Source organism: Mitsuaria sp. TWR114 (assembly GCF_007997345.1).
Genome location: NZ_VOSR01000005.1, coordinates 1 through 56,556, shown reverse-complemented (window position 1 = coordinate 56,556; position 56,556 = coordinate 1). Strand labels below are relative to the sequence as shown.

Below are 56,556 nucleotides of genomic sequence, written 5' to 3'. Positions count from 1 at the left end.
AGGACCCCGCCGACTTCGAAGCGTTGGTCCATGCCTTGCAGCACCCTCACCTGGTCTTCGGCGACGCGGCTGATCCCGATCTCGTCGCGAGGTGCGAACTGGCCGATTGGGAAGGATCCGCCGCTGCGTTGAAGCGCGTGCTCCAGCGAAGCGGACTGACAGCGGCGAACGCCCTGCAGCTGCTGCGCCTGGCCGGCGATTTCACCCGCCTCCACCACATCCGCCTTGACGGCGCGCCGTGGTTCTGCACCTTCGAAATGGACGACGACTGCTGGGTGCGGTACGACGTCCACACCTGCCTGGACTATGACCACGCCTCGATCTGGGACAGCCGGTATGACGACCTCCTGACGAAACACAACCTGGATCGCGAGCGCTTCTATCTGCGCTTCCTCGACAGCGGCCCGCGCTGAAACGCCAGAGGCTCAGGAGGACTCATGTTCCACAAGGCTCATGACTGGCTGCGCCTGGCGCGCGAACTGGCGCGCCATACCGATGAAGCAGCCCAACGATCGGCAATCAGCCGCGCCTACTACGCGGCCTATCACCGTTGTCTCGCTTGGGAGAAGCAGCTCCCCTCGCTGGGACAAGACGCTGGCTTGCATGGTGTACATGCGCGTCTCATCTCGCGGCTGCATCACCCCCACGGGGCCTGCAGTCGCCACCAGGCAAAGCGATCAAGGAACCTCGCCCGCCTGTTGCGGGAGCAACGGCAACGGAGGACGACGGCCGACTATGAATGGGACGATCCCATATCGCCAACAGCAGTGGACAAGCAATTGAGGGCGGCAGCTCGCGTGCTGAGCGACTGCGACAGGTCGGCCGCCGACCGCTCGCAACTGCAGGCACCTACTGCCGGCCCTCGGCGAAGCGCTGATACCAAGCCACCGCATCGGCATTCGCCATCGCATCGCGCTTCATGACCTGTTCGGCCGCGGCGCCGAGCAGCAGCTTCTTGATCGGCAGCTCCATCTTCTTGCCCGACAGCGTCCGCGGAATCGCGGTCACCTGGTGGATCTCGTCCGGCACATGCCGCGCCGACAGCGCCTTCTTGATCGACGCCCGCAGCCGCTGCTCCAGGTCCGCCTCCAGCGCCACCCCGTCCCGCAACTGCACGAACAGCAGCAGGCAGCTCGGCCGTCCGAGGTACTCCAGGTCCACCACTAGGCTGTCCAGCACCTCCGGGTGCGCCTCCACGGCGCGATACAGCTCGGCCGTTCCCATGCGGATGCCATGCCGGTTGATCGTCGCGTCCGAGCGCCCGTAGATGATCCCGCCGCCCGACGGCGTGATCCGCAGCCAGTCGCCATGCCGCCAGATCCCCTCGCCATTCGGGCCGCGGTACATGTCGAAGTAGCTCGACAGGTAGCGCTCGTTGTCTTGGTCGCCCCAGAAGTACAAGGGCATCGACGGCATCGGCCGCGTGCAGACCAGCTCGCCGACCTCGTCGACCAGCGCGCGGCCCTGGCCCTGCGCGTCGGCCTCCGAGAACGCATGCACCGCTGCGCCCAGGCTCCGCACCTGCATCTGGCCGCGCACCAGCGGCTCGGTGATCAGGCCGGTCAGAAAGGCGCCGGCGAAGTCGGTACCGCCGCTGATGATGCAGATCCAGATGGGCTGCCCGTCCGGCTTGGGGCAGTGCGCCCAGATCCAGTCGTAGCTTTCGTCCGCCAGCGGACTGCCGGTGCTGCCGACCGCGCGCAGGCGGCTCAGGTCGCCATGGCGCAGGGGCTCGACGCCCGCCTTCAGGCAGCTCGCGTAGAACGCCGCCCCCGCACCGAAGAAGGTCGCGCCCGACAAGGCCACGAAGCGCCACAGCGTGCTCCAGTCCGGCGCGTCCTTCGGGCCGGCGGGACTGCCGTCGAACAGGCAGATCGTCGTGCCGCCCATCAGCGCGCCGACCTGGCAGTTCCACATGATCCAGCCCGTCGAGCTGTACCAGTGGAAGCGGTCGCCGGTGTCCACCGTCGCGCCGACGTTGTTGTGGATGGACCCCTTGAGCATCTCCAGCAGCACGCCGCCGTGCCCGTGCACGATGGGCTTGGGCAGGCCGGTCGTGCCGCTGGAGTAGACGATCCACAGCGGATGGTCGAAGGGCACCGGCTCCGGCGCGCGCGACACCGGATGGGCGACCAGGTCGTCCCAGCGATGCGCACGCCGCGCCGGCCGCCCGAGCCGGCGTCCCGTGCCAGCGACGCGGGATCCGCCCGCGGGTCGAGGTTGGCCAGCAGCACGACATCGCCCACCGTGGGCAGCTCGTCGAGCAGCTGCGCCAGCATGCCCATGCGGTCGATCTCCTGGCCGGCGTAGCGCACGCCGTCGGCGGCGATCAGCACGCGGGGCTCGATCTGACGGAAACGGTCCAGCACCGCCACCGGTCCCATGTCCGGCGAGCACACCGACCAGACCGCGCCGAGGCTGGCCACCGCGAGGAAGGCCACCGCCGTCGCCGGCACGTTGGGCAGGTAGGCGACGACTCGATCGCCGCGGCGCACGCCGAGCTCGTGCAGCGCGGCCGCCAGCGCGCCGACCTGGCGCTGGAGCGCCGGCCAGCTCAGTTCGCCGAGTTCGCCCCGGGCCAGCATCGCCTCGTCGGCATGCACGATGGCCGGGTGGCCGGCTGCGTCGGCCGCGTCGACGTGGCGCAGCGCCTGCGCCGCGACATTCAGCGTGGCGCCGCGGAACCACACCGCGCCCGGCATGCGCTCCTCGCAGAGCGCCGCTTCGAACGGCGTGGATGAGCGCAGGTCGAAGTGGTCCCAGATGCTGCGCCAGAACGCGTCCAGCTCCGTCACCGACCAGGCCCACAGCGAGGCGTAGTCATCGAAGACCAGGCCGCGCTGCTCGCGCAGGAAGCGGCGGTAGTGGTCGATCTGCGGCGTCGGGACCATGCGACTCTCCTTGTCGAGGTCGGGAAGGTAGCGCAGATCCGGCAGGGGGCGCGTCACGCGTGCGACCGGGAGTGAGAGTCAGCGCGGGGGCCGCTTCGTCGTGTCGATGTCGACGTAGGGCCAGAAGATCTGGTTGAAGTACGGCCGGCGGAAGCCGATCAGCCAGGGCTGGGCCAGGTCGTTGACGATCCGGTGCACGCGGAACTTCTGCGGCATGTAGGCGGTCAGCAGCTTCTGCGCATCGCGCAGCAGCGCGGCGCGCTCCGGGCCATCGGGCAGCACCATCATGCGGCGATAGATCTCGTCGTAGCGCTCCAGCTTGAAGCGGCCCAGGTTCTGCCCGCCCGAGGCCGGCCCGTACATCAGCTCCAGCCCGAGCTGCGCATCCGGCGTCGAGCTGTTGAAGCCCAGCTGCCAGATCATGAGTTGCCCGGCGCGCGCCGACTTCAGGTTTTCCGGCCACTGCGCGGTCCGGATGCGGATCTGCACGCCCAGCTTGTCCATGTCGCGCTTCCACAGCTCGTCGTAGGGCTTGGAGCGCGAGTCCGGCGAGGACGCGATCTCCAGCACCAGCGGGCGGCCGTCGGGCTGATCGCGCCAGCCGTCGCCGTCCTTGTCGACATAACCATAGGTGTCGAGCAGCGCCTTGGCGCGCGCCAGGTCGAAGTCGCCGTTCTCGCTCTTGTAGTCGGGGTCGTAACCCCAGGTCATCGGCGCCACGACCGACTGCGCCGGCACCGCCTGGTGGCGGCGCGTGCGTGTGATCTCGGTGGCGATGTCCGTCGCCAGGCCGATCGCGCGCCGCAGCGCGACCTTGTCCGGCGTGTAGCCGCCGACCGTCGGATCTTCCATGTTGAAGTAGTACATCGTGCGGTCGCTGGCCAGCACGCTGTAGAGCTGGATGCCATGCTTCTGCAGGTTGGGCGCGATCCTGCCGTGCGGCGCCGCCACCTCCGCGTACTCCTCGGGCAGCAGGTAGAGCAGGTCGAACTCGCGGTTCAGGAAGGACAGCCAGCGCGGCTGGCCCTCCTCGATGATGCTGATCTCGACCGCGTCGATCATCGGCAGCTTGCGGCCCTTGAAGCGCGCCAGCAGCGCCTGGCCCTCGGCATCGCCGGGATTGGGCTGGGCGTCGTAGAACACGTCGCGGTAGCCGGGGTTGCGCACCAGGCGGATCAGCGAACTGCGCCGCCAGCGGTCCAGCATGAAGGGCCCGGTGCCCACCGGGTGCTCCATCGTCTTGCCGGCATAGGCCTCGATGACCTCGCGCGCGACCGCGCCGTAGGTGTCGCCGCCGGCCAGGTTGTAGAGGAAGCGCGGACGCGGCTCGGCGAGCCGGAACTGCAGCGTGTAGCGGTCCAGCGCGCGCACGCCCTCGACCGGCCGGTCGTAGTCGAACGGGCGCTTGCTCTTCAGCGCCTCCACCCGCAACTCCTCCAGCCCGAGGATCCCTTCCTGCTTGAAGGTCGAGTACAGCGGCGCCTTGGTCGCGGGGTCGTAGAAGCGCTTGAGGCTGTAGACGTAGTCCTCGGCGGTCAGCTCGCGGCGCCGGCCCTTGAAGGCCGGGTCGTCGGCGAAGTAGATGCCGGGCCGCAGCCGGATCGTCCAGGTGCGGAAATCGTCGGACACCTCCGGCATCGCCGCGGCCGTGTTGGGCTTGAGCTTGAACGGCCGCGCCAGGTAGTCGTAGTTGTAGAGCGATTCGAAGATGTGGGCGGTGACGATGCGCGAATACAGGTCGCTCAGCTGCGCCGGATCGAAGCCGGTCTCGGCCACCAGGAAGGCGTAGCGCAGCACTTTCTCCGGCTGTGCCGCGGGCGTCTGGACCGAGGGCGAGCCGCCCGCCGGCGGCGGGGACGCCGCGGCGCCGGCGCTCGTCGCGACGGCCAGCGAGGCCGCCATCAGCCCCAGCGTCCAGGCTCCGCGGCGCATCGCGCCGGTGATCCGATCAAGGAAGACGCCGTGCGGGACGGCATTCGGAGCGGGGCGGCGTGCGCGCATGGACGTCGGGACCTCGGAGGCTAGTGCTTGAACTTCGCGGCGGCGTCGGGATCGCTGTCCACGTACTCCCACCAGTTCTGCCAGAACTGCGGCCGGCGGTAGCCGATGAGCTGTGGCTGGGCGATGTCGGTGATGAAGCGGTGGCCGCGGTACTTGTAAGGCATGTAGGCGGTGGCGTAGCGCTTGGTCTCGTCGAAGATCTTGAGCCGCTCCGGCCCGTCGGGCAGGTGCGAGGCCTCGTCGTAGAGCTTGTCGACGGCCGGCAGCCGGAAGCGCGCGTAGTTCTGAGCGCCGATCTGGCCGCTGTACATGCGCGCCAGCGAGTCCTGTCCATCGGGCTTGGCCGCCGAAGTCGCCAGCGACCAGATCTGGTAGCGACCGGCCCGCAGCGCCTTGAGGTTCTCGGGCCACTTGGCCGGCTTGAACGCGATGCGCAGCCCCACCGCGTTGAGGTTCTTCTGGACGATCTCGTCGATCTGGCGCTGGAACTGCTCGGGCGTCGTCAGGCTCTCCAGCACCAGCGGCGAGCCGTCGGGCCGGTCGCGCCAGCCGTCGCCGTCCTTGTCGACATAGCCGTACAGGTCCAGCAGCGCCTTGGCGCGCGCCGGGTCGAAGCTGCTCATGTCGCTCTTGAACGCCGGGTCGTAGCCGGTCGTGCCCGGCATGTAGAGCGACTGGGCCGGGATCGCCTGGCCGCGGCGCACCAGCCGCAATTCGCGCTCGACATCGATGGCCAGCGCGATCGCCCGGCGCAGCGCGATCTTGTCCGGCGTGTAGCCGCCCACCAACGGGTCCTCCAGGTTGAACACGGTGAACAGCACGTCCGAGGCCACGGTCCGGTAGGCATGCTTGCCCTGCTTGGCGAGGTTGGGCGCCAGCTTGCCGTTGGGCATCGCCTGGTTGATGAAATCTTCCGGCGTGCGCTCGATGAAGTCGTATTCGCCATTGAGGAAGGACAGCCAGCGCGGCTGGTTCTCCTCGATGACGCCGATCTCGACGCGATCGATCATCGGCAGGCGGCGGCCCTTGAAGCGCGCCTTGAGCGCCTGGCCCTCGGCATCGTCCGGCGCGGGATCGACCTCCTGGTCGTAGAAGCGCTCGCGGTAATGCGGGTTGCGCTCCAGCACCATCAGCGAGCTGCGCCGCCACTGCTTGAGCACGAAGGGCCCCGTGCCCACCGGATGCGCCATCGAGTCGCCCGGATAAGCCTCGATCACCTCGCGCGCGACGGCGCCATACAGGTCGCCCTGCGCGAAGACCTCCATCAGGCGCGGCCGCGTCTCCTTGGTCCGGAACTGCAGCGTGTAGCGGTCCAGCGCACGCAGGCCCTCGATGGGCTTGTCGTAGTCGAAGGGCTTGCCGGACTTGCGGACCTGCGCGTGGTATTCGTTGAGCCCGAGCAGCTCGAGCTCCTCCACCTCGCTCCACGACGGCGAGGCCACGGCCGGATCGGCGAAGCGCTTGAAGGTGTAGACGTAGTCCTCGGCCGTCAGCTCCCGGCGCCTGCCCTTGAAGGCGGGATCGTCCGAGAAATAGATGCCCGGCCGCAGCTTGACCGTCCACAGCTTGTAGTCGTCGGCGCTCTCCGGCAGCGCGCCGCGGTCAGCGGTTTCATCTTCGCGGGACGCGCCAGCTGGTCGTAGGTGTAGAGCCCCTCGAACATGTGGGGCGTGACCATGCGCGAATAGAGGTCGCTGACCTTGGCCGGATCGAAGCCGGTCTCGGCGACGCGGAAGGCGTAGCGCAGCACCTTCGGCGCCGAGGCCGCGGAGGCCGGGGAAGGTGCGGGCGCGCTCGCGCCGTCCGCCGCCTGCGCGGGGCTCAGGCCGGCCAGCGCCAGCAGGGACGCGAGGACGGCCCCGCGCAGGTTCGAGGACAGGCGTCGGGCGCGGATCGTCGTCATGGCGGGGCGGTCGTCGAAGCGCTCAGGGCTTCTTGTTCACATGGGCCTTGGCCAGCGCGTCGGTGTCGATGTCGACGAAGGTGTAGAAGTCGCGCTGGTAGAGGTTCTTGTCGTAGCCCAGCACCCACGGCTGGGTGATGTCGGTGTAGATGCGGTGCACCTCGACCTTGTAGGGCATGTAGGCCGTCAGCAGCCGCTGCGCGTCCTGCATCACCGCGACGCGCTCGGGACCATCGGCCATCGAATGCTGCTTGCGGTACAGCGCGTTGAACTCGGGCAGGTCGAAGCGGGCCTTGTTCGACTGCCCCTTGCTGCCGCCGTAGGCCAGGCCCAGGAAGTTCTCGCCGTCGGGGATGTCGGCGCTCCAGCCCATGCCCCACATCTGCAGCTTGCCGGCGTTGGCGGCCTTCAGGTTCTCGGGCCACTTGGCGATCTTGAACTTGATGCGCACCTTCAGCGCATCCATGTCCTTCTGCCACAGCTCGACGAGCTGGCGGTTGCGGCCGTCGGGCTGGGTCGCGTACTCGAGCACCAGCGGGCTGCCGTCGGGCAGGTCGCGCCAGCCGTCGCCGTCCTTGTCGACATAGCCATACAGGTCCAGCAGCGCCTTGGCGCGGGCCGGGTCGTACTGGCTCATCTCGGTTTTGAAGGCCTTGTCGTAGCCGGTCACGCCCGGCGAGATGATGCCCTGCGCCGGGATCGCCTGGCCCTTGCGAGGCAGCCGCACCTGGCGCTCGACGTCCACGCCCAGCGCGATCGCGCGGCGCAGCGCGATCTTCTCCGGCGTGTAGCCGCCGACGACCGGGTCCTCCATGTTGAAGTAGGACGCCGAGATGTCCGCGCGTTCGTAGCGGATTGCCCGCATGCCATCCTTGGCGAGGTTGGGCGCGAGCTTGTTCTGCGGGATCGCCACCGGCGCGAAGTCCTCCGGCAGCTCGTCCATGAAGTCGAATTCCTTGCGCAGGAAGGCGAGCCAGCGCGGCTGGGATTCCTCGATCACCGAGATCTCGACCCGGTCCACCATCGGCAGCTTGCGGCCCTGCAGCTTCTTGACCGCCTCGACCAGCGCGGCCGGGCGGTCCGGGCCGACCTCCTCGTGATAGCGCACGTCGCGGAAGTTGGGGTTCTTCTCCAGCACCATGCGCGAGGAGCGGCGCCACTCGGCCAGGCGCCAGGCGCCGGTGCCCACGGGGTGTTCCATGATGCGGTCGCCGTAGGCCTCGACGACCTCGCGCGCGACGATGCCCACCATCGGATCGGCGAAGTGGTACAGGAAGCGCGGATCGCTGTTGGCGACGCGGATCTCGACCGTGTAGCGGTCCAGCGCGCGCACGCCGTCGACGGGGCGCGCGTAGTCGAACGGCGTCTTGTTCTTCAGCGCCTCGGCGCGCACCTCGGACAGGCCCAGGATCTTCGCGCCCTCCAGGCGGTAGAGGTGGCCGCTCTTGTTGCGCGGGTCGTAGTGGCGCTTGACGGTGTAGACCAGGTCCTCGGCCACCAGTTCGCGCTTGTGGCCCTTGAACGCCGGATCGTCGGCGAAGTAGATGCCGGGCTTGATCTTGAAGACGAAGCGCTTGTGGTCGTCGAAGACCTCGGGCAGCCCGTCGGTGATGTTGGGCTCGAGCCGGTAGGGCCGCCCCAGGAAGCTGTAGCGCAGCGGCGCGTCGAAGATCGCCGAGGTCACGTTGCGCGAGTACAGGTCGGTGACCTGCACCGGATCGAAACCGGTCTCCGCCACGCGGATCGCGTAGCGCAGCACCTTGGGCGCGGGGGTGGCGGCCTCGTCGGCGGCGCGGGCGGTCGACGGGATCACCGTGAACATCGCCAAGGCCGCGAGGGATGCCGAAAGTAAGAGCGCCTGGGATTGTGTCCCGGCCATGCCGCGTCGCATCTGGAAGCCGTCCTTGAATTCGAAAGCGCGCCAGTCTAGTGGGCGATGTCCGCGCCCGCCATGCCAACAACCCCGAGAGCGGGACCTGCCCCGTCGCCAGGGCGCACTGCGGATGGATGCGCCTGCTTCCACGAGCGTGCTTCATCAGTTTTCTTCGATGGATTCAGGGCAAATGCCGGTGCGGCGGCGAGAGGCGCTCACGTAGACTCGCGCGTGATTTTTCGACCCGCAGGCCCCGGCCGTCACAAGCGTCCGGGGTTTGTCTTTATCGGTCGCCGGACGCTCGCGCGATCCCGGCGGCGCTTGCTTGGAGTCCCGCGGTCATGGCGGCATATCTCATCAGGCGCCTGTGGCAAATGATCCCCACGCTGTTGGGCGTCGTGCTGCTGGTGTTCTTCCTCTTCAAATGGTTTGGCGGCGATCCCGCCGAAGTGCTGGGCGGCCTGAACGCCAGCCAGGACCAGATCGAAGCCATCCGCGAGCAGCTCGGCCTGAACAAGCCGGTGTGGGAACAGCTGCTGATCTTCCTGCAGCAGATCGTGACCTTCGACTGGGGCAAGAGCTGGGCGACCAACGAGTCGGTGGCCAACCTCTTCGCCACACGCATGCCGGCCACGCTGACGGTGATGCTGCCCATCCTGGTGCTGGAGGTGATCCTGGCGATCCCCTTCGCGCTGGCCGTGGCCTACATGCGGGGCAGCCTGACCGACCGCGCGGTGATGATCCTGACGACGGTGGCGGTGTCGATCTCGCTGCTGGTCTACGTGATCGTGGCGCAGTACGTCTTCGCCTTCCGGCTGGGCTGGTTCCCGGTGCAGGGCTGGAGCGACTCGCTGTGGACCAACCTGACGACCTACGCGCCGCTGCCGGTGCTGGTCGCGGTGGCGGTGGCGCTGTCGCCGTACACGCGGCTGTACCGCACCTTCTTCCTCGACGAGATCGGCCACGAGTACGTCCGCACCGCGCGCGCCAAGGGCCTGACCGAGAAGACCATCCTGCTCAAGCATGTGCTGCGCAACGCGATGATCCCGATCATGACCAACATCTCGGTGGCGCTGCCCGGCGTGTTCGTCGGCTCCTTCCTGCTGGAGGTCTTCTTCTCGATCCCGGGCCTGGGCCGCGAGATCCTGCTGGCGGTCAACCGCAACGACTATCCGGTGATCCAGGCCTTCGCGATCTACATCGCGGCGCTGACGATGGTGGTGAACCTCGTCACCGACCTCCTCTACAAGCTGGTTGACCCCCGGGTGGTCCTCAAATGAGCGCAGTGCTGTCCAACCAGGCCGCGGTCGCGGCGCCGAAGCGCTCGCAGGGCGTGTGGGCCGCTTCGTGGCGGCGCCTGAAGTCCGACAAGGTCGGCGTGTTCTCGATGGTGGTGGTGGCGCTGTCGCTGCTGCTGGTGCTGGCCGCCGGCCTGGGCCTGGTGGCCCGCGACTGGCAGAAGGAGACCGGCGTGCCCAACGCGCCGCCGACCTTCATGGGCCCCGCGCCCGCCGAGGCGGCCGGCGCGATCGCCCAGCCCAAGGGGCCGAACGTCGACCTCAGCGACATCGACCCGCTCGCGCCCAAGTACGCCGAGTGGACCGAACGGGCCAAGCAGTACAAGACCGACGAGGCGCCGCCCGCGCAGACGCTGGCCTTCGGCGCGGACCGGCTGGGCCGCGACGTGCTGGCCAAGGCGATCAAGGGCGCCGAGATCTCCATCATGGTGGGCGTGCTGGCGGCGCTGGTGGCCACCCTCATCGGCACGGTGCTCGGCGCGCTGTCGGGCTTCTACGGCGGCAAGGTCGGCGACTTCCTGGAGTGGGTCTACAACGTCTTCACGGCGATGCCCAACATCCTGCTGATCTTCGCGTTCGCCGTCGTCTTCGGCCGCGGCGTGCTGCCGGTGGTGATGATCCTGGGCCTGGCGGGCTGGACCGGCATCTACCGCCTGGTGCGCGCCGAGTTCATGAAGCACTCGGTGCGCGAGTACGTGCGCAGCGCCGAGGCCATCGGCGCGAGCAAGGCCTCGCGCATGTTCAAGCACATCCTGCCCAACGTGTCGCACGTGGCGCTGGTGCAGCTGTCGCTGCACGTCGTGGGCTTCATCAAGAGCGAGGTCATCCTGTCCTACCTGGGCCTGGGCGTGAGCGTGGACCAGGTGTCCTGGGGCACGATGCTGGCGGAAGCCCAGAGCGAGCTGATCCTGGGCTACTGGTGGCAGCTGGCCGCGGTGACCGGTTTCATGGCGGTGTTCGTCACCGCGTTCGCCCTCTTCACGGATGCGCTGCGCGACGCGCTCGATCCCAAACTGCGCGGTCTGGAGTAACGCCATGCTGTTGAGCATTCAAGACCTGAAGGTCGCCTTCCGCATGGGCAGGACCGGCGGCGTGATGCAGCGCCAGCTGGCCGTCAAGGGCGTGAGCTTCGACATCCCCGAGAACCGCACCGTCGCGCTGGTGGGCGAGTCCGGCTCCGGCAAGAGCGTGACGGCAATGTCCATCCTCAACCTGCTGCCCGACAACGCCGAGCGCAGCGGCGCGATCCTGTTCCAGGGGCGCGACCTGCTCAAGACCTCGCTGCGGGAGCTGCAGTCGGTGCGCGGGCGCGAGATCGCCTGCGTGTTCCAGGACCCGATGAGCTCGCTGAACCCGGTGTTCCCGGTCGCGGACCAGATCATGGAGCCGCTGATCAAGCACCTGGGCATGAGCCGGCGCCAGGCGCTGGTGCGCGCCGAGGAGCTGCTCAACGAGGTCGGCATCCCCGACCCGAAGCGGCGGCTCAAGAGCTACCCGCACGAGATGTCCGGCGGCCAGCAGCAGCGCGTGATGATCGCCGTGGCGCTGGCCTGCAATCCCAAGCTGCTGATCGCCGACGAGCCCACCACCGCGCTGGACGTGACCATCCAGCGCCAGGTGATGGAGCTGATGGCCAGGCTCAAGGACACGCACAAGATGAGCATGCTGTTCATCTCGCACGACCTGGGCGTGGTGGGCGAGATCGCCGACCAGGTCGTGGTCATGCGCCATGGCGAGGTCCGCGAGCAGGCACCGGTGGCCGACATCTTCCACAACCCCCAGGACGCCTACACGAAGGCGCTGCTGGCCTGCCGGCCTTCGCTGACGGAGAACCCGGCGCGGCTGATGGTCATCGACGACCACATCGCCGGGCGTTCGGCGCAGGGCGCGGGCAAGGCCAAGGATCCGGCGGCGCCGGTGATCCTGGAGGTCAAGGGGCTGCGCAAGAGCTTCTTCTTCAAGTCGGGCCTGTTCGGCAAGACCGAGTTCAAGGCCGTCAAGGGCGTGGACTTCCAGCTGCGCAAGGGCCACACGCTGGGCGTGGTGGGCGAGTCGGGCTCCGGCAAGACCACGATGGGCCTGACCCTGCTGCGCCTGCACGAACCCACCGGCGGCGAGGTGCTCTTCGAGGGCCGGGACCTGCTGAAGATGACGGGCCCGGACTGGCAGAAGATGCGCCGCCGGATCCAGGTGGTGTTCCAGAACCCGTATGCGTCGCTGAACCCGCGCTTCACCATCTCGCAGACGCTGCTGGAGCCGATGGAGATCCACGGCATCGGCGCCAGCCACGAGGAGCGCTTGGCCACCGCCAGCGCGCTGCTGCGCAAGGTCGGCCTGGACGAGAGCGCGCTGCACAAGTACCCGCACGAGTTCTCCGGCGGCCAGCGCCAGCGCATCGCGATCGCGCGCTGCCTGACGCTCAAGCCGGAGGTGCTGGTGCTGGACGAGGCGGTGTCGGCGCTGGACGTGTCGGTCCAGGCCCAGGTGCTGAACCTGCTCAAGGACCTGCAGGACGAGTTCGGCCTGAGCTACATCTTCATCAGCCACGACCTGGCGGTGGTGAAGTTCATCTCCGACGAGGTGCTGGTGATGCAGCACGGCGACGTGGTCGAGCAGAACGACGCCCGCGCGCTGCTCCTGGCGCCGAAGCAGGAGTACACGAAGCGCCTGCTGGGCGCCGTGCCGCGCGGCTATCAGGGCGCGGAGCCCGCCGCCAGCGTGGCCTGAGCCCACCCGGCGCCGACCGGACGGGGAACGCCGCCCCGCCCCCTGCACCATTCCTGCACCAAAAGGGAACTTTGCACAATCGCGAAGTCCAGGTCCCTCGCTCGCGCGGGGGACCTCCTGCTCCCCCACGAAGCGGTGGCTAGAATGGCCAGCAAGTTTTGTGCCGTCAGGATCCCCCCATGTCGCTTCGTCGCCCCTTGCTGTTGTCGAGCGCGCTCGCGCTGGCCCTCGCCGCGCCTTGGGCGCAGGCCTCCAAGGACGACCGCACGAAGCCGCTGAACCTGGTTTTCGACCGCGAAGGCGCGATCGACAAGGTGCGCCAGCGGTCCGAGTTCAACGGCAACGTGATCATGACCAAGGGCTCCATGGAGCTGCGCGCCGAGCGCATGGACGTCCAGGAGACCAGCGACGGCTACTACCAGGCCTACGCCAACGGCACCTCCGCCAAGCAGGTCCACTTCCGCCAGGACCGTGACACCCCGGGCGAGCGCATCGAGGGCCGCGCCGACCAGATCGAATACGACACCCGCACCGAGACCATCCGCCTGGTCGGCAACGCCGAGGCGCGGGTGATGCAGGGCGACCAGCTCAAGCAGGCGCTGTCCGGCGCCACGCTGAACTACGACAACCGCACCGAGCGCCTGGTCGTCGAGACCGGCGCCGCCTCGCCGCATCCCAGCGGCCGCGGTCGCGTCGTGCTGATGCCGCGCAATGCCGCGAGCGAACCGCCGCCCGCCAGCAGCGCCCCGCTGCCGCTGCGTCCCAGCATCAACCTGACGCCCCGCCAGTCGCCCCAGCAATGACCCAAGCCCGCACGAACACCTCCCGGAGCCGCCTGCAGGCCTGGGGGCTGCAGAAGTCTTACGGCGTCAGGAAGGTGGTCAAGGACGTCCACCTCGACCTGCACAGCGGCGAGGTCATCGGCCTGCTGGGCCCCAACGGCGCCGGCAAGACGACCAGCTTCTACATGATCGTCGGCCTGGTCCGCGCCGATGCCGGCGAGATCCAGATCGACGGCCGCCCGGTGCAGACCCTGCCCATCCACCAGCGCTCGCGCATGGGGCTGAGCTACCTGCCGCAGGAAGCGTCGATCTTCCGCAAGCTCAATGTCGAGGAGAACATCCGCGCCGTGCTCGAGCTGCAGCTCGACGACAAGGGCAAGGCCTGGTCGTCCGCGCGCATCGACGCGGAGCTGGACAAGCTGCTCAACGAGCTCTCGATCGAGAAGCTGCGCGACACGCCCGCGCCGGCGCTGTCCGGCGGCGAGCGCCGCCGCGTCGAGATCGCCCGCGCGCTGGCCACGCAGCCGCGCTTCATCCTGCTGGACGAGCCCTTCGCCGGCGTGGACCCGATCGCGGTGCTGGAGATCCAGCGGATCATCCGCTTCCTCAAGCAGCGCGGCATCGGCGTGCTGATCACCGACCACAACGTGCGCGAGACGCTGGGCATCTGCGATCGCGCCTACATCATCAGCGAGGGGGCGGTGCTCGCCGAAGGCACGCCCCAGCACATCGTCGAGCACCAGGACGTGCGCAGGGTCTACCTCGGCGAACACTTCAAGATGTAGGGCCGGAGCCGGACATGAGGCCGACGCTACAGGTTCGCCTGTCCCAGCATCTCGCGCTGACGCCTCAGCTGCAGCAGTCCATCCGTCTGCTGCAGCTGTCGACGCTGGAGCTCCACCAGGAGGTGGAGCAGATGCTCGCCAGCAATCCGCTGCTGGAGACCGACGAGGAATTCGACGCCCCGCTGCCCACCGCCACGCAGGAGCGTCTGACCGAGCGCGAGGAACGCGAGGAACGCGTCGCGCAGACCGAGTCCGAGGCGCCGCCCGGCGACGCGCCCGCGGGGGAGGAGATGCGCGCCGAGGAATTCGGCACCACCGAGCGCGACGACTGGGAGAACGGCACCGAGGGCGACGACTTTGACGGCATCCGCGAGACGCCGGGCAGCGCGGCCTCGTCCTCGGGCGACGACGACGAGCGGCCCGAGACGGAGGCGCCGTCGGAATCGCTGCAGGACGTGCTGCGGGCGCAGATCCCCGGCATGAACCTGAGCGCGGTGGACCGCGCGGCGTTGCTGGCGCTGATCGAATCGCTGAACGAGGACGGCTACCTCGAGGATCCGCTCGAGGAGCTGGTCGCCGCGGTCCTGGGCGAGGAGGCCGACGCGGAGCAGCGCGAGGAGTTGCTGGACCGCTTCAAGGTGGCGCTCAAGTGGCTGCAGTCGATGGAGCCGTCCGGCGTCGGCGCGCGCGATCTGTCCGAATGCCTGGAGCTGCAGCTGCGCACGCTGCCGCGCTCGCCGGAGCAGGCGCTGGCGGTCGTCGTCTGCCGCCGCCATCTGGACCTGCTGGCCAAGCGCGACTGGCGCCGGCTGATGTCGCTGACCGGCGCCGACGAGGAACTGCTGCGCGACGCGCAATCGCTGATCGCCGGCCTGGAGCCCAAGCCCGGCCGCCGCTACGCACAGAGCGACAACCGGCCGGTCATCCCGGACGTGATCGTGCAGAAGGCCGGCCGCAACTTCCGCGTCTCGATCAATCCGGACGTGCTGCCCAAGCTGCGCATCAACGAGCTGTACGCGCAGGCGCTGCGCGCCACGCGCGGCGGCGTCAGCAATTCGCCGCTGGGCGGGCAGCTGCAGGAGGCGCGCTGGTTCATCAAGAACATCCAGCAGCGCTTCGACACCATCCAGCGCGTCAGCGAGGCGATCGTCGAACGCCAGCGCGGCTTCTTCACCCATGGCGAGCTGGCGATGAAGCCACTGGTGCTGCGGGAGATCGCCGATGAACTCGGGCTGCATGAGTCGACCATCTCGCGCGTCACGACGGCCAAGTACATGGCCACGCCCTGGGGCACCTTCGAGCTGAAGTACTTCTTCGGCTCCAGCCTGTCGACCGAGGCGGGCGGGAATGCCTCGAGCACGGCGGTGCGGGCGCTGATCAAGCAGTTCATCGCCGCCGAGGACGCCACCAGCCCGCTGTCGGACAGCCAGCTCTCGACGATGCTCGGCGAGCAGGGCATCACCGTGGCGCGCCGCACCGTCGCCAAGTACCGCGAGGCGCTCAAGCTCGCGCCAGCCAACCTGCGCAAGGCGCGCTGAGCGCCAACCCCGCGTCGCGGGGCAGCAGCCCCGATCGCCTGTCGGTGGGACAATCCGCCGCTTGATCCCCGGGCGCTGCGGCGCCCGCTTCCTCACGCCGCCCCACGATGTCCGATTCCGCCTACCACCTGTTCCTGCCCTGCGCCGCCGGCGTCGAAGACTGGCTGGAGGCGGAGGTCCGCGACATCCTCGGCCCGGACGAATGCCTGGACGGGCCCAAGGCCTTCCGCGGCGGCGTGGGCCTGTACGGCACGCTGGCCGCGGTGATGCGGCTGAACCTGCACAGCCGGCTCGCGCAGCGGGTGCTGATCGAAGTGGCCCGCGAGGAATACCGCCACGAGGACGACATCTACGCCATCGCGCGCACCGTCGACTGGACGCGCTGGATCACCCCGCGCCAGACGCTGCGGGTGGACACGACGGCGCAGCGCTCGCCGCTGCACAGCCTGAACTTCGCGACGCTGCGGGTGAAGGACGCCGTCTGCGACGTGCTGCGCGAGGCCAGCGGCGAGCGCCCCAGCGTCGACACGCGCTGGCCGGACCTGCCGCTGCAGCTGCACCTCACGGAATACCTGGCGACGGTCTACGTCGACAGCTCCGGCGAATCGCTGTTCAAGCGCGGCTGGCGCGAGGACAAGGGCGATGCGCCGCTGAAGGAGACGCTGGCCGCGGCGATGCTGGCCGCGGCGGGCTGGAAGGGCACGCGCGAGGCGGGCGGCGCGCTGAGCGATCCGTGCTGCGGCTCGGGCACCATCCCGGTCGAGGCGGCGACCATCGCCTGCAACATCGCGCCGGGCATCCAGCGCCGCTTCGCCTTCGAGAAGCTCGCGCCGTTCCAGCCGCTGCTGCCGGCCTGGCGCGCGATGAAGGAGCAGGCGCGCGCCGCGGAGCATCCGCCCGAGGTCCCGATCTTCGCCAGCGACGTGTCGTTCCGGATGGTCGACTTCGCGCGCCGCAATGCCGAGCGCGCGGGCGTGGCGCAATACATCCAGTTCAACGGCGGCGATGCGCTGGAGCGTCCCGCGCCCAAGCTGCCGGCGGACATACCCGGCACGCTGATGCTGAACCCGCCGTATGGCGAGCGGATCGAGGTCCGCGGCAAGGCCGGTGCGCACCGGATGGACGGTGGCGCGCTGTCCGAGGAACGCGACGCTGGGGACGACTTCTTCCCGCGCCTGTCCGCGCACTGGAAGCGCGCCTACACGCAGCACGAGGCGGGATGGACGGCCTGGCTGCTGTGTCCGGAGATGAAGCTGCCGAGCAAGATGCGGCTGAAGGAGTCACGCCGCATCCCGATGTGGAACGGCCCGATCGAATGCCGGCTGTTCAAGTTCGACCTGGTGGCCGGCTCGGCGCGCCGGCAAAACGCCGGGACCACTGACTCCGACGAATAACTTCGCCGGGCGGGGGCCTCCTTGTTGGGGATGCGGTCACCCCCTACGATGCGATTTCTTTCCGACGGAAGGACCGAGATGATTCACGCCGAACTTGGACCCGACCTGGAGGCCATCGTGCTGGATCTGATCGAGAGCGGAAAGTATTCGTCGCGCACGCAGGTGCTGCGCGACAGCGAGGAGTTGAAGGACTGGCGGGAGGCGCAACTGCGCGCCTTCGATGCCTCGGTTGACCGAGCCGTCGCGGACATCAAGGCCGGGAAGGGCATCCCTCTGGATGAGGCCTTCGAGACTTTGCGTGCAGAGTTCCCTCTGCTGAGGCATCGCGACGAATGAAGGTCTGCCTCCAGCCGGAGGCATTGGACGACCTGCGCGACGGCGCGCGACACCGCCCGGCTACTGCGCGCCTTTGAATAGTCGAGACCGTTGACATGAACGACATCCCGTACGCGCCCCGACAGCAAGCGGAACGCTATCAGGCATTCCGCGAACTGCTGGACCGTCGCTTGGCGACACCATCGTCGGAGTACATCCCGGTGGACGAGGCCTTTGAGCAGCTCTACCGCGAATTGGGAATCGAAGCGCTAGAGGACGCTTCAGGATCCGCTGAGGGATAGCCAACCCAGCACCGCCAGCGGCGCCGTATCCGCCCGCAGGATCCGAGGACCCAGCTTCGCGGCGCTGAAGCCTCGCGCGCGGGCCGATTGCTCCTCGGCCTCGCTGAGGCCGCCTTCGGGGCCGCTGAGGACCACGATGCGTCCCGCATCGCCCGCCTTCGACGCCAGCGCCGACAAGGGCTGCGCCGCCACCGGGCTCAGCAGCCAGCGCTGTTCATCGGCATCGTCGGGCAGCTCCGCCAGCCACTGCGCCAGCGTCTTCACCGCCGCCACCTGCAGCGGTTTCGACCGCCCGCATTGCTCGGCCGCCGCGATCGCGACGCCCTGCCAGTGCGCCCGCTTCTTCTCCGCCCGATCGCCCTGCAGCCGCAGCACCGAGCGCTCGCTCATCAGCGGTTGGATCGCCACCGCGCCCAGCTCGCAGGCCTTCTCGACGATGCCGTCCATGCGGTCGTTGGCCGGCATCACGACCGCCAGCGTCACCGAGCGCTTCATCTCGCGATCGACCGGCTGCCGGGACTTGAGCGCCACGCGGACCTCGCTGCGGCCCATCGCCGTCACCGCGGCGATCCACTCGTCCCCTCCGCCGTCGAACAAGGTGACCTCATCGCCGGGCTGCAACCGCAGCACCTGCACATGGCGCGCCGCGCCGGGCGGCAGCGCCAGTTCAGCCTCGAGCGCGAGCGCGCCCAGCGGCTGCTCGACAAACAACCTCGCCGCCAAGCCTCACCCCTTGAGCTTCTGCACCCAGGCGGCGAAGGCGGTCATGACCTTGCGCAGGAAGGCTTCCGTCTCCGGCTTGGCCAGGCTGCCATCGTCCTTGAACATCTCGTTCGCGCCGCCGAGGTAGACCTCCGGCGAGGGCAGCAGCGGCGCGTTCAGGCAGGCCAGCACCTGACGCAGGTGGTGATGGGCGCCGAAGCCGCCCAGCGCGCCCGGCGACAGCGTGATCACCGCCGACGGCTTGCCGTCGAAGGCGTTGTGGCCGTAGGGCCGCGAGCCCACGTCCAGCGCATTCTTCAGCGCGCCCGGGATCGAGCGGTTGTATTCGGGGCTGACGAACAGCACGGCGTCCGCCGCCTTGATGGCGTTACGGAATTCGACCCAGGGCGCCGGCGGCTCGGCCGCCTCGTCCTCGTTGTAGAAGGGCAGCTGGCCGATCTCGACGATCTCCAGCTTCAGCTCGGCCGGGGCCAGCTGCGCCAGCGCGAGGGCCAGCTTGCGGTTGAACGAAGCCTTGCGCAGGCTGCCGACGAGTACCGCGACGCGATAGGGCGAGGACATGGATGAGCTCCCAACAAAGGAAGGACCGCCCCAGGGCGGTCCGGTTCAGTTGAAGCCCAGTGTCGCACGCAGTTCGTGGGCCGCGGCGTCGCCCTTGGTGGCGCGCACGCGGTCGATGATGTCCAGCGCCAGCGTCTGCAGCTGGTTCATGTCGCTGCACTGCTCGACCTCGAGCGCCAGCTTGTAACCCTTGAGCAGCCCCTGCTGCTTGGCGAAGGTGCTCAGCGCGGTGTAGAGCTGCGCGTAGTCGAGCGACGAGGTCGGCACCCCGGCCAGGCGCGAGGGCGCCGGCCGCGACGGCGAGGCGCCGCTCATGCGCGAGGACGGCCCCGCGCCCATCGGCGTCGCGATCGACGCCGGCCCCATGGGCCGCGACAGCGGCGCGCCGGCGGTCGCCTTCACCAACTGGTGCTGGATCAGCAGTTCCAGGTCTGCCGGCGCGGCGCCCTGCACCATCGCCACCCAGTCGGCACCGGTCTTGCTGGCGTCGATCACCAGCAGCAGATTGCGGGCCACGCGCGCCTGCACCAGCGCGCGCGACTTGATTTCCGCTCTCCCGGCCTCGGTCTTTTCGTAACGTTCTTCGAGCACGGCCTTGCCTCCTCCACAGGAGGGCGAACTTTAGGCGGACATGGGCGGGTTTCGCCCGCGAGCATTCCCGAAAACTGCTACCGACTGCTACTTTTTGTCGCGCAATTCACGGCGCAACACCTTGCCCACCGGCGTCTTGGGCAGCTCGGTGCGGAATTCGATGATCCGCGGCCGCTTGTAGCCGGTCAGGTTGGCCTCGCAGAAGGCCTTCACGTCGGCTTCGGTCAGCGCCGGGTTGCGGCGCACGATCACGACCTTCACCGCCTCGCCCGCCTTCTCGTCGGGCACGCCCACGGCCGCGCATTCCAGCACGCCCGGCATCTGCGTCAGCACATCCTCGATCTCGTTGGGATAGACGTTGAAACCGCTGACCAGGATCATGTCCTTCTTGCGGTCGACGATGCGGAAGAAGCCGCGCTCGTCCACGGTGCCGATGTCGCCGGTGCGGAAGTAGCCGTCGGCGGTCATGACCTTGGCGGTCTCGTCCGGCCGCTGCCAGTAGCCGGCCATCACCTGCGGACCGCGGATCGCGATCTCGCCGGTGCCGCCGGGGGGCACCTCGTTGCCGTCATCGTCCAGCAGCGTCACCTCGGTGCCGGACAGCGGCAGGCCGATCGAGCCGGTGTAGGCGGTGCTGTCGGTCGGGTTGCAGCAGGCGACCGGCGAGGTCTCCGACAAGCCGTAGCCCTCGACGATCGGGCAGCCGGTCTTCTCGAGCCACAGTCGGGCGGTGGCCTGCTGCACGGCCATGCCGCCGCCCACCGAGATCACCAGCCCGCTCCAGTCCACCGTGTTGAACTGCGCATGGTTGGCCATCGCCATGAAGAGCGTGTTGACCGCCGGCAGGCTGTGGATCTTGTGGTGGCTCAGTTCCTTGAACACGGCCGGCAGGTCCCGCGGATTGGGGATCAGCACATTGCAGCCGCCCACCCGCATCGACAGCATCAGGTTGGTCGTGAATCCGAAGATGTGATACAGCGGCAGCGCGCAGACGCTCATCAGCTGCTCGTCGGCGGGTTTCTTCTTCAGCGCCGGCTGGTACCAGGCCTCGCACTGCAGCGTGTTGGCCACCAGGTTGCGATGCAGCAGCACCGCGCCCTTGGACACGCCGGTCGTGCCGCCGGTGTACTGCAGCACCGCGATGTCATTGGGGCCCACCGTCGGGCGCTTGTAGGTCTGGCCGCGGCCCTTGGCGACGGCGTCGTTGAAGCGCACCGCCGACGGCAGCTCGAAGGCCGGCACCAGCTTCTTGACCTTGCGCACCACGTAGTTGACGACCATGCCCTTGGCGAAGCCCAGCATGTCGCCCATCGCCGCCAGCACGATGTGCTTGGTGGGCACGCTCGCGAGCACCTGCTGTAGCGTGGCGGCGAAGTTCTCGATGATGACGATGGCCTTGGCGCCGGCATCCTTGAGCTGGTGCTCCAGCTCGCGCGGCGTGTACAGCGGATTGACGTTGACGACGACGAAGCCGGCCCGCAGCACGGCCGCGACGGCGACCGGGTACTGCGGCACGTTGGGCATCATGATCGCGATGCGGTCGCCCTTCTCCAGGCCCAGGCCCTGCAGGTACGCGGCCAGCGCGCGCGAGGCCTCGTCGATCTGCGCGAAGCTGATCGAGCGGCCCAGCATCTTGTAGGCGGCGCGCTCGGGAAACTGCTTGAACGCGGCCTCCATCAGCTCCACCAGCGAGGGATAGACATCCGCATCGATCTCGGCGGGCACCCCGGCCGGATAGTGCTTCAGCCAGTTCTTCTCCATTGTTCTGTCTCCAAGGTACGGCGCGGATTCTCGCTGATCGCCATGCGCCCCCCATCAGGGGATTCGATAGAGCGCACAAAGTGGAGAGATGACTCCAGAACGCACCGGGAACGACCGCGATCGGTGTCGATCGCGCGTTGACGTTCAGTCATCGGCGTGCAGCGGCAGGCGCAGCAGCAGCTCGGTGCCGCCCTCGACGGCGGCATCCTCGGGCGGGCGCCAGTCGATGGCGGCGCGGATCCGCTCGGCGCGACGGCGCATGCCGCGCAGGCCATTGCCCTGGCGCAGGTCGACGGCCATGCCACGGCCGTTGTCGACGATCGACAGCAGGACCTGTCCGCGGGCCGCGTCCACCCGCGTCGAGAACCGGACCCGCGTGGCCCCCGCGTGGTGAATGATGTTGCTCAGCGCCTCCTGCACGATCCGGATCAGCTCGCGGCCGCCGGTGCCGCGCAAGGTGGGCAGCAGCGGCACGTCGGTCAGCTGCCAGTCGAGCTCCAGGCCCGCGTCCTGCAGGCGCGGCGCCATCCGGTGCCGCAGGTTGGCCAGCAGCAGCGTCAGGTCGCCGTCGGTGACGGCCAGCGCATCGACGGTCAGGCGCATCTCGCGGATGCATTCGTCGAGCTGGCCCACCAGCGCCTGCGACGGCACGCCGCGCTCCGCGCACAGGCGCGCGGTCACGAGCTGCGAGCCCAGGCCATCGTGCATCTCCTGCAGCAGGCGCTCGCGCTCCTGTGCCGCGGAACGCTGCCGCTCGCTGTCCTGCAGGTCTTCCCAGCGGTCCTGCAGTTCGCGGGTGCGCGCGTCCAGCGCCTGCTTGAAGTCGGCCGCGCTGCGCGCGCCCGAGACCAGCACCGACTTGCCGGCCGGCAGCGGACCGCCGCCCAGCTCCTGCAGGTCCAGCACCAGCTGCTTGAAACCGGCCGCGTCCGAGCGACCCTTGAGCAGCGCGCCCCGCACCTGGGCCTGGGCGGCCAGGTCGGCATCGGACAGCAGGAAGGCCGGCACCTCGACCTTCATGTTGCCGGGCAGGGCCGCGGCCAGCAGACCCTTGAGCAGCCCCTCGTGCGCCACGTTCAGCAGCACCGGCTTGGCCGGGAAGGCCTCGGCCAGCGCCGCCAGCAGGGCCGACGCGTCGGGCGTGGCTTCAGGGCGAAGCGCGAACACGGTGACGCGTGTGGCTTCGATGTCGAAGGACTTGGAAACCAGGGGCGCGTAGCCCAGGGCCACTTGGCCCAGCACGGCGTGTGTCGAGTTCATGCAGATCGGCGCATCAGGAGTTGATGTACTGGAACAGCGACATGCGCTGCACCATCGAGTAGGTTTTCAGCGCCGCATCGTAGCCCGTCTGCTGGTTCTGGAAGTCGGAAATGCCCTGGGTCATGTCCAGGTCCTCTGCGGCAGATTGCTCAGCCTGGTTGTAAACCTTGAGCGTTTGCAGCCGCGACTCGGAACCGTCCAGGTTGTTCATCTGCTCGCCGACCTGGCTGCGCACGTTGGCCAGGTTGCCCATGACGGCATCCACGTCGCGCAGGTTCATCAGGTTGCTCTGCGTGATCTCGGGCGCGGTGCGGCCGGTGGTCTTGAGCGACTCGATGGTGCGGTCCAGCACCTCGAAGAGCTTGAGGTCGGCCGTCGACGGCTTGACGCTGAAGCTGTCGCCGTCGGACGGCGTGCCGGCGACCGTCATCGCCATGCCGTCGAACTTGATGGTGTTGCCGCCGCTGTAGTTGTCGCTGGCCACCGGCACGTGGCCCTGGCTCTCGTTGAAGACGGTGTAGGTCTGCGAGGGCGCGGTGCCGCTGATGACGATGCTGTAGCTGTCGCCGGTGACCAGCGCCGGGTCGGTGACGCGGCCCGAATCGATGTAGCCGGTGGACGCCTTGCCGGTCAGCACGTTGGGCGCGGGGCCGGTCTCGAAGCTGCCGTTGCCGCTGCGCGCCTGCTCCCAGGCGGCGCGGCCGTCCACGCTCAGCGGATAGTTCTCGAGGTTGCCGGTGGTGACGCTGCCCGAGATGCCCTCGAAGCCGACGCCGCCGCCGATGCGCGCGCCGTTGGCATCGCGCTGGACCGGGTTGTCCAGGAAGGGCACGCCGGAGGTGCCCTGGCCCGAGAACAGGTAGCCGCCCGCGCCGTCGGTGCGGTTGGCGATGGCCAGCAGCTGGTCGCGCAGGCCCTGGATCTTGGTCGCCAGGCCCTTGCGCTCGGGGTCGCTGTAGCTGGCGTTGCCGGCGGCGACCAGTGTCTCGCGGATCTGCTGCATCAGCTCGTTGGCGTCGCCCAGCGCGCTCTCGGCCAGCGTCATGCTGTTGCGGCTGGCCTCCAGCGCGCGCTGGCTGGCGTCGACCTGCCCGATCGAGGTGCGCGCGCGCTCGGCCCGCGCCGCGCCGGTGGGGTCATCGCTGGCCTTCTCGACGCGCTTGCCGCTGGTCAGGCGCTGCTGCGCCTCCTGCATCTCCTGCTGGCGGCGCTGCAGCGTCGCGATGCTGGCGTCGAACATGTTGTTGGTGGCGAGTCGCATGGCGGCGTCCTTCTGGAAACGGGTCGTGCGCCGCGTCAGCGGCCGACGACGCTCAGCAATTGGTCGAACAGGCTCTGCGCGGCCTGCAGCATCTTGGCGGCGGCCTGGTAGCCCTGCTGGAACTGCATCAGCTTGGCGGCTTCCTCGTCGAGGTTGACGCCGGCCTGGCTGGAACGGGTCTGCTCCGCCGCGGAGGCCACCGTGGTGGAGACCTGCGCCAGGTAGTCCGCGCCCTGCACCCGCGACCCGATGTCGGCGATCGCCGACGCATAGGCCTCGTTGACGGTCTGGCCGCGCGAGAGCTTGCCGTCGGCCTGCAGCTGCTTGCCCAGGAAGGGCTCGCTCTGCATCGCGACGAAGGCCTTGGCGTTGCCGTTGTTGGTCGAGACCACCTGGTCGGAAACCTGCAGGGCGATCTTGTCGCCCTCGCGCGGCACGCCGTTCAGGCTCAGCTCGAAGCCCAGGTCGACGCCCGCCGCCGGATCGTTGCCGATCTTGCCGCCGGCCTTCCAGGTGCCGCTGACCGAGGTGTTGTCCGACAGCGTGATCGTGTAGTTGATGCTGTTGTCGGCGTTGACGCTGCCGAACTGCACGGTCGCCGGCTGCTTGCTCTTGTCGAACTTGTCGTTGACCGCGTAGAGCGCGTCGACGGTGGCGGTGCCCTTGTTGTTGACGTCGGTGGTGGCGATGATCGGCGAGGCCGCGGCCAGGCCCGACGGATCGTCGAGCGAGCGCTTGAAGCTGGCCGCCGCGTTGGCCACCGGCTCCAGCAGGAAGCTGTCGCCCGGCTGCATCGTGCCGCTGGTCGACAGGCTGATGCCGTAGGCCGCCTTGATCTGGTCGTTGCTCATGATCGTGGGCTGGCCGCCGGGGCGCACCGCGATCTGGTAGCTGTCGGGCGTGCCGGTCGGGTCCGGCGTGACGGTGAACGAGAGCGCCGGCACCAGCGCGCCGTCGGTGACGGTGGCGCTGACGGTGGCGTCGCCGCGGTTGGTCGACGCCGGCCGCACCGCCGGATCGGCGATGGTGAACAGCGGTCCGCCGGCCTGCGCCTTCAGGTCCAGGCCCAGGCTCTGCTGCTCGTTGACGCGGGTGGCGACCGCGGTCGCCATCTGGCCCAGCAGGTTGCGGGCGTCCTGCAGGTGGGTGTTCTGGTAACGCAGCAGCGCCGTCAGCGAGCCGCCGGTCAGCGTGCTGTCGTCCAGCGCGCGGGTGCCGCTGGTGTCGCTGATGGACAGCTGCGCGCGCGCGCCGTCGTAAGGGTCGGGCGTGACCGAGAGCTGCTGCGCCTGGCCGCCCAGCACCAGCACCTGGCCGCCACCGATGAACACGCCCATCGTGCCGTCGCGGGCGTTGGGCACGGTGCTGACCTGCACGTACTGGCTGAGCTGCGAGATCAGCTGATCGCGCTTGTCCAGCAGGTCGTTGGGCGTGTGGCTGTTGCCGGAGGCGCGCGCGATCTGGTCGTTGGCTGCGGCGATCTGCTTGGCCAGCTCGTTGACCTGCTTGACGTCGGCGTTCATGTCGCTGACGACGCCGGCCTGCAGGTCGGCCAGCTGCTGGCCGGCGCTCTGGAAACGGGAGGCCAGCGCCTGCGCCTTGCCCAGCACGACCTGGCGGGCCGAGGGGTCGGACGGGCGGCTGGCCACGTCGACCAGCGCGTTCAGGAAATCATTGGCCGACTGCCCCAGGCCGTCCGCGCCGGTGGGGAAGAGCTTCTCCAGCTGCCCGAGCTGCGCCTGCATGGTCGTGTCGGCGAAGGCCTGCGACTTGGCCGCCGCCGCCTCGCGGGTCAGAAACTCGTTGTGCGAGCGGGTGACCGTCTGCACGTTCACGCCCTTGCCGAAGTAGCCTGCGCCGGTGAACTGGCCTTCGGGCGTGGTCAGCACCACTTCCTGGCGCGAGTAGCCGGCGGTGTTCGCGTTGGCGATGTTCTGGCCGATGGTCTGCAACGCCGCCTGGTTGGCGAACATCGCGCGCATGCCCAGCGACAGCAGCGGGGAGGTACTCATCTCGGGCTCCTCGTTCCTTGGTCCTCAGCGGCGCGCGATCAGGCCAGCGCGCGCTGCACGCGCATCGTGGTGTTGATGGTGCGCGCCAGCTTGGTCGCGTAGTCGGGGTCGGTGGCGTAGCCGGCCTTCTGCAGGCCCTTGGCGAAACCCTCGGCGCTGCCGGTGTTGGCCTTGGCCACGACATCGCGGTAGCGGTCGTTGTTGCCGATCAGGCGGGCATAGTCCTTGAAGGCCTCTTCATAGCTGCCGTAGGCGCGGAACTTGGCCGTCACCTTCATCGGCTTGCCGTCGACGTACTCGGTGGTCTGCACCTCGGCGACCTTGCCGGTCCAGTTGGCGCCGGCCTTGATGCCGAAGACGTTGAAGCTGCTCGAGCCGTCCTTGTTCAGGATCTCGCGCTTGCCCCAGCCGGACTCGTGCGCCGCCTGGGCGATCATGAAGCTCGCCGGGATGCCGGTGGACGCCTGCGCGGCCTTGGCGGCGCGTCGTGCTTGAGGATGAAGTCCTGCACATGCGGCTGCACGTTCTTGACCGCCAGCTGCGGCAGCTGCTGGACCTTGGTCGCGCCCTTGGCCGTGGGCAGCTCGCCGTCCTTGACGCCGAGCTGGCGCTGCAGGTGGCGCTCGATCGCCTGCGACAGGCCGCCGGGCAGCCCGGTCATCTTGGCGGCGTACTGCTGGTCCAGCATCTCGCCGCCCATCTGGGTCGCCGAGTTGTCCATCATGCCGCTGCTCATCGTGGCCTGGCGCATGCTCTTCATGACCTCCTGCATGAAGAGGGCCTCGAACTGGCGCGCGGTCTCCTTGACCGCGGCCTTGGGGTCGCGCGACGCGGTGGACTTGAGCTGCTCGACGGAGCGGGTGTCCGAGGACAGCCCGTTGGTGGCGAAGTTCGCGCCCATGCCCAGGGCGTTGCTCAGCGGGGTGGAGAGCGCCATGTCAGATCACCTCCAGCTCGGCGTTCAGCGCGCCGGCCGTCTTCATCGCCTGGAGGATCGCCAGCAGGTCCTGCGGCGTGGCGCCCAGCGTGTTCAGCGCCTTGACGACGTCGTTCAGCCGCGCGCCCGCGGGCAGCTGGATCAGCGAGCCGGGGTCCTGCTTGATGGAGATGTCGGTCTTTTGCGTGACCGTGGTCTGGCCGCCCGAGAGCGCATTGGGCTGGCTGACCTGCGGCGTGCTGGAGATGGTCACCGCCAGGTTGCCGTGCGCGACCGCGCAGGGCTGCAGCGTGACCGCCTGGTTCATGACGACCGAGCCGGTGCGGGCGTTGATCACGATGCGCGCGGCCGGGGTCTCCTGGTCGAAGCTCAGGTTCTCCATGTCGGCCAGGAAGGCGACGCGGGCGTCCGGCGTCAGCGGCGCGCGCACCTTGACGACGCGGCCATCCAGCGCCATCGCCGTGCCTTCGCCCTTGGCCTTGTTGATGGCCTTGGCGACGGCGCGCGCGGTGCCGAAGTCGGAGCTGTTCAGGTCCAGCTGCAGCCATTCGTTCTGCTGCAGCGGCGTGGGCACGCTGCGCTCGACCAGCGCGCCGCCGGGGATGCGGCCGGCGCTCAGGTGGTTGATCTGGACCTTGGAGCCGCCCGCCGAGGCGCCGGCGCCGCCCACGATCAGGTTGCCCTGGGCGATCGCGTAGACCTGGCCGTCGGCGCCGCGCAGCGGCGTGGCGATCAGCGTGCCGCCGCGCAGGCTCTTGGCATTGCCCATGGACGACACGACGACGTCCAGCGGCTGGCCGGGCTGGGCGAACGGGGGGAGCTGGGTGGTGATCATCACGCCGCGACGTTGCGCGGCTGCATGGTCACGCCGGGCGGCAGCAGCACGCCGAACTGCTGCAGCATCGCCGTCATGCTCTGGCCGGTGAAGGGGGCCTGGGTGGTCTGGTCGCCGGTGCCGTCCAGGCCCACCACCAGGCCGTAGCCGGTCAGCGGGTTGGAGCGCACGCCCTGGACCGCGGCGACCTCCTTGATGCGCGTCGCCTCGGCGGGCGTCGCGATCGCGAGCAGCGCCATCAGCGCGAGCAGGCCGGAGGCCAGCAGGCGGGGGGAGCGGGACAGGAAGCGGGGGAAGGCGGTGGTGGGGTACATCTCGGTCACACGGTAGCCAGACTCGTGTGACCGATTGTGGGGAAACTTAAATGGGCGAAAGGTTCAAGAAGAAGCGGGATAGCCAGCCAATTCCATGCGCGTCGGCGACGGCGCCGCGGCCGCGCTGCTCGACCCGGACATTGGCGATCGCGGTCGAGGCGACCGTGTTGCCCTGGCGGATCGATTGCGGGTCGACCTGGCCGTAGAAGCGCAGCACGTCGACGTTGCTGTTGACCCCGACCTGCTTTTCGCCCGAGATCAGCAGGTGCCCATTGGGCAAGACCCCGGTGACGACGGCGGTGATGGTGCCGGAGAAGTCGTTGGTGTTCTCGTTGGTGCCCTTGCCGGTGCTCTTGTTGGACGAGGAGCCGGTCAGCTCGGCCCGGCCGCCGCCGAAGGAATTGGCCGCGATGCCGGGGATGGCGCTGACGCTGGCGCCGATGGCGCCGTTCTTGTCCAGTTCGCTGCTCGACTTCTGCGTGGCACTGACGCGCTCGACGATCTGCACGGTGACGATGTCGCCGACCAGGCGGGCGCGGTGATCCTCGAACAGCGGGCGGTAGTTGGCGTTCTGGTAGATCGCGCCGTTGTTGGCCGAGGCCGGGATCGGCTCGGGCATCTTCACCACCGGCGCGGGCTGCATGTCCACGCGCGGCTGCGGGTACATGGTGGAGCAGGCGGTGAGGGCGAGCGCCGCGGCGGCCACCAGGCTCAATCGGATCGAGGACAGGAACGAAGGCATGACAACTCCTTGAATCGCGCACGGGAAGGCGGACCTTCGCATCGTCGCCCGGGCGCTCACCGCCCGGTCCGCCGAAGAAGGGCCCCGCGACCGGTCAGATCTGCGACAGCTTCTGGAGCATCTGGTCGGTGGTCTGGATCGCCTTGGAATTCATCTCGTAGGCGCGCTGGGTCTGGATCATCTGCACCAGTTCCTCGACCACGTTCACGTTCGAGGTCTCGACGAAGCCCTGCTGCACCGTGCCCAGGCTGTTCTGGCCGGGGGCGCCGGTCTGCGGCGTGCCCGAGGCGACGCTCTCGGCGTACAGGTTGCCGCCCAGCGATTCCAGCCCCGGCGGGTTGATGAAGTTGGCCAGCTGCAACTGGCCTAGCGTCGTCGGCGTGGCGCTGGCCGCGGTGGTGACGCTGACCGTGCCGTCGGCGCCGATCGAGATCGACTTGGCGTCGGCCGGCACGATGATGCCGGGCAGCACCGTGTTGCCGTTGTTGGTGACGATCTGGCCGTTGGGATCGAGCTGGAAGCTGCCGTCCCGGGTGTAGGCGGTGGTGCCGTCGGGCATCTGCACCTGGAAGAAGCCGTTGCCCTTGACCGCCACGTCCAGCGAGTTGGACGTCTGCGTCAGGCTGCCCTGCGAGTGGCTGCGCGAGGTCGCCACCGCGCGGGCCCCCAGGCCGACCTGCATGCCGGTGGGCAGCGTGGTCTGCTCGGTGTTGTTGGCGCCGGGCTGACGCAGCGTCTGGTACATCAGGTCCTCGAAGACGGCGTGCGACTTCTTGTAGCCATTGGTCGAGACGTTGGCCAGGTTGTGGGAAATGACGTCCAGCTGGGTCTGCTGGGCTTCCATGCCGGTCTTGGCGGTCCAGAGCGAACGAAGCATCGGGGACTCCTGATTCCTGTGCGGGGCGGGCGGATCCGTTCAGCGAACGGGTCAGCTGTCGGACAGCAGCTTGGACGCTGCCTGGCCGTGGGTCTGGGCGATCGAGAGCATCTTCATCTGCTGCTCGAACTGGCGGGCGGCGGCGATCATGCCGACCATGGTCTCGACCGGGCTCACGTTGGAGCCCTCGAGCGCGCCCGACTGCAGCCGGGCATTGGGATCGGCGGGCAGCGGGTCGCCGCCGTCGGCGATGAACAGGCCGTCATCGCGGCGGGTGAAGCGCCCGTCCTCGGTGACCAGCTTGATGCGGCCGATGTTGACCGGCCGCTGGCCGTCGGACTTGGCCACCACGGTGCCGTCGTCGCCGATGGAGATCGTCGAGTTGGGCGGGACGGTGATCGGGCCGCCGTCGCCCAGCACCTGCAGGCCGTTGCGCAGGCGCAGCACGCCGTCCTGGTCCACGTCCATCGAGCCGGCGCGGGTGTAGGCCTCGGTGCCGTCCAGCGCCTGCACCGCCATCCAGGAGCGGCCCTTCATCGCGACGTCCAGGTTGCGGTCGGTCGTGGTGATCGGGCCGGCGCTCAGGTCGTGGCCGGTGGTGGTCTCCAGCGCGAAGGCGCGGGTGGAGGCGCCGTCGCCGCGGATGGGCACCGCGCGGAACGCCTGCAGCTCGGCCCGGAAGCCGTTGCTGTTGGCGTTGGCGAGGTTGTTGGAGAGCACGTCCTGGCGCGACATCGCCGCCTGGGCGCCGCTCATCGACAGGTAGATCATGCGGTCCATCGGAACTCCTCAGCGATCGGCGGTGGGGTCGGGCGCGCCGGGATCAGCGCAGGTTGACCAGCGTCTGCAGGACCTGGTCCTGCGTCTTGATGGTCTGCGAGTTGGCCTGGTAGACGCGCTGCGCGGTCATCATGTTCACCAGCTCGGAGGTCAGGTCGACGTTGGATTCCTCCAGCGCGCCGGGGGTCAGCGAGCCCAGGTTGCCGTCGCCGGGAACGCCCACCACCGGGTCGCCCGACGAATTGGTGCGCGCCCAGACATTGCCGCCCAGCGGCTGCAGGCCCTGCGGGTTGCGGAAGTTGGCCAGTTCGACCTGGCCGGCCGGCTTGGATTCACCGTTCGAGTAGCGGGCGGTGACGATGCCGTTGTCTTCCAGCTTGATGCCGACCAGCTGGCCCGGCGCGTAGCCGTCCTGGGTGAGGTCGGTGACCGCGAAGTTGGAGCCGTTCTCGGTGGCCGAACGCAGGTCGAAGCTGATGCCCTGCACCGACGGGTCGGACGGGTCGGCCGGCGGCGCCGGGATCGGCAGCGTCGGGGCGCCCTGGGCGTTCACGCCGGCGGGGATCTTCAGGTTGAGGAACTCGCTCGGGCCGGGCGAGACCGGCTTGCCGCCGGTGGGCAGGAAGGTCATCTGCGTGAACGGCGTCAGCGGATTGCCGCCGGGCTGACCGTTGTCGGTGTCGATCGGGTTGCCCTGGGCGTCGTACTGGATCGCGCTGCCGTTGGCGGTCAGGTACACGTTCCAGACGGTGTTGCCGTTGGCGTCGGCGTTGTTGGCGCGCTGGAAGTACATCGTCAGCGCGGTCGGCTGGCCCTTGGCGTCGTACACCGTCATCGAGGTGGCGTTGTTGTACGTCGTCGGGTCGTTCAGCGTGATGCCGGTCTTGTCGATCTTGGGCGAGTTGGGGTCGGCCGGGTCGGTCAGGTCGTAGGCGGCGGTCGGGCCGGCGCGGGAGTCCAGGTTGAACTCCATCTTGATGTCGCTGGTCACCTTGGGGTCGATGCCGCCGGTAGGCAGCTTCAGGCCCTGCGCCAGGCCCGGCTGGATCACGCCGTTGGCGTCGGCGGGATACCCCATCAGCTTGAGCTGGTCGTTGTTGACGATGTTGCCTTCCTTGTCGACCTTGAACTGGCCGTTGCGGGTGTACACCGTCGGGCTCTTGCCGTCGGACACCTGGAAGAAGCCGGCGCCGTTGATCGCCAGGTCCATCGGGTTCTCGGTGATCGAGATGTTGCCCTGCGTGAACTGCTGGGCCACCGTCTGGAGCTGCACGCCGATGCCCACGTCGCTGGTGCCGGCGCCGTTGAGCGAGGCGGCGTACATGTCGGCGAACTCGGCCCGCGACGACTTGGCGCCGTAGGTCTGCGAGTTGGCGATGTTGTTGCCGATGACTTCCAGGTTCTTGCTGGAAGCGTTCAGTCCGGAGAGGCCTTGTTGGAAGCTCATGGGGGTGTCCTTGGGCGATTCAGGCGGGTGATGCGGGTGTGCGGGAAGGGCGGGCCGGGGGATGCTGGGATCAGCCCAGCGCGCGGACCTTGTCGTAGTCGACCAGGCCGGAGTTCTTCAGTTCGAGCTGCAGGGTGGAGCCGCTCGTGTTGACGGCGCGCACCGTGTCGCGCATCAGGGTGGTGGCGGTGACGGCGGTGCCGCCGCTGCTGGCGGTGACGCGGTAGCTCAGGCCGGTGGTCTCGGCGGCCTTGGACGCGTCCCAGGTGTAGGACTGCATGCCGCTCTTCATCTTGCCCAGGTCCTGGGTCGAGATCACCGCGCCGGCGCCGTTGAGCACCTCCAGCTTGACGCTGTCGGCGGCGCTGCCCAGGTCGAAGTTCAGCGTGGCCTTGCCGTCGGCGACGGTGACCTTGTCGCCGGGCACGGTGACCTCGCGGCCGACCAGGCTGACGCTCTGCAGCGCCTGCATCTGGCCGAACTGGCTGGCCAGGCCCTGGATGCTCGAGTTCAGCGTGCTGACGCCGGTCACGGTCTGGATCTGCGCCATCTGCGTGGTGACCGCGGCGTTGTCCATCGGGTTCATCGGATCCTGGTTCTGCAGCTGGGCGACCAGCAGCTTCAGGAAGCGGTCCGAGGTTTCCTGCGCGCTGGTGCCGGTGGGGCTGCTGGCGCCCGTGTTCGACGCGGCGCCGGTCTTGGTGTTGGCGTTCAGGGCGGTGAAGTCCATGGGAGGCTTTCCGTGCGGGAGGTCAGGCGGGGCTCAGGCCGGCGGGCGCTCAGCCCTGGCCCATCTGCAGGGTCTTGAGCAGCAGCGACTTGGCGGTGCCCATGACCTCGAGGTTGTTCTGGTACGAGCGCGAGGCCGAGATCATGTTGACCATCTCCTCGACGCTGTTGACGTTGCTGTAGGTGACGTAGCCGTCGGCGTCGGCCAGCTGGTGGCTGGGATCGTGGACGCGGCGGCCGGGGGTCTGGTTCTCCTGGACGCCCACCACCTGCACGCCGACGTCGGTCTGGTCCATGCCGTTCTGGGCCAGCACGCTCTGGAAGACGACCTGGCGTGCCTTGTACGCCTGGCCGTCCGGACCGGCGACGGTGTCGGCATTGGCCATGTTGCTGGCCACCGCGTTCAGGCGCTGGCTCTGCGCGCTGACGGCGCTGCCGCTGATGTGGAAGATGTTGAACATCGACATGACGATCTCCTGTCCTGCGCGATCAGGCGGCGTTCGGCGACTTCATCGCGTCCAGCATCGTGCGGATGCTGCCGTTGAGGAAGCGCAGCGATGCTTCGTACTTGACGGTGTTGTCGGCGAAGCTGGCACGCTCCCGGTCCATGTCGACGGTGTTGCTGTCCATGCTGGTCATGGCGCTCAAACTGCTCTGCAGCGCGTTCTGGGTGCGCTGGGTCAGGGTCTGGTTGGAGTTCGCGGTCGTGGCGGGGGAGGTGGCCTCGCGCAGCGCCTTCGCAAAATCCATGTCCTTGGACTGGTAGCCCGGGGTGTCGGCGTTGGCGATGTTGCTGGCGAGCAGGCGCTGACGCTCCGCCCGCAGGGTCAGCGCCTGGGCCTGGAAGTTCATCGCATCGGACAGTCGGTTCAGCATGGTCATCTCCTTCGGGACGGGGCGGGTGGCGTCGGGACGCGGCCCCGGTTTGTCACGTTCGGGCATTGTGGGCAGCGGGTCCGAAAACATGAGCGCGATAAGACGGGTGATCCCGGCCCATTTCGAAGCCACCGGCGCGCCCCGGATCCGTACAGTTCCGTCCCATGCCGCAACCCTGCACCTCCTCTCACGCCCGCCACGCGCAGGCGCTGCCCGCCCTGCTGGCGGGGGCGCTGATGTCCGTGTGGCTGATGTTCGGACTGGTGGACGAGGCGGACGCCCAGACGCCGGGCGCGCCGCGCCTGCAGCTGACGATGGCGCAGCAAGGGGGCGCCGCGGCGCAGGCCGCTGCTTCCAACGGCTCCAATGGCGAACCTTCCGCGCTGGGCGCGCTCGACGCGACGCTGGAGGACCGCCTGCAGACCCTGGCCATGGCCGGCGCCCGCCAGGTCGCGCCCAACCAGGCCCGGGTCGAGGTGGAACTCGGCCGGCTGGACCCGCGCCTGCGCCTGGCGCCGTGCGCGCAGATCCAGCCCTATTTGCCGCCGGCACCCGGATGTGGGGGCGCACCCGCCTGGGCCTGCGCTGCCTGGCCGGGGTCACCAAGTGGAATGTGACGCTGCCGCTGACCATCAAGGTCTACGGCCAGGCCTTCGTCGCCGCCGCCGACCTGCCGGCCGGGACCCTGCTGACTCAAGAACAGCTGCGGCTGGCCGAAGTCGACATTGCCGGCGAAGCTGGCGCCATCTATACACAAGCGGAAGGCTGGCTCGTCGCCAACTGGCCCGGCCGTCGCGGCCGGCGAGGCGCTGCGGTCGGCCGACCTCAAACTGCGCCAATGGGTGCAGCCGGGCGACCGGGTGCAGGTCATGGCGACCGGCAACGGCTACGCGGTCGCGGGCGAAGGCCAGGCGATGGGCGTGGGCCTGGAAGGCCAGGATGTCCGTGTACGCTTCGACAATGGCCGCATGGTCACCGCGCGTACCGTGGGTGAACGCAAGGTGGAGGTGGTACTGTGACGCCCTTCACCGAGCGATCTGTCGATTTTGTGAAGCTCGCCCCTCAAGTTCCGCCCAGACGGGTCGAAATACCCGGTACTGGAAGGGGTCCGGAAGTCCTCGGGCCCATGGAGATTTGCCATGAAGATCGGTAACAACGCTGACCTGAACGCCTACTCGAAAGTGGGCGGGACCACCACCGGGACCCCCGAGGCCGGTGCGGCCAAGGCTGGAAAGGCCGGAACGGCCGCGTCCGGCGAGGGGTCCAAGGTCGAGCTGTCGAGCGCCGCGAGCAGCCTGATCGCGGGCGCCCCCGACGACGGCAGCTTCGACGCGGAAAAGGTCGCACGCATTGCCAGCGCGATCGAGAAGGGCGAGTTCAAAATCAACGCCGATGCGATCGCCGACAAGCTGATCGCCAACGCGGCCGAGATGCTGGGCCGCACGCAGCCTTCGCACTGATTCGCTCAATCGTAAAAAGCTGAGCTGAAGCGACCAAAGACCAAGCTTTTCCGGTGATGCCATGACCGCCACGCCTTTGAACTCGACCCCCGTCGACCTGGAGCAGCCGCTGCAGGACGTCGAAAGCTGCCTCAACCTGCTGGGCGAGGCGCTGCATCGACGTGACTCCCAGGCGATCGAGTTGCACGCGGCGTCGCTGCATGCGGCCCTGGCTCGCGCCATCGAACAGTTCAGCGCCGCCGCTCGAACCGGCACGGTGCCGGCAGGCCTGCGGACCCGCTTGATGCAGGCAGGCGGCCGCGTCGCCGCCCAGCGCGAGTCGCTGGCCCGCGCCACCGCGGCGCTGGACCGCGCCATCGACGTGCTGATGCCCGGGGAACCGAGCGGGCTGTACGGCGCGTCCGGGAAGAACGAGCGCAAGTCGGCCTTGGGTGGGGCGATCCAGGCCTGAATTTCAGAGCTTCGGATGAAGAAGGCCACGCGGATGCGTGGCCTTTTTGCGTTTGGAAGCGCCGGTGGCGTTTGGGGAGCGCCCGTGGCGTCCGGGCGACCGCCCACCTGCATCGACCGGGGCGTTGGCCGCCGAGGCATGGGGCCCCCGCGGCAAGCGCGGAAACCCCACGCCTCACCGTCCCCAACCATCACCGTCCTTCGACCACCGGGGACGGTGGACTGCGGGGGAGTTTAGGGAGTGGGCGGGGGGCTGGAGTCAGGTCGGCGTGCGGGTGGCCTTGCGGCGCAGGCAGTCCAGGTAGGCGTGGCCGTCCGGGGGCAGGCCGCTGCGCTGTGAACTCCAGATCATCTCGCCCAGGCATTCCATCGCTTCGTGATGGGCCTCGTGCAGGGACTGGCGGCGCGCCGCCAGCAGGTCCAGCGCCTGGCGCACCCCCGTCGGCTGGTCGATCTGGTGCTGCTCGATCAGGCTCAGGTGCATGGACAGGTGCAGGAAGGGATTCGTGCGGCCGTCCTCGACCGTGTAGACCGCCGCCAGCGCGGCATCCTCGTCCGCCAGTTCGTCGTGGTACTCGGGATGCTGGGCGATCCAGTCGGAAGCGATGGCCTCCATCGGCGTGAGCGGCAGGCCGTCGCGCTGCTTGCGGTAGGCCTGGCAGAAGAAGCGCCGGACCTCGAGTTGGGAAGGAGCAAACATAAGAGCGCGATTCTCGCCGCAGGCCTCAGGCCTTGCCCGGCTGGGGCTGATCGGGAGCGCCGGCCGGCACCGGCGCCGTGCCCGGCGCCAGGTGCGGCTCCTGCCACGGGTTGCGCCCCTTGCCCTCGGCCAGCGCCTTGCGCTCGGCCGCCAGGCGTTCCTCCAGCTGCTCGCGGCCGCGCTTGGACATCGCGATCAGCGTGTCCAGGTCGCCGCGGTGCGGGCGCATCGCCTCGGTCTGCTCGACGGAGTGGCGCCGGAAGCGCCAGGCCATCTGCCGCGCCGCGTGCGGTTCCCAACCGAGCTGCTGCAGCACGCTGCGCCCGCTCATGAGCGCGGAGTCCAGCGTCTCGCGCTCGATGAGCTCGACGCCCAGTTCGCGCAGCGCGTAGTAGTGCTGGACGTTGCGCGCCCGCGCCACGATGGTCAGGTGCGGGAAGTGCTGCCGCGCGATCTCGGCGATCTTGACGCTGTGGTTGAAGTCGTCGACCGCCAGCACCAGCACGTGCGCGCGCTCGGCGCCGGCGATGCGCAGCAGCTCCAGCCGCGTGGCGTCGCCCCAGAAGACGCGCCAGCCGAAGCGCCGCAGCGATTCGACGGTGTCGGCATCATGGTCGAGCACGGTCGCCGAGATGCCGTTGGCGAAGAGCATCCGGCCCACGATCTGCCCGTAGCGGCCGAAGCCCGCGATGATGACCTGCGAGTCCTGCGGCTCGGTGAGCTCGTGCGGCGACTTGCGCTCGACTGCCCGGCACGCCGCTGCGCCCAGGCCAGCAGCGCCGGGGTGAGCGCCAGCGAGAGCGCCACCGCCGCCACCAGCACCGAGCGCTGCGCCGCGTCCAGCAGCGTGGCCTGCTCGGCGAGCTGGAAGACGACGAAGCCGAATTCGCCGCCCTGCGCCAGCAGGATGACGAAGACCGCGCGCTCCGGCTTGGGCAGGCCCATCGCCCGGCCCAGCACCGCCAGCACCAGGCCCTTGCACAGCCACAGCGCGGCCAGCAGGCCCAGCACCGCCAGCGGCTTGTGCCACAGCACCGTCAGGTCCAGGCCCATGCCGACCGCGATGAAGAACATGCCCAGCAGCAGGCCCTTGAAGGGCTCCAGGTCGGCCTCGAGCGCGCGGCGGTACTCGCTTTCGGCCAGCAGCACGCCGGCGGCGAAGGCGCCCAGCGCCATCGACAGCCCGGCCTTCTGCATCAGCATCGCCGCCGCCAGCACCAGCAGCAGCGAGGCGGCGGTGAAGATCTCCGGCGTGCCGCTGCGCGCGATCCAGCGCAGCAGCGGCCGCAGCAGCAGCCGGCCGCCGAGCACGATCAGCACCAGCGCGCCCAGCGCCAGCCAGATCCTGCCGCCCGAGTGGCCGCCGGCGGGCCGGCCCTGGCTGGCCAGGATGGGCACCAGCGCCAGCACCGGGATCGCGGCGATGTCCTGCAGCAGCGCCACGCTGATGACGCTCTGCCCGGCGCGGGTGTTGCCCAGGTTCTTCTCGCTGAGCGTGGCCAGCGCCACCGCCGTCGACGACATCGCCAGGCCCAGCGCCGCGATCACGGCGGCATGCCAGTCGGCATCGAGGAAGAACGAGGGGATCAGCAGCAGCGCCGCGCAGCCCAGCATCTGCGCCGAGCCCCAGCCGAAGATCGGCCGGCGCATCGCCCACAGCCGCTTGGGCTCCAGCTCCAGGCCGACCAGGAACATCATCAGCACGACGCCGAACTCGCCGATCTCCAGGACCGTGGCGGGCTGGCTGATCAGCCCGAGCACCTGCGGCCCGAGCAGCACGCCGGCGACGAGGTAACCCAGGATCGAGCCCAGTTTCAGGCCGCGCGCCAGCGGCACCGCGAGCACCGCGGCGGTCAGCAGCACCAGCGGCGTGAGCAGCCAGTTGCCGTGCGCGCCATGGGCCGCCGCATCGGTGGCGCTCACGGCGGAGGTCACGGCAGCAGAAGCGGCGGCGGAAGCGGCGCCCATCGCGGCGGAGGCCGCGGCCATCGGGGAAGCGATGTCCATCAGACCGGCGCTCCTTCCTCGCGCACCGGGCGCTCGTCGTCGGGCACCGCCTCCTGGGCGGGCTCGGGCTGGCGCTCGCACCACTCGGGCAGCGCGCGCAGGCCGTCGACGAAGGCCTGGACATGGGCCTGGACCTGCTCCGCGCTGGCCTTCTGCGCGCCGTGCAGCACCAGCGGCGGCAGGAAGCGCATGCCGCACAGCGCGGCCGTCTGGGCGTAGGGCAGCAGGAAGTCGCCGACCGGATGGCGGTTGTAGCCGTCGGCGCTGTAGGAATGGGCGCTGCCGCCGGCCGAGGTCACCAGCCACAGGTCCTTGCCGTGCAGCGCGTGGCCGGTCTGGCCGTAGGCGAAACCGACGCTCAGCACCTCGTCCACCCACAGCTTCATCAGCGCCGGCATGCCGTACCAGTGCAGCGGATGCAGCCAGACCAGCAGCTCGGCGTCGCGCAGCGCCTCCTGCTCGGCGGGGGTGTCGATCGCGTAATCGGGATAGAGCGCGTAGAGATCGCGCACGCGGACGTTGGACAGGCCCTGGGCCGCGGACAGCATCGCCCGCGTGACGCGGGAATGGGCGAGGTCCGGGTGCGCGGCCAGGAGGAGGATGGACGGAGGGGCGCTCATGGCGGCGGATTTTGCGGTATCGCATAACATCCCGCGCACCTCATCGAGGAGAGGAGAGGCCATGCCGGTGATCCTGGTCGCCAACCCCAAGGGCGGCGTTGGCAAGAGCACGCTCGCGAGCAACCTCGCGGGCTTCCTGGCCCATCGCGGCCATGCGGTCATGCTGGGCGACATTGACCGGCAGCAATCCTCGGCCCGCTGGCTGGCGCAGCGACCCGCCGCGCTGCCGGCGATCCGCGGCTGGGAACTGGCGTCCGCCGAACAGCTGCGCACCCCCAAGGGGGTGTCGCACGCGGTGCTCGACACCCCCGCCGGACTCCACGGGAAGAAGCTGGCGCAGGCGCTGAAGGTGGCCGACCGGGTGCTCGTGCCGTTGCAACCCAGCCTGTTTGACATCCAGGCGACATACGACTTCGTCCGCGAACTGCAAGATGCGGCCCGGGATCGCGACGGGCCGGCCGGCAGGCCGACATCGCCCTGGTGGCGATGCGGGTGCGCGAGGGGACGCTGTCGCAGCAGCAACTGCATCAGTTCATCGAGCAGCTCCGGCTGCCGCTGCTGGCCGAGCTGCGCGACACCCAGAACTACGTGCAGCTGGCCGCCCGCGGCTTGACGCTCTGGGACATCGCCCCCGGCCGCGTCGCCCGCGATCTGGCGCAGTGGGAAGGCCTGTGCGCCTGGCTGGAGCGGCCGGTCAGGAACGGGAAGGACGGCAAGGACTGACGCCGGCGTCCATCCCGCTCCCGCCGGCGCCGACCCCATCGGAATCACGTCGGAACGAGAGGAGACCGGGATGCGGATGTTCGAGAAGCTGGAAGACCTGGCGCCCCTGGTGGGGCAGGAGATCGGCGTGTCCGATTGGATCGCGGTGGATCAGCCCCGCATCCAGGCCTTCGCCGATGCGACCGAGGACCAGCAGTGGATCCACACCGACCCGGCCCGCGCGGCCGCCGGCCCCTTCGGCACCACCATCGCGCATGGTTTCCTGACGCTCAGCCTGCTGCCGCGCTTCTATGAGACCGCCTTTCGGGTGAGGGAGGTCCGGATGGGCATCAACTACGGCCTGGACCGGGTGCGCTTCCCGGCGCCGGTGCCGGTGGACAGCCGGCTGCGCGGGCGTTTCGTGCTCAAGCGGCTGGAGCTCATCGAGGGCGGGGTGCAGATGATGGTCGAGGTCACCGTCGAGCGCGAGGCCGGCGGCAAGCCGGTCTGCATCGCCGAATCGCTGACCCGGCAGCACCGCTGACGCGCACGGCCTGCGCCCGCGGACCACGGGCGCCAATCGCCCCGGCGTGACATTTCGATCATTTCCGAAGCGCGTTTTTTCGGCTGTCACACTCGATGCGGTGCAGTCACGGCCGGGCACCCAGCCGGGCGAATACAGATTCTTTGGTTTGCCTATAGAACTTTCTATTGGTGGCGATGCCACCGTAAGGGGGAGTGCCGGTGGCTGAGGGCACGCCTATGATCGCGCCCTAGTTCAAAAGTCATTCGGGACGGCGGGCCAGGAAGCCTGTCGCCGCAGTCCGACCATCCAAGGAGACACGCCCGTGAGGGTTCTGCTGATCGACGATCACCCGCTGATCCTGGCCGCGCTCCAGACTGTGATTCAAGGTCTGGGCGAAGACGTTCAGGTGCTGGGCGCCGACAGCGCGGCTCAAGCCCGCGACACGCTCAAGGCGCGCCAGGACTTCGACCTGGTGCTGCTGGACCTGAACCTGGGCGATGCCAGCGGCTTCGACGTGCTGGAGGAGTTCCGCTCCCAGTACCCGGCGCTGCCCGTGGTGGTGATTTCCGCCTCCGACCGCGCCAGCGACGTGATCCGCGCGATCGACCAGGGCGCGATGGGCTTCATCCCCAAACGCACCGGCAACGACGTGCTGGCCCAGGCGCTGAAGCTGGTGATGTCGGGCGGTATCTACGTGCCGCCGATGTCGCTGGGCTCGGACAGCGCGCCGGAGCCGGAACCGGTGGCCGTCGCCGAGAGCGCGGCGCACGGCAACTCGAGGCTGCACCAGGTCCAGGCGCTGGCCAGCCAGGCGGGCTACCAGACCACCGCGGGCCTCGAAAGCCTGCAGCTGACGCCGCGCCAGACCGACGTGCTGGCGCTGCTGCTCCAGGGCAAGCCGAACAAGATCATCGCGCGCGAACTGGGCGTGTCGGTGGAGACGATCAAGGACCACGTCGCCGCGGTGCTGAAGGCGCTGGGGGTCAGCTCTCGCACGCAGGCCGTGCTGGCGGTGGGCCAGATGGTGCAGCGCCAGCCCAACGCGGCGTTCACCACCTTCCGCTGAACGCGGCACGACCGCCTCCTCCGCAACGCCGGGCTTGTCCCGGCGTTCTGCATTCTGGAAGCTGGCACCCGGCGCCAGCGGTGACGGCGATCCTCCGGCGGCCCTCAGCTCGGCGAGTAGGCCAGCCGCACGTAGATCGGCGCGAAGGCCTCGGCCTGCGTGATCTCGACCAGGCGCTCCCGCGCCAGCTCGAGCATCGCGATGAAGGACACCACCAGCACCTGCGAGCCCTTGTCCAGCTCGAACAGGTCCTCGAATTCGACGAAGCGCTGCCCCTGCAGCTTGCGCAGCAGGTGCGACATGTACTCGCGCACCGACAGCTGCTCGCGGGAGATCTTGTGGTGCTGGCTCAGCTTGGCGCGGCGCATCAGCTCGGCCCAGGCCGCGCGCAGGTCGTCGACGTTGACGTCCGGCAGTCGCGGCGCCAGCGACTGCTCGATGTGGATCTGCGCCCGCAGGAAGTCCCGGCCCAGCACCGGCATCTGGTCCAGGCGCAGCGCGGCCTGCTTCATCTGCTCGTACTCGAGCAGCGCCGCACCAGCTCGGCCCGCGGGTCCTCGGGCTCGGCGCCGTCATCGGTCTTCTTGGGCGGCAGCAGCATCCGCGACTTGATCTCGATCAGCATCGCGGCCATCAGCAGGTATTCGCTGGCCAGCTCGAGGTTGTGCTTGCGCAGCTGCTCGACGTAGCTCAGATACTGCTTCGTGACCTCGGCCAGCGGGATGTCGAGGATGTTGAAGTTCTGCTTGCGGATCAGGTACAGCAGCAGGTCCAGCGGCCCTTGGAAGGCCTCGAGGAACACCTCCAGCGCGTCCGGCGGGATGTAGAGGTCCTGCGGCAAGGCGAACAGCGGCTCGCCATACAGCCGCGCGACGGCGACGTGATCGACCGTCTCGGGCGTGGAAGCGTCACCGCCCTGATCCACCGGGGTGTCCGGCAGCGTCAGGGCGGTGTCCGAGGAATCGTCGGCGTGGCTCACGCGGGGAACGCGGCTCGGCGTGGCGACGGACGGGGCCGGCGGCTTACTCGGACTTGGTCTGGTAGACGTAAGGCTGCTGGGACACGCGGGCCTGGTTGTAGCCGGCCTGGGCCTGGCGGTCCTGCTCCCGGTCCCACAGCAGCGCGCGGCCGGCGCGCTGTTCGGCTTCCAGCGTGGGCTTCTTGGCCTTCAGCTCATTGATGAACTGCGTGGCTTCGGATTCGTATTTCTTCCAGAACAGCGGCATGGTCGTCTCTTGATCGGGGATTCGAAAACTGGGGCGGATTCTAGGCGGTCGGTCGCGGCGCAGGCCGTGCTCAACGCACGCGCATGCCGGGCTGGGCGCCCGGGAAGGGCTCCAGCACGAAGATGCCGGGGTGGGCCTTTTCGTCGGCGTGGCTGGCGGCCAGCACCATGCCCTCGGAGACGCCGAACTTCATCTTGCGCGGCGCCAGGTTCGCGACCATGACGGTGAGCTTGCCTTCGAGCTGCTCCGGCTGGTAGGCGCTGCGGATGCCGCTGAAGACGTTGCGCAGCCGGCCCTCTCCGGCGTCCAGCGTCAGGCGCAGCAGCTTGTCCGACCCCTCGACCAGCTCGGCCTTGACGATCTTCGCGATGCGCAAGTCGACCTTCGCGAAGTCGTCGATCTTGATCTCGGGCGCGAGCGCCTCGCCACCGGGCACGACCTGGGGCGGCGCGGGCGGCTCGAACAGCGCCTCCAGCAGCTTCGGGTCGACGCGCTGCATCAGGTGCTCGTAGCCGCCGATGCGGTGGCCGCCCAGCGTGCGGTCGGCGTCGGCGAAGCTCATCGGCGCGACCTGCAGGAAGGTCTCCACCTTGGCCACCAGCGCCGGCAGCACCGGCTTCAGGTAGATGGACAGCAGGCGGAAGGCCTCGATGCAGACGGTGCAGACGTCCTGCAGCACCTGGTCCTTGCCCTCGAGCTTGGCCAGCTCCCAGGGCTTGTTCTGGTCCACGTACTCGTTGACGCGGTCGGCCAGCAGCATGATCTCGCGCAGCGCCTTGCCGAACTCGCGGGTCTCGTAGAGTTCGACGATCGTGCCCTTGTGCGCGCGCAGGGCGTCCAGCAGCGTCAGGCCCTCGACGCCGACATCGGCCGACAGCTGGCCGCCGAAGCGCTTGGACAGGAACCCCGCCGCGCGGCTGGCGATGTTGATGTACTTGCCGACCAGGTCCGAGTTGACGCGGGCGACGAAGTCGTCGGGATTGAAGTCGACGTCCTCGACCTTGCTGTTGAGCTTGGCGGCCAGGTAGTAGCGCAGCCACTCGGGGTTCATGCCCAGCGACAGGTACTTCAGCGGATCCAGGCCGGTGCCGCGGCTCTTGGACATCTTCTCGCCGCCGTTGACGGTCAGGAAGCCATGCACGTACACATGGTTGGGCGTCTTGCGGCCGCTGAAATGCAGCATCGCCGGCCAGAACAGCGTGTGGAAATAGGTGATGTCCTTGCCGATGAAGTGGATCTGCTCGGTCGACTCGTCCTTCACGAACGCGTCGAAGTCGCGGCCGGTTTTGGCGAAGTAGTTCTTCAGCGAGGCCAGGTAGCCGATCGGCGCATCCAGCCAGACGTAGAAGTATTTGCCCGGCGCGTCGGGGATCTCGATGCCGAAGTAGGGCGCGTCGCGGCTGATGTCCCAGTCGCCCAGGCCGCCGTTGCCGTCCTCGTCCTTGGCGAACCATTCCTTGATCTTGTTGAGCACTTCCGGCTGCAGCCGGCCCGGCGCCTGCGTCCACTGCTCGAGGAACTCGACGCAGCGCGGGTCGGACAGCTTGAAGAAGTAGTGCTCCGAGCTCTTCATCACCGGCGTCGCGCCGGTCAGCACCGAGAACGGGTTCTTCAGCTCGGTCGGCGTGTAGACCGCGCCGCAGACCTCGCAGGAGTCGCCGTACTGGTCCTTGGCGCCGCACTTCGGGCACTCGCCCTTGATGAAGCGGTCGGGCAGGAACATCGACTTCTGCGGATCGAAGAACTGCTCGATGGTCTTCACCGAGATCAGCTCGTTGGCGCGCAGCGCCTTGTAGATCTCCTTGGACAGCTCGTGGTTCTCGGCGCCGTCGGTGGAGTGCCAGTTGTCGAAGCTGATGTGGAAGCCGTCCAGGTACTTCTGGCGGCCCGAGGCGATGTCGGCCACGAACTGCTGCGGGCTCTTGCCCGCCTTTTCCGCGGCGATCATGATCGGCGCGCCGTGCGCGTCGTCGGCGCAGACGAAGTGCACCTCGCTGCCCTGCATCCGCTGGAAGCGCACCCAGATGTCGGCCTGGGTGTATTCCATGATGTGGCCAATGTGGAAGTTCGCATTGGCGTAGGGAAGGGCGGTGGTGACGAAGAGCTTGCGTGTCATGGCGCGATGGGGGCGGTGGTCCCGCCGGGCGCAGTCGGGCGAAATGCCCAATCGGCGGCGTCCGGGGGAACCGGCGATTTTAGGCGTCGGAAGCGCGGGCCGCGTAACGCTGGGCGAGCCATGAGCACAAGATCAGCTGCAGCTGGTGATAGAACATGATCGGCAGGACGATCACGCCCACCGCCGGATGCGCGCCGAACAGCAGCTTGGCCATCGGCACGCCCGAGGCCAGCGTCTTCTTGGAACCGCAGAAGACCGCGGCGATCTCGTCCTCCACCGGCAGCCCCATCGCGCGCGCCGCCAGGCGGCTCAGCACGATCACCGCGCCGAGGAACAGCGCGGCGCCGAGCGCCGCCTTGACCAGCAGCTCCGCGCCGTGGTCGCGCCACAGGCCCGACGCGACCGAGTCGCTGAAGGCCGACAGCACCAGCAGGATGATCACCCAGCGGTCGACCAGCGAGATGCGGGACTTGTGGCGCGTGTGGAAGCCCAGCAGCAGCGGCCGCAGCAACTGGCCGGCCACCAGCGGGAGCAGCAGCAGCTGGGTGAGCTTCCAGACCGCCTCGCCGAAGGGCAGCGTCGCGCCGCTGGTGCCCGCCATCACCGCCACCAGCAGCGGCGTGAGCACGATGCCCAGCAGGCTGGAGACGCTGGCGTTGAAGATCGCGGCCGGCACGTTGCCCTTGGCCAGCACCGTCATCGCGACCGAGGACGAGATCGTCGACGGCAGCGCGCACAGGTAGGCGAAGCCCAGCGCCAGGTCGGGCGGCAGCCAGCGGCCGAACAGGGCGGTGAAGCCCCACCACAGCAGCGGGAAGAGCGCGTAGGTGCTCAGTTGCACCAGCACATGGACGCGCCACTTGAGCGCGCCGTCGCGCAGCGCGGCGGTGGACAGTCCGAGGCCGGTCAGGAAGAACACCAGCGCCACGCCCCAGTTGCTGACGACCTCCAGCCGCAACCAGCCGCCGCTGCGGCCCAGTTCCGGCCAGGCGCTGGCGAGCGCCACCGCGCCGACCAGCGCCAGCAGGAACCATTCCTTTCGGACCCAGGACCGGATGCCCATTCCCAACCTTTCACCGGCGCGGCCGGCCTGTCGTCCCCAATGGGGAAAACAGGGACTCTAGCGGGACCGCAGCTTGCCCACCTGTCTTCAGGCTGGCTCGGCGGCCGATTTCTCTGCCCGCCCGAACGCTGGGCGCCCCGGATGTCGGATTCGTGACGCAAGCCGGTGCGTTCATGACGGCAATCGCACGACACGATCGGGCGCGGCGCGAACTGGACCGATGGACTTGTAACGGCGCCACGCCCATTTGCGGTCCGGTCCGCCCCGCGGATCCCTCGCCGGTGGGGTGTCGGACCTCGTCCGCCGGTTCAAGGACTCCCGCTAAGGCGTTGATTTGAAAGACCCCTGGAAACTATCCACCGGCGCTGTGGATAACTTTGTGGGAAACCCCTCCGCGAGCGCTCTAAACCCTTGATCGACGGTCGCCTGAGGTTCCGTGCCTCTTTTCTGGGCAGGCGAAAACGCGTCATATGAATCAATGGCTTAGCCGCGGCTGGCCGGTCGTGTCTGCTGCGCCGCAGCAGGACGGTTCGACGAATCGCGAGAGCGCCTCAATGGGGATAAGTCAAGCCCCGCATCCACGATTTTTGGGTTGACAACACGTCGGTGACGCTGGAAGAAGCGACCCGCCAGTCGCCATCGGCCTCCGCCGGAGGAGGGATCTATCCCCGCCTCCTGTGGACAAGCATGTGTGTCTCCTGGCGACGGCGCTTGCAAGTGCTTGTCACACGTGGTGTTTCAGTGGTCTGCTCGAAATCGAGGCAGCGTCGACCCGATGTGACAGCGCGCGCGGCGCCGGATGACAGCGGCTGAAGCCCGCATGACGGCTCGCGGGCCGATGCAGCCTGGGCAGGCCCCTAAAAGGAGGGCCTCGGCGCACCGCTAAAATCCGCGACTTTGCAAACGCATCCCCCAAATTTTTCATGACGCAGGCAGTGGCGGGCAATCTGTCGGGGCGGTCGGCCGCCGGCAAGACTCCGGAACTTTTTGAACTGAAGAGCGCCTCGCTGAGCCTGCTCGCCCTCGTCCTGAAGACGGCCGACCCGGCCGCGCTCGACCAGGAGCTGACCGCGAAGCTGGGCGAAACGCCCGACGCCTTCCATCACGACCCCTTGCTGCTGGACCTGAGCCAGCTGCCGGCGATCGACGCGGCCGAGACCCGATCGGCGCCCGTGGCTGACAGCGTGGCCGAAGCCGTGGTCGGCGCCGAGGAGGCCAGCACCGCCGCGAGCGAGGCCCAAGGCCAGTTGAGCCTGGACGACGCCGCGACCGAGTCGCCCGCCGACGCCCCGTCGACCACCCCGTCGACCACCCCGGTTGCGCGCGTGGACCTCGCCGCGCTGCTGCCGCTGCTGCGCCGCCACCGGCTGCAGCCGGTCGGCGTGGTCGGCGCCAACGCGGCGGAACTGGCGCAGGCGGCTGGGCTGGGCCTGGCCGAGGCGCCCGACGAGCCGGTGCGCGCCGAACGCGAGCCGCGGGTGCAGAAGGTCGTGCAGCAGGTCGTCAAGGAAGTGGTGGTCGAGCGCCAGGTCGAGGTGGCGGTGCCCGCGCAGGCCGCGCCGACCGTCTACGTCGACAAACCGCTGCGCTCGGGCCAGCAGGTCTACGCCAAGGGCGCCGACCTGGTCGTGCTGGCGGCGGTGAACCACGGCGCCGAGGTCATCGCCGACGGCAGCATCCACGTCTACGCGCCGCTGCGCGGCAAGGCGATCGCGGGCGCGCGCGGCAACGCGCAGGCTCGGATCTTCGCGCAGCAGCTCGAGGCCGAGCTGATCGCCATCGCCGGCATCTACCGCACCAGCGAGAACCCGCTGCCCGACAACGTGCGCGGCAAGGCGGCGCAGGTCCGGCTCGACGGCGAGAAGCTCCTGATGGAGCCGCTGGGCGCATGAACCATCCCGGGCGCCAGCCGCTTGCGGCCCCCTTGATTTCCCCCGACATGGGCGGCGGTCCCCGCGACCGCCGCACCGATGACGCTTGAGCTGCGACGACAGCGACCGACACATTGAAAGGACCTCGACCCATGACCAAGATCGTTGTGGTGACCTCCGGCAAGGGCGGCGTGGGCAAGACCACGACCAGCGCCAGCTTCGCCACCGGCCTCGCGATGCGCGGCTACAAGACCGCGGTGATCGACTTCGACGTCGGCCTGCGCAACCTCGACCTGATCATGGGTTGCGAGCGCCGCGTGGTCTACGACCTGATCAACGTGATCAACGAGGAGGTCAAGCTCGGCCAGGCGCTGATCAAGGACAAGCAGCTGGACAAGCTGTTCATCCTCGCGGCCTCGCAGACGCGCGACAAGGACGCGCTCAAGCAGGAGGGTGTCGAGCGCGTGCTGGAGGAGCTCAAGGCGATGGAGTTCGACTACATCGTCTGCGACTCGCCGGCCGGCATCGAGACCGGCGCGCTGATGGCCATGCACTACGCCGACGAGGCGCTGGTGGTGACCAACCCCGAGGTCTCCTCGGTGCGCGACAGCGATCGCATCCTGGGCATGCTCAACAGCAAGACCAAGCGCGCGATCGAGGGCAAGGAGCCCGTCAAGGAACACCTGTTGATCACCCGCTACAACCCCAACCGGGTCGAGGGCGGGCAGATGCTGTCGCTGGAGGACATCCACGAGATCCTGCGCACGCCGCTGATCGGCGTGATCCCGGAGAGCGAGGTCGTGCTGCAGGCGTCCAACCAGGGCCTGCCGGCGATCCACATGAAGGGCACCGATGTGGCCGAGGCCTACTCGGACGTCATCGCGCGCTTCCTCGGCGAGGACAAGCCGATGCGCTTCGTCGAGGCCGTCAAGCCGGGCTTCTTCAAGCGCCTGTTCAGCCGCTGACATCCACCGGGAGAAACCATGGGATTCATGTCCTTCTTCCTGGGCGAGAAGAAAAGCACCGCCAGCGTCGCCAAGGAGCGCCTGCAGCTGATCCTCGCCCATGAACGCAATGGTCGCGGCGCGAGCCCCGACTACCTGCCGCAGCTGCAGCGCGAGCTGCTGGCGGTGATCTCGAAGTACGTCTCCATCAATCCGGACGACATCAAGGTCCACATGGAGCGGCAGGACGACCTCGAGGTGCTCGAGGTCAAGATCGAGCTGCCGGAGATCCGCAAGGCCTGATCGGGGGACCCGCGGCAGCGCCCGTGTAATCCCCTATGCCGGAATCCGCCTCGCGTCACTAGGGTGACGCGAGGCGCCCGGAGCCGTCGATAGACTGACCTGGACAGCCGACAACAATATCCAGGAGACGACATGGCACTGATGGGCCAGATGATGTCGATGCCGCTGCTGATCTCGTCGGTGATCCAGCACGCGGCGCGGCATTCCGGGGATACCGAGATCGTCAGCAAGCGGGTCGAGGGCGACCTGCACCGCACCACCTGGGCGGCGGTCGAGTTCCGGGCCCGCCAGCTCGCGCAGGCCTTCGCGCGGCTGGGGCTGGCGCCCGGCGACCGCGTCGGCACGCTGGCCTGGAACGGCCACCGCCACCTCGAGCTCTACTACGGCACCTCCGGCTCGGGCCTGGTCTGCCACACCATCAATCCGCGCCTGTTCCCCGAGCAGATCGCCTGGATCGCCAACGACGCCGCCGACCGCGCCCTGTGCTTCGACCTGAGCTTCCTGCCGCTGGTCGAGAAGCTCGCGCCGCAGCTCGGCCAGGTCCGCCACTTCATCCTGATGACGGACCGCGCCCACATGCCGGTGGAGTCGTCCATCCCCGACCTGCGCTGCTACGAGGACCTGGTCGAGGCCGAGGACGGCCGCTACGTCTGGCCCGAGTTCGACGAGAACACCGCGTCCAGCATCTGCTACACGAGCGGCACGACCGGCCATCCCAAGGGCGCCGTCTACAGCCACCGCAGTTCGGTCCTGCATGCCTATGGCGCGGCGCTGCCCGACGCGATGGCCTGCTCGCGCCGCGACGTGATCCTGCCGGTGGTGCCCATGTTCCATGTGAACGCCTGGGGCCTGCCCTACAGCACCGCGCTGGTGGGCTGCAAGCTGGTGCTGCCCGGGCCGCACCTGGACGGCAAGTCGCTCTACGAGCTCTTCGAGTCCGAGCAGGTGAGCTTCAGCGCCGGCGTGCCGACGGTGTGGCTGGGGCTGCTCAACTACGTCGGCGCCAACGGGCTGAAGTTCTCGAGCTTCAAGCGCACCGTGATCGGCGGCTCGGCCTGCCCGCCGGCGATGCTGCGCACGCTGATGGACGACTACGGCGTGGAGGTGATCCACGCCTGGGGCATGACCGAGATGTCGCCGCTGGGCACGCTGTCGCGGCTCGGCAGCCAGCAATTGAAGCTGCCCCAGGAGCAGCAGCGCCACCTGCTGGAGAAGCAGGGCAAGGCGATCTACGGCGTGGACATGGCGGTCGTCGACGACGCCGGCAAGGCCTTGCCCTGGGACGGCAAGACCTCGGGCAACCTGGTCGTGCGCGGGCCCTGGGTCATCGACAGCTACTTCGGCCACGCGGACTCGCCGCTGCTCCGCGTCACCGGCGAGGACGGCCGCGACGCCGGCCTGTGGTTCCCGACCGGCGACGTCGCCGCCATCGATGCCGACGGCTTCATGCAGATCACCGACCGCAGCAAGGACGTGATCAAGTCCGGCGGCGAATGGATCAGCTCGATCGACGTCGAGAACATCGCGATGGCGCATCCGGCGATCCACGAGGCCGCCGTCATCGCCGTGCCGCATCCCAAGTGGGACGAGCGACCGCTGCTGGTGGTGGTGCGCAAACCCGGCGACGCCGGCGCGGCGCTGACGCGTGAGTCGGTGCTGGGCTTCTACGAGGGCCGGATCGCCAAGTGGCAGGTGCCTGACGACGTCGTCTTCGTCGACGAGATCCCGCACACGGCCACCGGCAAGATGCTCAAGCTCAAGTTGCGCGAGCAGTTCAAGGGCCACAAGTTGCCGGGCGGCTGAGGCCGCCGCGACGGTCCGCCGCCTGGCGATCCCATCCCGAGGGCCCGCGCTTCCCAGGCCCCACCGCGCATCGATCCGCTGACGCAGGAGTTCCGCCGCCCCGGTTTCCCTTCACCGCAGTTCCCAGCAGTCCGCCGCTTCCCGCTGTACCAGGCCGTACCACGCCGTACCCCGTTGCTTCCGATCGCCTTGCATCACAACCACATCAGGAGACAAGCATGAGCAAGCACAGCACGCGTCCGATCCCCTCGCTGGCACGGCCCCTGGCCCTCGCCGCATTCGCCCTGACGGCCGCCGCCGGCGCCTACGCGCAGAAGGGCGAGACGGTGAAGATCGCCTGGATCGACCCGCTGTCCGGCCTGATGGCGCCGGTGGGCCAGAACCAGGTGAAGTCCTTCCAGTTCTTCGCCGAGAAGTTCAACGCCAACAACCCCGCCGGCGTGAAGTTCGAGATCATCCCGATCGACAACAAGCTCAGCCCCGCCGAGTCGCTCAACGCGCTGAAGTCCGCGATCGACCAGGGCGTGCGCTACGTGACGCAGGGCAACGGCTCGGGCGCGGCGCTGGCGATCATCGACGCGGTCAACAAACACAACGAGCGCAATCCCGGCAAGGAGGTCGTCTACCTCAACCACTCGGCGGTGGATCCGGACCTCACCAACAGCAAGTGCAGCTACTGGCACTTCCGCTTCGACGCCGACACGTCGATGAAGATGGAGGCGCTGACCACCTTCATGAAGGACCAGCCCGACATCAAGAAGGTCTACCTGCTCAACCAGAACTACGCGCACGGCCATCAGGTTGCCAAGTACGCGAAGGAAGGGCTGGCCAAGAAGCGCCCGGACGTGCAGATCGTCGGCGAGGACCTGCACCCGCTGGCCCAGGTGCGCGACTTCGCGCCCTATGTCGCCAAGATCAAGGCCAGCGGCGCGGATTCGGTGATCACCGGCAACTGGGGCTCGGACCTGGCGCTGCTGGTCAAGGCCGCCAACGAGGCCGGCTACACCGGCAAGTTCTACACCTACTACGCCGGCGTGACCGGCACGCCCACGGCGATGGGCGCGGCGGGCGCGGGGCGCGTGTTCCAGATCTCGTACAACCACAACAGCCTGGGCGGCGAGCCCGAGAAGTGGGCCAACGAGTACAAGGCCAAGTTCAACGACGACTTCTACACCGGCAGCGTCATCCACATCTATACCGCGTTGAGCACGGCGATGGCCAAGGCCAAGAGCACCGATCCGGTGAAGGTCGCGGCGGCGCTGGAAGGGCTGAAGTTCAAGTCCTTCAACGGCGACGTGGAGATGCGCAAGACCGACCACCAACTGCAGCAGACCCTGTTCCTGACCGTCTGGCAGAAGGCCGACGCCAAGCGCCCCTACAGCGTCGAGAACACCGGCTACAACTTCGCCCCGGTCAAGACCTTCGATCCCTTCGTCAGCAGCACGCCCACCAGCTGCCAGATGAAGCGACCGTCGTAAGGCGCTCCGCCTCCCGTCGCGAGCGGGCCGGGACCGGGTTGAAGCGCGCAGCCGTACGTGAACGTACGGCGAGCACTGCCGGCCCGGGACCGGTCCGCGCAGCTACCGCGCCCTCCGTCATCAGCGCGGCCAACGCATCGAAGTCCTGAGCACAACGACGTGGAACAGATCCTGATCAACCTCCTCAACGGCCTGTCCTCCGGACTGCTGCTGTTCATGCTGAGCTCCGGCCTGACGCTGATCTTCAGCATGATGGGCGTGCTCAACTTCGCCCACGCCAGCTTCTACATGCTGGGCGCCTACTTCGCGTACTCGATCGCCGGGTGGATCGGCTTCTGGCCCGCGCTGCTGATCGCGCCGCTGCTGGTCGGCGGCTGCGGCGCCCTGTTCGAACGCGGCGCGCTGCGGCGCGTCCACAAATTCGGCCACGTCCCCGAACTGCTGATCACCTTCGGCCTGTCCTACGTCGTGCTCGAGGTGGTGCAGCTGATCTGGGGCCGCACCGCCGTGCCGTTCTCGCCGCCGCCCTCGCTGCAGGGCGCCGCCTTCACCCTGATCCATGCCCCGGGCCAGGCCCTGGAACTCGCCTGGGGCGACGCGCCGGCCGCGCTGTGCGCCGCCGCCAGCTGTTCCAAGTTCCCGCTCACCCGCGCCTTCATGATGGTGGTGGCGCTGTTCATGCTGCTGTCGCTGTGGCTGCTGCTGACCCGCACCCGCATCGGGCTGGTCATCCAGGCGGCGCTCACCCATCCGGAGATGGTCGAGGCCCTGGGCCACAACGTGCCGCGCGTGTTCATGCTGGTGTTCGGCAGCGGCTGCGCGCTGGCCGCGCTGGCCGGCGTCATCGGCGGCATCACCTTCGTCACCGAGCCCGCGATGGCGGTGATCGTCGGCTCCATCATCTTCGTGGTGGTCGTGGTCGGCGGCATCGGCTCGCTGGCCGGCGCCTTCGTCGCCTCCCTCGTCATCGGGCTGCTGCAGACGCTGCCGCTGACCGTCGACGTGTCGCTCGCCCAGGCCTTCCAGCTCGGCCCCGACACCTTCGGCTACCCGCTGCTCAAGCTCACGCTGGCCCAGGTCGCGCCCATCCTGCCCTACCTGCTGATGGTCCTGATCCTCATCTTCCGGCCCAAGGGCCTGCTCGGCACCCGGGAGGGCTGATCGATGTCCGCCGTCATGCCTTCCTCCTCCGCCTCGCCCGCCGTGCCGTCCGGCGCCGCCCCGGGCGAGGCCCGCGCCCAGGGCCGCCCGCCGCGTGCCCGGCGCGGCGAGACCTACCACTTCAAGCCCCACAACGTCGGCCGCTGGCTGATCTGGGGCGCCTACGCGCTGGCGCTGCTGGTGGCGCCGCTGCTGTGGACCAGCAGCCTGGCGCAGACCATGCTGTCGCAGATGGGCATCGCGATCATCGCGTGCCTGTCCTACAACCTGCTGCTGGGGCAGGGCGGCATGCTCAGCTTCGGCCACGCGGTCTACAGCGGGCTGGGCGCCTACCTGGCGATCCACACGCTCAACGTCGTCGGCGCGGGCCAGCTCGCGCTGCCGGTCAGCCTGGTGCCGCTGGTCGGCGGCCTGGCGGGGCTCTTCTTCGCGGCGCTGTTCGGCTACGTGTCGACGAAGAAGTCGGGCACGCCCTTCGCGATGATCACGCTGGGCCTGGGCGAGCTGATCTGGTCGATGTCGCTGATGCTGCCGGAGTTCTTCGGCGGCGAGGGCGGCGTCTCCTCCAACCGCGTCGTGGGCAAGGCGGTCTGGGGCATCAGCTTCGGGCCGCAGATCCAGGTGTACTACCTGATCGCGGTCTACGCCTTCGTCTGCACCGCGCTGCTGTACGCGCTCACCCGCACGCCGCTGGGCCGCATGCTCAACGCGGTGCGCGACAACCCCGAGCGCGTCGAGTTCATCGGCTACGACACGCAGTGGGTGCGCTTCCTGGCCTTCCTGATCGCGGGTTTCTTCGCCGGCGTGTCGGGCGGGCTGTCGGCGCTGAACTTCGAGATCGTCACCGCCGAGGTCGTCGGCGCCGCGCGCTCGGGTGCCTACCTGCTGTTCACCTTCCTGGGCGGGGCGACCTTCTTCTTCGGGCCCATCATCGGCGCGGTACTGATGGTGGTGGCGCTGGTGCTGCTGTCGGAGCTGACCAAGGCCTGGCTGCTGTACCTCGGCCTGGTTTTCCTGTTCATGGTGATGTACGCGCCGGGCGGCATCGCCTCGCTGATCATGATGAACCTGCGCCTGGCCGCCTTCGGCAAGCTGCGCGCGCTGTGGCCGTCCTACCTGGGCCTGGCCGGCGCCGCGGCGACGATGCTGCTGGGCGGCTCGGCGATGGTGGAGATGCTCTACCACCTGCAGCTCAACGAGGCGCTCGGCCCGCAGATGAAGTACCTGGGCCTGGCGCTCGATGCCAAGAGCGTCGAGTCGTGGTTCGGTGCCGGCTTCGTGCTGCTGACCGGGCTGGGGCTCTTCGAGCTGCTGCGCCGCCAGTTCCGCGCCGAGTGGGACCGGGCGCAGGAGGAGATCGAGAAAGAAATCAAGCGGAGGGAAAGCCTGTGAGCACCGCCAACATCCCCTACGCGCTGGAGCTGCAGGCCGTGCGCAAGAGCTTCGGCAAGAGCGAGATCATCCGCGGTGCCGACCTCGCGGTGAAACCCGGCGAGCGGGTCGCGATCATCGGCCCCAACGGCGCGGGCAAGTCCACGCTGTTCAACCTCATCAGCGGCCGCTTCGCGCCCACCAGCGGCGAGATCCGGCTCTTCGGCGAGCGCATCGACCAGCTGCCGCCCTACAAGATCAACCGCCGCGGCCTGTCGCGCAGCTTCCAGGTGTCCAACCTGTTCACGCGGCTGTCGGTGTTCGAGAACATCCGCTGCGCGCTGCTCTGGTCGATGGGCCACAAGTACGCGTTCTGGAAGTTCCTGGCCGGCATGGACGACGTCAACGACCGCGTCGAGGAACTGCTGGAGATGCTGCACCTGGACAAGAAGCGCGACGTGCCCGCGATCAACCTGACCTATGCCGAGGCGCGCGCGCTGGAGATCGGCATCACCATCGCCGGCGGCGCGCAGGTGATCCTGCTGGACGAGCCCACCGCCGGCATGAGCAAGAGCGAGACCAAACGCTTCATCCAGCTGATCCGCCAGGTCACCGAGGGCCGCACGCTGCTGACGGTGGAGCACGACATGGGCGTGGTCTTCGGCCTGGCCGACAAGATCGCGGTGCTGGTCTACGGCGAGGTGATCGCCTTCGACACGCCCGACGCGGTGCGCGCCAACACGCGTGTCCAGGAGGCCTACCTGGGATCGGTGCTGGCCGAATCGCAGGCCGCGGGAGCCCATGCATGAGCGCCGCCCTCCATGACACCAACGTCGGCGCGATGCGCGCCGCGGGCGCCACGCCGGCCGCCGGCACGCGCGCGCTGCGGCTGGACAACGTCCATGCCTTCTACGGCAAGAGCCATGTGCTGCACGGCGTGACGATGGAGGTGCGTCCCGGCGAGATCGTCAGCCTGCTGGGACGCAACGGCTCGGGGCGCTCGACGACGGTCAAGACCATCATGGGCCAGGTCGACGGCACCGGCGCGATCGCCTGGGGCGGCCAGGAGCTGCTGGGCCGCAAGGCCTACGAGATCGCGCATCGCGGCATCGGCTACGTGCCGGAGAACCGCGACATCTTCCCCAAGCTCACCGTGCACCAGAACCTGATGCTCGGCGAGAAGGGCCGGCGCAAGGGGGCCGCGCCGCGCTGGAGCTTCGACGACATGTACGCGATGTTCCCGCGCCTGAAGGAGCGCCAGCACACCGAGGCCGGTGTGCTGTCCGGCGGCGAGCAGCAGATGCTGACGCTGTGCCGCACGCTGATGGGCGACCCCGACCTGATCATGATCGACGAGCCGACCGAGGGCCTGGCGCCCAAGATCGTCGAGCTGGTGGCCGAGTACCTGAAGGAGCTCAAGCGGCGCGGCGTCTCGGTGCTGCTGGTCGAGCAGAAGCTGGCCATCGCGCTGGAGATCTCCGAGCGCTGCTACGTGATGGGCCACGGCCGCATCGTCTTCGAGGGCACGCCCGCCGACCTGCGCGCCAACGCCTACGTCCGCAAGGAGTGGCTGGAGGTCTGAGGCCGGCCGCCGGTTACATCCGTCACGACACCATGTCGACGGCGTGACGGACCAGTCACCGGCGGGCGACGCGGCCCGCGATCCGGTGAAAAATGCCCGCTCCTGGTGAAGGCTTCGCGCGCCTGCCGCCCTACAGTGACGGCGCGAATCACACGAGCGGGATCCCTCCATGAACTTGTTGCAGCCTTGGATGCTGGCGGCCGGCGCGCTGGCCGGCGCGGGAGTGGGGGCGGCGATCGCGAGCGCATGGTGGGGACGCAAGCTGCGGACGGCCCGGGCGCTGATCGATCAGCTGCAGGCTTCGCGCCGGCAGATCGAGGAGCAGGTCGGCCAGGCGCGCCGGCAGATCGAGAAGCTGCAGATGGAGATGCTGGAGCTTCGCCTCACGATGGAGCACATGCGGCGCAAGACGCAGTTCGCGGCGAGCCGTCCGTTGCCCATCGACAGCGGCGACTCGATGTTGGCGCCGATCAGCGCGCATGCGCCGCTGTCCGTGGGCGCCGTGGCGCGCCCAAACGTGGTGGCGGACGTGGCGTCGGATGCGGCGGCGACTGCCTCGGCCACCCCGCTCACGCATGCCGAGCGCTTCGAG

General features: G+C 68.7%; 50 protein-coding genes and 7 pseudogenes (1 of these 57 only partly in view). 28 read left to right on the top strand and 29 right to left on the bottom strand.

Features of this window, described 5'->3' with window-relative positions:
- Positions 1-413: the 3' portion of a hypothetical protein gene (locus FUT87_RS00525; RefSeq protein ID WP_147239726.1), read on the top strand. 118 nt of this gene lie to the left of the window's left edge; the window shows 413 of its 531 coding nt (coding positions 119-531); its start codon lies off the left edge, out of view; its stop codon occupies positions 411-413.
- 436 nt (positions 414-849) lie between these two features.
- Here the strand turns inward: FUT87_RS00525 and FUT87_RS31520 are convergent, their stop codons facing one another.
- The 6 genes and pseudogenes from FUT87_RS31520 to FUT87_RS00505 form a co-directional block, all read right to left on the bottom strand.
- Positions 850-2,121: an AMP-binding protein gene (locus FUT87_RS31520; RefSeq protein ID WP_404935334.1), complete on the bottom strand. Its 1,272-nt coding sequence runs from the start codon at positions 2,119-2,121 to the stop codon at positions 850-852.
- Positions 2,122-2,267: 146 nt separating this feature from the next.
- A pseudogene (locus tag FUT87_RS31515) lies at positions 2,268-2,891 on the bottom strand (AMP-binding protein); the annotation flags it as partial.
- Positions 2,892-2,969: 78 nt separating this feature from the next.
- On the bottom strand, positions 2,970-4,892 hold the full coding sequence (locus FUT87_RS00515; protein WP_255511596.1) for an ABC transporter substrate-binding protein: 1,923 nt from the start codon (positions 4,890-4,892) through the stop codon (positions 2,970-2,972).
- Between the two features lie 20 nt (positions 4,893-4,912).
- Positions 4,913-6,430: an ABC transporter substrate-binding protein gene (locus tag FUT87_RS00510; RefSeq protein WP_255511597.1), complete on the bottom strand. Its 1,518-nt coding sequence runs from the start codon at positions 6,428-6,430 to the stop codon at positions 4,913-4,915.
- Positions 6,382-6,795 carry a hypothetical protein gene (locus FUT87_RS30155; RefSeq protein ID WP_255511595.1) on the bottom strand — a complete coding sequence of 138 codons (414 nt, stop codon included), beginning with the start codon at positions 6,793-6,795 and terminating at the stop codon, positions 6,382-6,384. Before FUT87_RS30155 ends, FUT87_RS00510 begins: the two co-directional genes overlap by 49 nt.
- A gap of 22 nt (positions 6,796-6,817) precedes the next feature.
- Positions 6,818-8,617: an ABC transporter substrate-binding protein gene (locus FUT87_RS00505; RefSeq protein WP_091730518.1), complete on the bottom strand. Its 1,800-nt coding sequence runs from the start codon at positions 8,615-8,617 to the stop codon at positions 6,818-6,820.
- Between the two features lie 392 nt (positions 8,618-9,009).
- On the opposite strand from FUT87_RS00505, the gene FUT87_RS00500 reads away from it, so the two are divergent.
- The 9 genes from FUT87_RS00500 to FUT87_RS00460 all read left to right on the top strand — a co-directional run bounded on the left by FUT87_RS00500 (position 9,010) and on the right by FUT87_RS00460 (position 17,809).
- Positions 9,010-9,948 (top strand): ABC transporter permease, encoded by a 939-nt coding sequence (locus FUT87_RS00500; protein WP_147239725.1) that lies wholly within the window; start codon positions 9,010-9,012, stop codon positions 9,946-9,948.
- Positions 9,945-10,997, top strand: coding sequence for an ABC transporter permease (locus FUT87_RS00495; RefSeq protein ID WP_186830288.1), 1,053 nt, complete (start codon positions 9,945-9,947; stop codon positions 10,995-10,997). Before FUT87_RS00500 ends, FUT87_RS00495 begins: the two co-directional genes overlap by 4 nt.
- A 4-nt stretch (positions 10,998-11,001) precedes the next feature.
- On the top strand, positions 11,002-12,693 hold the full coding sequence (locus FUT87_RS00490; RefSeq protein WP_147239724.1) for an ABC transporter ATP-binding protein: 1,692 nt from the start codon (positions 11,002-11,004) through the stop codon (positions 12,691-12,693).
- A 179-nt stretch (positions 12,694-12,872) separates the two neighbouring features.
- Positions 12,873-13,496, top strand: coding sequence for a lipopolysaccharide transport periplasmic protein LptA (gene lptA / locus FUT87_RS00485; protein WP_091730510.1), 624 nt, complete (start codon positions 12,873-12,875; stop codon positions 13,494-13,496).
- Positions 13,493-14,260: an LPS export ABC transporter ATP-binding protein gene (lptB, locus tag FUT87_RS00480; RefSeq protein WP_091730505.1), complete on the top strand. Its 768-nt coding sequence runs from the start codon at positions 13,493-13,495 to the stop codon at positions 14,258-14,260. The genes lptA and lptB overlap by 4 nt, the downstream gene beginning before the upstream one ends.
- Before the next feature lie 14 nt (positions 14,261-14,274).
- Positions 14,275-15,798 carry an RNA polymerase factor sigma-54 gene (locus FUT87_RS00475; protein WP_147239723.1) on the top strand — a complete coding sequence of 508 codons (1,524 nt, stop codon included), beginning with the start codon at positions 14,275-14,277 and terminating at the stop codon, positions 15,796-15,798.
- Between the two features lie 107 nt (positions 15,799-15,905).
- Positions 15,906-17,192, top strand: coding sequence for a class I SAM-dependent RNA methyltransferase (locus FUT87_RS00470; RefSeq protein WP_147239722.1), 1,287 nt, complete (start codon positions 15,906-15,908; stop codon positions 17,190-17,192).
- A gap of 78 nt (positions 17,193-17,270) precedes the next feature.
- Positions 17,271-17,528 carry a hypothetical protein gene (locus tag FUT87_RS00465; RefSeq protein ID WP_091730495.1) on the top strand — a complete coding sequence of 86 codons (258 nt, stop codon included), beginning with the start codon at positions 17,271-17,273 and terminating at the stop codon, positions 17,526-17,528.
- A 95-nt stretch (positions 17,529-17,623) separates the two neighbouring features.
- Positions 17,624-17,809 carry a hypothetical protein gene (locus FUT87_RS00460; RefSeq protein ID WP_147239721.1) on the top strand — a complete coding sequence of 62 codons (186 nt, stop codon included), beginning with the start codon at positions 17,624-17,626 and terminating at the stop codon, positions 17,807-17,809.
- Here the strand turns inward: FUT87_RS00460 and FUT87_RS00455 are convergent.
- From FUT87_RS00455 to flgB, 16 genes and pseudogenes are all read right to left on the bottom strand, one after another.
- Positions 17,789-18,532, bottom strand: coding sequence for a 16S rRNA (uracil(1498)-N(3))-methyltransferase (locus FUT87_RS00455; RefSeq protein WP_147239720.1), 744 nt, complete (start codon positions 18,530-18,532; stop codon positions 17,789-17,791). The two genes, FUT87_RS00460 and FUT87_RS00455, sit on opposite strands and share 21 nt — an antisense overlap.
- Before the next feature lie 3 nt (positions 18,533-18,535).
- Complete coding sequence (locus tag FUT87_RS00450) at positions 18,536-19,093, bottom strand: NADPH-dependent FMN reductase (protein ID WP_147239719.1); 558 nt, start codon at positions 19,091-19,093, stop codon at positions 18,536-18,538.
- Between the two features lie 45 nt (positions 19,094-19,138).
- Entirely contained in the window at positions 19,139-19,684 is a 546-nt protein-coding gene (locus tag FUT87_RS00445; RefSeq protein WP_091730484.1) for a hypothetical protein, read from the bottom strand.
- Positions 19,685-19,771: 87 nt separating this feature from the next.
- On the bottom strand, positions 19,772-21,445 hold the full coding sequence (locus FUT87_RS00440; protein WP_147239718.1) for a long-chain-fatty-acid--CoA ligase: 1,674 nt from the start codon (positions 21,443-21,445) through the stop codon (positions 19,772-19,774).
- A gap of 144 nt (positions 21,446-21,589) precedes the next feature.
- Entirely contained in the window at positions 21,590-22,687 is a 1,098-nt protein-coding gene (locus FUT87_RS00435; RefSeq protein ID WP_186830287.1) for a sensor histidine kinase, read from the bottom strand.
- Positions 22,688-22,718: 31 nt separating this feature from the next.
- Positions 22,719-23,966: a flagellar hook-associated protein FlgL gene (flgL, locus tag FUT87_RS00430; protein WP_091722479.1), complete on the bottom strand. Its 1,248-nt coding sequence runs from the start codon at positions 23,964-23,966 to the stop codon at positions 22,719-22,721.
- A 35-nt stretch (positions 23,967-24,001) separates the two neighbouring features.
- Positions 24,002-25,978, bottom strand: coding sequence for a flagellar hook-associated protein FlgK (gene flgK, locus FUT87_RS00425; RefSeq protein WP_147239716.1), 1,977 nt, complete (start codon positions 25,976-25,978; stop codon positions 24,002-24,004).
- A gap of 38 nt (positions 25,979-26,016) precedes the next feature.
- A pseudogene (flgJ, locus tag FUT87_RS00420) lies at positions 26,017-26,574 on the bottom strand (flagellar assembly peptidoglycan hydrolase FlgJ); the annotation flags it as partial.
- A gap of 342 nt (positions 26,575-26,916) precedes the next feature.
- Positions 26,917-28,064: pseudogene (locus FUT87_RS00410) on the bottom strand (flagellar basal body P-ring protein FlgI).
- A gap of 46 nt (positions 28,065-28,110) precedes the next feature.
- Positions 28,111-28,806 carry a flagellar basal body L-ring protein FlgH gene (locus tag FUT87_RS00405; protein ID WP_091722496.1) on the bottom strand — a complete coding sequence of 232 codons (696 nt, stop codon included), beginning with the start codon at positions 28,804-28,806 and terminating at the stop codon, positions 28,111-28,113.
- Between the two features lie 94 nt (positions 28,807-28,900).
- Positions 28,901-29,683: a flagellar basal-body rod protein FlgG gene (flgG, locus tag FUT87_RS00400; protein ID WP_091722501.1), complete on the bottom strand. Its 783-nt coding sequence runs from the start codon at positions 29,681-29,683 to the stop codon at positions 28,901-28,903.
- Between the two features lie 51 nt (positions 29,684-29,734).
- Positions 29,735-30,463 carry a flagellar basal-body rod protein FlgF gene (gene flgF / locus FUT87_RS00395; protein ID WP_091722504.1) on the bottom strand — a complete coding sequence of 243 codons (729 nt, stop codon included), beginning with the start codon at positions 30,461-30,463 and terminating at the stop codon, positions 29,735-29,737.
- A gap of 43 nt (positions 30,464-30,506) precedes the next feature.
- The gene (gene flgE, locus FUT87_RS00390) at positions 30,507-31,910 is read right to left on the bottom strand and encodes a flagellar hook protein FlgE (protein WP_091722507.1); all 1,404 of its coding nucleotides are present in this window, start codon (positions 31,908-31,910) and stop codon (positions 30,507-30,509) included.
- Positions 31,911-31,980: 70 nt separating this feature from the next.
- Positions 31,981-32,640: a flagellar hook assembly protein FlgD gene (locus FUT87_RS00385; RefSeq protein ID WP_091722510.1), complete on the bottom strand. Its 660-nt coding sequence runs from the start codon at positions 32,638-32,640 to the stop codon at positions 31,981-31,983.
- A gap of 49 nt (positions 32,641-32,689) precedes the next feature.
- On the bottom strand, positions 32,690-33,106 hold the full coding sequence (flgC, locus tag FUT87_RS00380) for a flagellar basal body rod protein FlgC (protein ID WP_091722515.1): 417 nt from the start codon (positions 33,104-33,106) through the stop codon (positions 32,690-32,692).
- A gap of 22 nt (positions 33,107-33,128) precedes the next feature.
- Entirely contained in the window at positions 33,129-33,515 is a 387-nt protein-coding gene (gene flgB, locus FUT87_RS00375) for a flagellar basal body rod protein FlgB (RefSeq protein WP_091722518.1), read from the bottom strand.
- A 164-nt stretch (positions 33,516-33,679) separates the two neighbouring features.
- On the opposite strand from flgB, the gene FUT87_RS28225 reads away from it, so the two are divergent.
- The 5 genes and pseudogenes from FUT87_RS28225 (at position 33,680) to FUT87_RS00355 (ending at position 35,426) form a co-directional block, all read left to right on the top strand.
- Positions 33,680-34,132 (top strand): hypothetical protein, encoded by a 453-nt coding sequence (locus FUT87_RS28225; protein WP_186830286.1) that lies wholly within the window; start codon positions 33,680-33,682, stop codon positions 34,130-34,132.
- Positions 34,072-34,233 (top strand): annotated as a pseudogene (locus FUT87_RS31510) (flagellar biosynthesis protein FlgA); the annotation flags it as partial. The gene FUT87_RS28225 and the pseudogene FUT87_RS31510, both read left to right, overlap by 61 nt.
- A gap of 7 nt (positions 34,234-34,240) precedes the next feature.
- Positions 34,241-34,534 (top strand): flagella basal body P-ring formation protein FlgA, encoded by a 294-nt coding sequence (locus FUT87_RS00365; protein WP_147239713.1) that lies wholly within the window; start codon positions 34,241-34,243, stop codon positions 34,532-34,534.
- A 120-nt stretch (positions 34,535-34,654) separates the two neighbouring features.
- A complete protein-coding gene (gene flgM, locus FUT87_RS00360) occupies positions 34,655-34,975 on the top strand; it encodes a flagellar biosynthesis anti-sigma factor FlgM (RefSeq protein WP_091722525.1) in 321 nt (106 codons plus the stop codon).
- Between the two features lie 61 nt (positions 34,976-35,036).
- On the top strand, positions 35,037-35,426 hold the full coding sequence (locus FUT87_RS00355; RefSeq protein WP_091722530.1) for a hypothetical protein: 390 nt from the start codon (positions 35,037-35,039) through the stop codon (positions 35,424-35,426).
- 258 nt (positions 35,427-35,684) lie between these two features.
- On the opposite strand, the gene FUT87_RS00350 is transcribed toward FUT87_RS00355, so the two are convergent.
- From FUT87_RS00350 to FUT87_RS00340, 3 genes and pseudogenes are all read right to left on the bottom strand, one after another.
- Complete coding sequence (locus FUT87_RS00350; RefSeq protein WP_091722534.1) at positions 35,685-36,125, bottom strand: DUF1841 family protein; 441 nt, start codon at positions 36,123-36,125, stop codon at positions 35,685-35,687.
- Positions 36,126-36,150: 25 nt separating this feature from the next.
- Positions 36,151-38,114: pseudogene (gene kefC / locus FUT87_RS31505) on the bottom strand (glutathione-regulated potassium-efflux system protein KefC).
- Positions 38,115-38,131: 17 nt separating this feature from the next.
- On the bottom strand, positions 38,132-38,752 hold the full coding sequence (locus tag FUT87_RS00340; RefSeq protein ID WP_255488599.1) for an NAD(P)H-dependent oxidoreductase: 621 nt from the start codon (positions 38,750-38,752) through the stop codon (positions 38,132-38,134).
- 61 nt (positions 38,753-38,813) lie between these two features.
- On the opposite strand from FUT87_RS00340, the pseudogene FUT87_RS00335 reads away from it, so the two are divergent.
- From FUT87_RS00335 to FUT87_RS00325, 3 genes and pseudogenes are all read left to right on the top strand, one after another.
- Positions 38,814-39,475 (top strand): annotated as a pseudogene (locus FUT87_RS00335) (ParA family protein).
- A 70-nt stretch (positions 39,476-39,545) separates the two neighbouring features.
- Positions 39,546-39,998: a MaoC family dehydratase gene (locus tag FUT87_RS00330; protein ID WP_147239712.1), complete on the top strand. Its 453-nt coding sequence runs from the start codon at positions 39,546-39,548 to the stop codon at positions 39,996-39,998.
- Between the two features lie 304 nt (positions 39,999-40,302).
- Complete coding sequence (locus FUT87_RS00325) at positions 40,303-41,046, top strand: response regulator transcription factor (RefSeq protein ID WP_091722549.1); 744 nt, start codon at positions 40,303-40,305, stop codon at positions 41,044-41,046.
- Between the two features lie 104 nt (positions 41,047-41,150).
- Here the strand turns inward: FUT87_RS00325 and FUT87_RS00320 are convergent.
- From FUT87_RS00320 to FUT87_RS00305, 4 genes and pseudogenes are all read right to left on the bottom strand, one after another.
- A pseudogene (locus FUT87_RS00320) lies at positions 41,151-42,025 on the bottom strand (segregation and condensation protein A).
- Positions 42,026-42,068: 43 nt separating this feature from the next.
- A complete protein-coding gene (locus tag FUT87_RS00315; RefSeq protein ID WP_091722552.1) occupies positions 42,069-42,272 on the bottom strand; it encodes a DUF3460 family protein in 204 nt (67 codons plus the stop codon).
- Positions 42,273-42,342: 70 nt separating this feature from the next.
- A complete protein-coding gene (gene metG / locus FUT87_RS00310) occupies positions 42,343-44,388 on the bottom strand; it encodes a methionine--tRNA ligase (RefSeq protein WP_147239711.1) in 2,046 nt (681 codons plus the stop codon).
- A 79-nt stretch (positions 44,389-44,467) separates the two neighbouring features.
- On the bottom strand, positions 44,468-45,451 hold the full coding sequence (locus tag FUT87_RS00305; RefSeq protein WP_147239710.1) for a bile acid:sodium symporter family protein: 984 nt from the start codon (positions 45,449-45,451) through the stop codon (positions 44,468-44,470).
- Between the two features lie 923 nt (positions 45,452-46,374).
- Between FUT87_RS00305 and minC the strand changes: the two genes are divergently transcribed.
- The 10 genes from minC to FUT87_RS00255 all read left to right on the top strand — a co-directional run.
- The gene (minC, locus tag FUT87_RS00300) at positions 46,375-47,343 is read left to right on the top strand and encodes a septum site-determining protein MinC (RefSeq protein ID WP_147239709.1); all 969 of its coding nucleotides are present in this window, start codon (positions 46,375-46,377) and stop codon (positions 47,341-47,343) included.
- Between the two features lie 131 nt (positions 47,344-47,474).
- A complete protein-coding gene (gene minD, locus FUT87_RS00295; protein ID WP_091722564.1) occupies positions 47,475-48,287 on the top strand; it encodes a septum site-determining protein MinD in 813 nt (270 codons plus the stop codon).
- Positions 48,288-48,305: 18 nt separating this feature from the next.
- Positions 48,306-48,569 (top strand): cell division topological specificity factor MinE, encoded by a 264-nt coding sequence (gene minE / locus FUT87_RS00290; RefSeq protein WP_091722568.1) that lies wholly within the window; start codon positions 48,306-48,308, stop codon positions 48,567-48,569.
- A gap of 132 nt (positions 48,570-48,701) precedes the next feature.
- Positions 48,702-50,372, top strand: coding sequence for a 3-(methylthio)propionyl-CoA ligase (locus FUT87_RS00285; protein WP_147239708.1), 1,671 nt, complete (start codon positions 48,702-48,704; stop codon positions 50,370-50,372).
- Positions 50,373-50,590: 218 nt separating this feature from the next.
- Positions 50,591-51,850 (top strand): branched-chain amino acid ABC transporter substrate-binding protein, encoded by a 1,260-nt coding sequence (locus FUT87_RS00280; protein ID WP_147239707.1) that lies wholly within the window; start codon positions 50,591-50,593, stop codon positions 51,848-51,850.
- A 216-nt stretch (positions 51,851-52,066) separates the two neighbouring features.
- Positions 52,067-53,011 carry a branched-chain amino acid ABC transporter permease gene (locus tag FUT87_RS00275; RefSeq protein ID WP_221211005.1) on the top strand — a complete coding sequence of 315 codons (945 nt, stop codon included), beginning with the start codon at positions 52,067-52,069 and terminating at the stop codon, positions 53,009-53,011.
- A 15-nt stretch (positions 53,012-53,026) separates the two neighbouring features.
- Entirely contained in the window at positions 53,027-54,403 is a 1,377-nt protein-coding gene (locus FUT87_RS00270) for a branched-chain amino acid ABC transporter permease (protein ID WP_147239706.1), read from the top strand.
- Positions 54,400-55,191, top strand: a complete 792-nt coding sequence (locus FUT87_RS00265; protein WP_255511594.1) for an ABC transporter ATP-binding protein — start codon at positions 54,400-54,402, stop codon at positions 55,189-55,191. The genes FUT87_RS00270 and FUT87_RS00265 overlap by 4 nt, the downstream gene beginning before the upstream one ends.
- A 32-nt stretch (positions 55,192-55,223) precedes the next feature.
- Positions 55,224-55,964, top strand: a complete 741-nt coding sequence (locus tag FUT87_RS00260) for an ABC transporter ATP-binding protein (RefSeq protein ID WP_091725019.1) — start codon at positions 55,224-55,226, stop codon at positions 55,962-55,964.
- A gap of 190 nt (positions 55,965-56,154) precedes the next feature.
- Positions 56,155-56,556 (top strand): hypothetical protein (locus FUT87_RS00255; protein WP_147239705.1); only part of this gene is annotated, 402 nt, incomplete at its 3' end.

Excerpts from the sequence above, each read along its gene's own strand:
- FUT87_RS00470 (WP_147239722.1), top strand. The coding sequence starts at position 15,906 with ATGTCCGATTCCGCCTACCACCTGTTCCTGCCCTGCGCCGCCGGCGTC.
- FUT87_RS00450 (WP_147239719.1), bottom strand. The coding sequence starts at position 19,093 with ATGTCCTCGCCCTATCGCGTCGCGGTACTCGTCGGCAGCCTGCGCAAG.
- FUT87_RS00330 (WP_147239712.1), top strand. The coding sequence starts at position 39,546 with ATGCGGATGTTCGAGAAGCTGGAAGACCTGGCGCCCCTGGTGGGGCAG.
- FUT87_RS00385 (WP_091722510.1), bottom strand. The coding sequence starts at position 32,640 with ATGGACTTCACCGCCCTGAACGCCAACACCAAGACCGGCGCCGCGTCG.
- metG (WP_147239711.1), bottom strand. The coding sequence starts at position 44,388 with ATGACACGCAAGCTCTTCGTCACCACCGCCCTTCCCTACGCCAATGCG.
- FUT87_RS00460 (WP_147239721.1), top strand. The coding sequence starts at position 17,624 with ATGAACGACATCCCGTACGCGCCCCGACAGCAAGCGGAACGCTATCAG.
- FUT87_RS00355 (WP_091722530.1), top strand. The coding sequence starts at position 35,037 with ATGACCGCCACGCCTTTGAACTCGACCCCCGTCGACCTGGAGCAGCCG.
- flgC (WP_091722515.1), bottom strand. The coding sequence starts at position 33,106 with ATGTCGATGTTCAACATCTTCCACATCAGCGGCAGCGCCGTCAGCGCG.
- FUT87_RS00465 (WP_091730495.1), top strand. The coding sequence starts at position 17,271 with ATGATTCACGCCGAACTTGGACCCGACCTGGAGGCCATCGTGCTGGAT.
- FUT87_RS00305 (WP_147239710.1), bottom strand. The coding sequence starts at position 45,451 with ATGGGCATCCGGTCCTGGGTCCGAAAGGAATGGTTCCTGCTGGCGCTG.
- minD (WP_091722564.1), top strand. The coding sequence starts at position 47,475 with ATGACCAAGATCGTTGTGGTGACCTCCGGCAAGGGCGGCGTGGGCAAG.
- flgG (WP_091722501.1), bottom strand. The coding sequence starts at position 29,683 with ATGCTTCGTTCGCTCTGGACCGCCAAGACCGGCATGGAAGCCCAGCAG.
- FUT87_RS00260 (WP_091725019.1), top strand. The coding sequence starts at position 55,224 with ATGCGCGCCGCGGGCGCCACGCCGGCCGCCGGCACGCGCGCGCTGCGG.
- FUT87_RS00500 (WP_147239725.1), top strand. The coding sequence starts at position 9,010 with ATGGCGGCATATCTCATCAGGCGCCTGTGGCAAATGATCCCCACGCTG.
- FUT87_RS00315 (WP_091722552.1), bottom strand. The coding sequence starts at position 42,272 with ATGCCGCTGTTCTGGAAGAAATACGAATCCGAAGCCACGCAGTTCATC.
- FUT87_RS00275 (WP_221211005.1), top strand. The coding sequence starts at position 52,067 with ATGCTGAGCTCCGGCCTGACGCTGATCTTCAGCATGATGGGCGTGCTC.
- flgL (WP_091722479.1), bottom strand. The coding sequence starts at position 23,966 with ATGCGACTCGCCACCAACAACATGTTCGACGCCAGCATCGCGACGCTG.
- FUT87_RS00350 (WP_091722534.1), bottom strand. The coding sequence starts at position 36,125 with ATGTTTGCTCCTTCCCAACTCGAGGTCCGGCGCTTCTTCTGCCAGGCC.
- flgK (WP_147239716.1), bottom strand. The coding sequence starts at position 25,978 with ATGAGTACCTCCCCGCTGCTGTCGCTGGGCATGCGCGCGATGTTCGCC.
- lptB (WP_091730505.1), top strand. The coding sequence starts at position 13,493 with ATGACCCAAGCCCGCACGAACACCTCCCGGAGCCGCCTGCAGGCCTGG.
- FUT87_RS28225 (WP_186830286.1), top strand. The coding sequence starts at position 33,680 with ATGCCGCAACCCTGCACCTCCTCTCACGCCCGCCACGCGCAGGCGCTG.
- flgB (WP_091722518.1), bottom strand. The coding sequence starts at position 33,515 with ATGCTGAACCGACTGTCCGATGCGATGAACTTCCAGGCCCAGGCGCTG.
- FUT87_RS00505 (WP_091730518.1), bottom strand. The coding sequence starts at position 8,617 with ATGTTCACGGTGATCCCGTCGACCGCCCGCGCCGCCGACGAGGCCGCC.
- FUT87_RS00490 (WP_147239724.1), top strand. The coding sequence starts at position 11,002 with ATGCTGTTGAGCATTCAAGACCTGAAGGTCGCCTTCCGCATGGGCAGG.
- lptA (WP_091730510.1), top strand. The coding sequence starts at position 12,873 with ATGTCGCTTCGTCGCCCCTTGCTGTTGTCGAGCGCGCTCGCGCTGGCC.
- FUT87_RS00440 (WP_147239718.1), bottom strand. The coding sequence starts at position 21,445 with ATGGAGAAGAACTGGCTGAAGCACTATCCGGCCGGGGTGCCCGCCGAG.
- minE (WP_091722568.1), top strand. The coding sequence starts at position 48,306 with ATGGGATTCATGTCCTTCTTCCTGGGCGAGAAGAAAAGCACCGCCAGC.
- flgM (WP_091722525.1), top strand. The coding sequence starts at position 34,655 with ATGAAGATCGGTAACAACGCTGACCTGAACGCCTACTCGAAAGTGGGC.
- flgF (WP_091722504.1), bottom strand. The coding sequence starts at position 30,463 with ATGGACCGCATGATCTACCTGTCGATGAGCGGCGCCCAGGCGGCGATG.
- FUT87_RS00270 (WP_147239706.1), top strand. The coding sequence starts at position 53,027 with ATGCCTTCCTCCTCCGCCTCGCCCGCCGTGCCGTCCGGCGCCGCCCCG.
- FUT87_RS00280 (WP_147239707.1), top strand. The coding sequence starts at position 50,591 with ATGAGCAAGCACAGCACGCGTCCGATCCCCTCGCTGGCACGGCCCCTG.
- FUT87_RS30155 (WP_255511595.1), bottom strand. The coding sequence starts at position 6,795 with ATGACGACGATCCGCGCCCGACGCCTGTCCTCGAACCTGCGCGGGGCC.
- FUT87_RS00515 (WP_255511596.1), bottom strand. The coding sequence starts at position 4,892 with ATGCGCGCACGCCGCCCCGCTCCGAATGCCGTCCCGCACGGCGTCTTC.
- flgE (WP_091722507.1), bottom strand. The coding sequence starts at position 31,910 with ATGAGCTTCCAACAAGGCCTCTCCGGACTGAACGCTTCCAGCAAGAAC.
- FUT87_RS00495 (WP_186830288.1), top strand. The coding sequence starts at position 9,945 with ATGAGCGCAGTGCTGTCCAACCAGGCCGCGGTCGCGGCGCCGAAGCGC.
- FUT87_RS00475 (WP_147239723.1), top strand. The coding sequence starts at position 14,275 with ATGAGGCCGACGCTACAGGTTCGCCTGTCCCAGCATCTCGCGCTGACG.
- FUT87_RS00405 (WP_091722496.1), bottom strand. The coding sequence starts at position 28,806 with ATGCCTTCGTTCCTGTCCTCGATCCGATTGAGCCTGGTGGCCGCCGCG.
- minC (WP_147239709.1), top strand. The coding sequence starts at position 46,375 with ATGACGCAGGCAGTGGCGGGCAATCTGTCGGGGCGGTCGGCCGCCGGC.
- FUT87_RS00285 (WP_147239708.1), top strand. The coding sequence starts at position 48,702 with ATGGCACTGATGGGCCAGATGATGTCGATGCCGCTGCTGATCTCGTCG.
- FUT87_RS00340 (WP_255488599.1), bottom strand. The coding sequence starts at position 38,752 with ATGAGCGCCCCTCCGTCCATCCTCCTCCTGGCCGCGCACCCGGACCTC.